Source organism: bacterium, assembly GCA_035559435.1.
Taxonomy (GTDB): domain Bacteria; phylum Zixibacteria; class MSB-5A5; order WJJR01; family WJJR01; genus JACQFV01.
Genome location: DATMBC010000031.1, coordinates 1 through 56,443, shown reverse-complemented (window position 1 = coordinate 56,443; position 56,443 = coordinate 1). Strand labels below are relative to the sequence as shown.

Annotated in this window: 60 protein-coding genes and 2 tRNA genes (1 of these 62 cut by a window edge); 25 read left to right on the top strand and 37 right to left on the bottom strand. The window is 63.3% G+C overall.

Annotation, left to right across the window (positions count from 1 at the left end):
- The 5 genes in view from VNN55_03780 to VNN55_03760 are tightly spaced (at most 41 nt apart) and all read left to right on the top strand, a layout consistent with a single transcriptional unit that may run on beyond the window.
- Positions 1-1,059: the 3' portion of a cysteine desulfurase gene (locus tag VNN55_03780; GenBank protein ID HWO56668.1), read on the top strand. Its footprint begins 222 nt before the window's first position; 1,059 of the gene's 1,281 nt are visible here — the last part of the coding sequence; the start codon falls outside the window, past its left edge; its stop codon occupies positions 1,057-1,059.
- 30 nt (positions 1,060-1,089) lie between these two features.
- Positions 1,090-1,572: an SUF system NifU family Fe-S cluster assembly protein gene (locus tag VNN55_03775; protein ID HWO56667.1), complete on the top strand. Its 483-nt coding sequence runs from the start codon at positions 1,090-1,092 to the stop codon at positions 1,570-1,572.
- Positions 1,573-1,608: 36 nt separating this feature from the next.
- Positions 1,609-1,920 carry a metal-sulfur cluster assembly factor gene (locus VNN55_03770; protein ID HWO56666.1) on the top strand — a complete coding sequence of 104 codons (312 nt, stop codon included), beginning with the start codon at positions 1,609-1,611 and terminating at the stop codon, positions 1,918-1,920.
- Positions 1,921-1,940: 20 nt separating this feature from the next.
- Positions 1,941-2,240 (top strand): hypothetical protein, encoded by a 300-nt coding sequence (locus VNN55_03765; protein HWO56665.1) that lies wholly within the window; start codon positions 1,941-1,943, stop codon positions 2,238-2,240.
- Positions 2,241-2,281: 41 nt separating this feature from the next.
- Positions 2,282-2,809: a BrxA/BrxB family bacilliredoxin gene (locus VNN55_03760; protein ID HWO56664.1), complete on the top strand. Its 528-nt coding sequence runs from the start codon at positions 2,282-2,284 to the stop codon at positions 2,807-2,809.
- Between the two features lie 75 nt (positions 2,810-2,884).
- On the opposite strand, the gene VNN55_03755 is transcribed toward VNN55_03760, so the two are convergent.
- Positions 2,885-4,351, bottom strand: coding sequence for a fibronectin type III domain-containing protein (locus VNN55_03755; protein HWO56663.1), 1,467 nt, complete (start codon positions 4,349-4,351; stop codon positions 2,885-2,887).
- A gap of 203 nt (positions 4,352-4,554) precedes the next feature.
- Here VNN55_03755 and VNN55_03750 point away from each other — a divergent pair, with 203 nt between their 5' ends.
- On the top strand, positions 4,555-4,965 hold the full coding sequence (locus VNN55_03750; GenBank protein ID HWO56662.1) for a hypothetical protein: 411 nt from the start codon (positions 4,555-4,557) through the stop codon (positions 4,963-4,965).
- 2 nt (positions 4,966-4,967) lie between these two features.
- Positions 4,968-5,819: a class I SAM-dependent methyltransferase gene (locus VNN55_03745; GenBank protein HWO56661.1), complete on the top strand. Its 852-nt coding sequence runs from the start codon at positions 4,968-4,970 to the stop codon at positions 5,817-5,819.
- Between the two features lie 12 nt (positions 5,820-5,831).
- On the opposite strand, the gene VNN55_03740 is transcribed toward VNN55_03745, so the two are convergent.
- The 5 genes from VNN55_03740 to bshB1 all read right to left on the bottom strand — a co-directional run bounded on the left by VNN55_03740 (position 5,832) and on the right by bshB1 (position 11,476).
- Positions 5,832-6,881 (bottom strand): hypothetical protein, encoded by a 1,050-nt coding sequence (locus tag VNN55_03740; protein ID HWO56660.1) that lies wholly within the window; start codon positions 6,879-6,881, stop codon positions 5,832-5,834.
- 4 nt (positions 6,882-6,885) lie between these two features.
- On the bottom strand, positions 6,886-7,863 hold the full coding sequence (ilvC, locus tag VNN55_03735) for a ketol-acid reductoisomerase (GenBank protein HWO56659.1): 978 nt from the start codon (positions 7,861-7,863) through the stop codon (positions 6,886-6,888).
- Positions 7,864-7,953: 90 nt separating this feature from the next.
- Positions 7,954-9,186 (bottom strand): ABC transporter permease, encoded by a 1,233-nt coding sequence (locus VNN55_03730; protein ID HWO56658.1) that lies wholly within the window; start codon positions 9,184-9,186, stop codon positions 7,954-7,956.
- Positions 9,187-9,205: 19 nt separating this feature from the next.
- The gene (locus tag VNN55_03725) at positions 9,206-10,552 is read right to left on the bottom strand and encodes an efflux RND transporter periplasmic adaptor subunit (protein ID HWO56657.1); all 1,347 of its coding nucleotides are present in this window, start codon (positions 10,550-10,552) and stop codon (positions 9,206-9,208) included.
- 162 nt (positions 10,553-10,714) lie between these two features.
- Entirely contained in the window at positions 10,715-11,476 is a 762-nt protein-coding gene (gene bshB1 / locus VNN55_03720) for a bacillithiol biosynthesis deacetylase BshB1 (protein HWO56656.1), read from the bottom strand.
- A gap of 406 nt (positions 11,477-11,882) precedes the next feature.
- Between bshB1 and VNN55_03715 the strand changes: the two genes are divergently transcribed.
- Positions 11,883-12,281, top strand: coding sequence for a hypothetical protein (locus VNN55_03715; protein ID HWO56655.1), 399 nt, complete (start codon positions 11,883-11,885; stop codon positions 12,279-12,281).
- Between the two features lie 61 nt (positions 12,282-12,342).
- Here the strand turns inward: VNN55_03715 and VNN55_03710 are convergent, their stop codons facing one another.
- Together VNN55_03710 and VNN55_03705 are read right to left on the bottom strand one after the other, a co-directional pair.
- Positions 12,343-12,834: a tetratricopeptide repeat protein gene (locus VNN55_03710; GenBank protein HWO56654.1), complete on the bottom strand. Its 492-nt coding sequence runs from the start codon at positions 12,832-12,834 to the stop codon at positions 12,343-12,345.
- An 87-nt stretch (positions 12,835-12,921) separates the two neighbouring features.
- Positions 12,922-13,281, bottom strand: coding sequence for a hypothetical protein (locus tag VNN55_03705; protein ID HWO56653.1), 360 nt, complete (start codon positions 13,279-13,281; stop codon positions 12,922-12,924).
- A 674-nt stretch (positions 13,282-13,955) separates the two neighbouring features.
- Between VNN55_03705 and VNN55_03700 the strand changes: the two genes are divergently transcribed.
- Both VNN55_03700 and VNN55_03695 read left to right on the top strand, forming a co-directional pair.
- On the top strand, positions 13,956-15,140 hold the full coding sequence (locus VNN55_03700; protein ID HWO56652.1) for an acetyl-CoA C-acetyltransferase: 1,185 nt from the start codon (positions 13,956-13,958) through the stop codon (positions 15,138-15,140).
- A gap of 125 nt (positions 15,141-15,265) precedes the next feature.
- A complete protein-coding gene (locus VNN55_03695; protein HWO56651.1) occupies positions 15,266-17,371 on the top strand; it encodes an acetate--CoA ligase family protein in 2,106 nt (701 codons plus the stop codon).
- Between the two features lie 251 nt (positions 17,372-17,622).
- Here the strand turns inward: VNN55_03695 and VNN55_03690 are convergent, their stop codons facing one another.
- Both VNN55_03690 and VNN55_03685 read right to left on the bottom strand, forming a co-directional pair.
- Positions 17,623-18,573 carry a hypothetical protein gene (locus VNN55_03690; GenBank protein HWO56650.1) on the bottom strand — a complete coding sequence of 317 codons (951 nt, stop codon included), beginning with the start codon at positions 18,571-18,573 and terminating at the stop codon, positions 17,623-17,625.
- Between the two features lie 441 nt (positions 18,574-19,014).
- Entirely contained in the window at positions 19,015-19,650 is a 636-nt protein-coding gene (locus VNN55_03685; protein HWO56649.1) for a hypothetical protein, read from the bottom strand.
- Between the two features lie 210 nt (positions 19,651-19,860).
- Here VNN55_03685 and pyrF point away from each other — a divergent pair, with 210 nt between their 5' ends.
- From pyrF to VNN55_03655, 6 genes are all read left to right on the top strand, one after another.
- Positions 19,861-20,670, top strand: a complete 810-nt coding sequence (gene pyrF / locus VNN55_03680; protein ID HWO56648.1) for an orotidine-5'-phosphate decarboxylase — start codon at positions 19,861-19,863, stop codon at positions 20,668-20,670.
- A gap of 6 nt (positions 20,671-20,676) precedes the next feature.
- Positions 20,677-22,245: an NAD(P)H-hydrate dehydratase gene (locus VNN55_03675; GenBank protein HWO56647.1), complete on the top strand. Its 1,569-nt coding sequence runs from the start codon at positions 20,677-20,679 to the stop codon at positions 22,243-22,245.
- Positions 22,242-22,706 (top strand): GNAT family N-acetyltransferase, encoded by a 465-nt coding sequence (locus VNN55_03670; GenBank protein HWO56646.1) that lies wholly within the window; start codon positions 22,242-22,244, stop codon positions 22,704-22,706. Before VNN55_03675 ends, VNN55_03670 begins: the two co-directional genes overlap by 4 nt.
- Positions 22,707-22,772: 66 nt before the next feature.
- Positions 22,773-23,930 (top strand): molybdopterin-synthase adenylyltransferase MoeB, encoded by a 1,158-nt coding sequence (gene moeB / locus VNN55_03665; GenBank protein HWO56645.1) that lies wholly within the window; start codon positions 22,773-22,775, stop codon positions 23,928-23,930.
- A 37-nt stretch (positions 23,931-23,967) separates the two neighbouring features.
- On the top strand, positions 23,968-24,210 hold the full coding sequence (locus VNN55_03660) for a MoaD/ThiS family protein (GenBank protein HWO56644.1): 243 nt from the start codon (positions 23,968-23,970) through the stop codon (positions 24,208-24,210).
- Between the two features lie 66 nt (positions 24,211-24,276).
- Entirely contained in the window at positions 24,277-24,708 is a 432-nt protein-coding gene (locus VNN55_03655) for a molybdenum cofactor biosynthesis protein MoaE (protein HWO56643.1), read from the top strand.
- Between the two features lie 154 nt (positions 24,709-24,862).
- Here the strand turns inward: VNN55_03655 and VNN55_03650 are convergent, their stop codons facing one another.
- The 7 genes from VNN55_03650 to VNN55_03620 form a co-directional block, all read right to left on the bottom strand.
- Positions 24,863-25,645: a PhzF family phenazine biosynthesis protein gene (locus VNN55_03650; protein HWO56642.1), complete on the bottom strand. Its 783-nt coding sequence runs from the start codon at positions 25,643-25,645 to the stop codon at positions 24,863-24,865.
- A 118-nt stretch (positions 25,646-25,763) separates the two neighbouring features.
- Positions 25,764-26,318 carry a DUF4252 domain-containing protein gene (locus tag VNN55_03645; GenBank protein ID HWO56641.1) on the bottom strand — a complete coding sequence of 185 codons (555 nt, stop codon included), beginning with the start codon at positions 26,316-26,318 and terminating at the stop codon, positions 25,764-25,766.
- Positions 26,319-26,336: 18 nt separating this feature from the next.
- Positions 26,337-26,921 carry a DUF4252 domain-containing protein gene (locus tag VNN55_03640; GenBank protein ID HWO56640.1) on the bottom strand — a complete coding sequence of 195 codons (585 nt, stop codon included), beginning with the start codon at positions 26,919-26,921 and terminating at the stop codon, positions 26,337-26,339.
- Positions 26,911-27,465, bottom strand: coding sequence for a zf-HC2 domain-containing protein (locus tag VNN55_03635; GenBank protein ID HWO56639.1), 555 nt, complete (start codon positions 27,463-27,465; stop codon positions 26,911-26,913). The genes VNN55_03640 and VNN55_03635 overlap by 11 nt, the downstream gene beginning before the upstream one ends.
- Entirely contained in the window at positions 27,452-27,955 is a 504-nt protein-coding gene (locus VNN55_03630; protein ID HWO56638.1) for an RNA polymerase sigma factor, read from the bottom strand. Before VNN55_03630 ends, VNN55_03635 begins: the two co-directional genes overlap by 14 nt.
- A 210-nt stretch (positions 27,956-28,165) precedes the next feature.
- Positions 28,166-28,657, bottom strand: a complete 492-nt coding sequence (locus VNN55_03625; protein ID HWO56637.1) for a DinB family protein — start codon at positions 28,655-28,657, stop codon at positions 28,166-28,168.
- Positions 28,658-28,772: 115 nt separating this feature from the next.
- Positions 28,773-29,264 carry a CvpA family protein gene (locus tag VNN55_03620; GenBank protein ID HWO56636.1) on the bottom strand — a complete coding sequence of 164 codons (492 nt, stop codon included), beginning with the start codon at positions 29,262-29,264 and terminating at the stop codon, positions 28,773-28,775.
- A 237-nt stretch (positions 29,265-29,501) separates the two neighbouring features.
- On the opposite strand from VNN55_03620, the gene VNN55_03615 reads away from it, so the two are divergent.
- Complete coding sequence (locus tag VNN55_03615) at positions 29,502-29,933, top strand: hypothetical protein (protein HWO56635.1); 432 nt, start codon at positions 29,502-29,504, stop codon at positions 29,931-29,933.
- Positions 29,934-30,089: 156 nt separating this feature from the next.
- Here VNN55_03615 and pruA read toward each other — a convergent pair whose 3' ends face one another.
- The 3 genes from pruA to VNN55_03600 all read right to left on the bottom strand — a co-directional run bounded on the left by pruA (position 30,090) and on the right by VNN55_03600 (position 33,032).
- Positions 30,090-31,718 carry an L-glutamate gamma-semialdehyde dehydrogenase gene (pruA, locus tag VNN55_03610; protein ID HWO56634.1) on the bottom strand — a complete coding sequence of 543 codons (1,629 nt, stop codon included), beginning with the start codon at positions 31,716-31,718 and terminating at the stop codon, positions 30,090-30,092.
- A gap of 196 nt (positions 31,719-31,914) precedes the next feature.
- Positions 31,915-32,412, bottom strand: a complete 498-nt coding sequence (locus tag VNN55_03605; protein ID HWO56633.1) for a cytochrome P460 family protein — start codon at positions 32,410-32,412, stop codon at positions 31,915-31,917.
- Between the two features lie 23 nt (positions 32,413-32,435).
- Positions 32,436-33,032 carry a MarR family transcriptional regulator gene (locus tag VNN55_03600; GenBank protein ID HWO56632.1) on the bottom strand — a complete coding sequence of 199 codons (597 nt, stop codon included), beginning with the start codon at positions 33,030-33,032 and terminating at the stop codon, positions 32,436-32,438.
- Between the two features lie 715 nt (positions 33,033-33,747).
- On the opposite strand from VNN55_03600, the gene selD reads away from it, so the two are divergent.
- The 4 genes from selD (at position 33,748) to VNN55_03580 (ending at position 38,817) form a co-directional block, all read left to right on the top strand.
- Complete coding sequence (selD, locus tag VNN55_03595) at positions 33,748-34,740, top strand: selenide, water dikinase SelD (protein HWO56631.1); 993 nt, start codon at positions 33,748-33,750, stop codon at positions 34,738-34,740.
- A gap of 60 nt (positions 34,741-34,800) precedes the next feature.
- The gene (locus tag VNN55_03590; protein HWO56630.1) at positions 34,801-36,150 is read left to right on the top strand and encodes a DUF1015 domain-containing protein; all 1,350 of its coding nucleotides are present in this window, start codon (positions 34,801-34,803) and stop codon (positions 36,148-36,150) included.
- A 94-nt stretch (positions 36,151-36,244) separates the two neighbouring features.
- Positions 36,245-37,723 carry an AAA family ATPase gene (locus VNN55_03585; protein ID HWO56629.1) on the top strand — a complete coding sequence of 493 codons (1,479 nt, stop codon included), beginning with the start codon at positions 36,245-36,247 and terminating at the stop codon, positions 37,721-37,723.
- Positions 37,723-38,817, top strand: coding sequence for a VWA domain-containing protein (locus VNN55_03580; protein HWO56628.1), 1,095 nt, complete (start codon positions 37,723-37,725; stop codon positions 38,815-38,817). Before VNN55_03585 ends, VNN55_03580 begins: the two co-directional genes overlap by 1 nt.
- 5 nt (positions 38,818-38,822) lie before the next feature.
- On the opposite strand, the gene VNN55_03575 is transcribed toward VNN55_03580, so the two are convergent.
- From VNN55_03575 to VNN55_03565, 3 genes are read right to left on the bottom strand one after another with little or no spacing between them, the layout of a single operon-like run.
- Positions 38,823-39,908 carry a hypothetical protein gene (locus VNN55_03575; protein HWO56627.1) on the bottom strand — a complete coding sequence of 362 codons (1,086 nt, stop codon included), beginning with the start codon at positions 39,906-39,908 and terminating at the stop codon, positions 38,823-38,825.
- Between the two features lie 58 nt (positions 39,909-39,966).
- Complete coding sequence (locus tag VNN55_03570) at positions 39,967-40,353, bottom strand: spore germination protein GerW family protein (GenBank protein HWO56626.1); 387 nt, start codon at positions 40,351-40,353, stop codon at positions 39,967-39,969.
- Positions 40,354-40,364: 11 nt separating this feature from the next.
- Positions 40,365-40,967 (bottom strand): DUF2953 domain-containing protein, encoded by a 603-nt coding sequence (locus tag VNN55_03565; protein ID HWO56625.1) that lies wholly within the window; start codon positions 40,965-40,967, stop codon positions 40,365-40,367.
- A 161-nt stretch (positions 40,968-41,128) separates the two neighbouring features.
- Here VNN55_03565 and VNN55_03560 point away from each other — a divergent pair, with 161 nt between their 5' ends.
- From VNN55_03560 to mscL, 3 genes are all read left to right on the top strand, one after another.
- On the top strand, positions 41,129-41,920 hold the full coding sequence (locus VNN55_03560) for a hypothetical protein (protein HWO56624.1): 792 nt from the start codon (positions 41,129-41,131) through the stop codon (positions 41,918-41,920).
- Between the two features lie 390 nt (positions 41,921-42,310).
- Positions 42,311-42,463, top strand: coding sequence for a hypothetical protein (locus VNN55_03555; GenBank protein ID HWO56623.1), 153 nt, complete (start codon positions 42,311-42,313; stop codon positions 42,461-42,463).
- Positions 42,464-42,486: 23 nt separating this feature from the next.
- The gene (gene mscL, locus VNN55_03550; GenBank protein ID HWO56622.1) at positions 42,487-42,927 is read left to right on the top strand and encodes a large conductance mechanosensitive channel protein MscL; all 441 of its coding nucleotides are present in this window, start codon (positions 42,487-42,489) and stop codon (positions 42,925-42,927) included.
- A 66-nt stretch (positions 42,928-42,993) separates the two neighbouring features.
- Here the strand turns inward: mscL and VNN55_03545 are convergent, their stop codons facing one another.
- Both VNN55_03545 and VNN55_03540 read right to left on the bottom strand, forming a co-directional pair.
- The gene (locus VNN55_03545) at positions 42,994-43,194 is read right to left on the bottom strand and encodes a glutaredoxin family protein (GenBank protein ID HWO56621.1); all 201 of its coding nucleotides are present in this window, start codon (positions 43,192-43,194) and stop codon (positions 42,994-42,996) included.
- Between the two features lie 61 nt (positions 43,195-43,255).
- Positions 43,256-43,337 (bottom strand) — tRNA-Leu (locus VNN55_03540).
- 103 nt (positions 43,338-43,440) lie between these two features.
- Between VNN55_03540 and VNN55_03535 the strand changes: the two genes are divergently transcribed.
- Positions 43,441-43,791, top strand: a complete 351-nt coding sequence (locus VNN55_03535; protein HWO56620.1) for a DMT family protein — start codon at positions 43,441-43,443, stop codon at positions 43,789-43,791.
- Positions 43,792-43,919: 128 nt separating this feature from the next.
- Here the strand turns inward: VNN55_03535 and VNN55_03530 are convergent, their stop codons facing one another.
- From VNN55_03530 to VNN55_03475, 12 genes are all read right to left on the bottom strand, one after another.
- On the bottom strand, positions 43,920-44,309 hold the full coding sequence (locus VNN55_03530) for an acyl-CoA thioesterase (protein ID HWO56619.1): 390 nt from the start codon (positions 44,307-44,309) through the stop codon (positions 43,920-43,922).
- Positions 44,310-44,475: 166 nt separating this feature from the next.
- Positions 44,476-48,636 carry an AAA family ATPase gene (locus VNN55_03525; GenBank protein ID HWO56618.1) on the bottom strand — a complete coding sequence of 1,387 codons (4,161 nt, stop codon included), beginning with the start codon at positions 48,634-48,636 and terminating at the stop codon, positions 44,476-44,478.
- 271 nt (positions 48,637-48,907) lie between these two features.
- The gene (locus VNN55_03520) at positions 48,908-49,153 is read right to left on the bottom strand and encodes a hypothetical protein (protein HWO56617.1); all 246 of its coding nucleotides are present in this window, start codon (positions 49,151-49,153) and stop codon (positions 48,908-48,910) included.
- Between the two features lie 748 nt (positions 49,154-49,901).
- Entirely contained in the window at positions 49,902-50,942 is a 1,041-nt protein-coding gene (gene rtcA / locus VNN55_03515; protein HWO56616.1) for an RNA 3'-terminal phosphate cyclase, read from the bottom strand.
- A gap of 6 nt (positions 50,943-50,948) precedes the next feature.
- Positions 50,949-51,659: a hypothetical protein gene (locus VNN55_03510; protein HWO56615.1), complete on the bottom strand. Its 711-nt coding sequence runs from the start codon at positions 51,657-51,659 to the stop codon at positions 50,949-50,951.
- A 19-nt stretch (positions 51,660-51,678) separates the two neighbouring features.
- Positions 51,679-52,512: a phosphodiester glycosidase family protein gene (locus VNN55_03505; protein ID HWO56614.1), complete on the bottom strand. Its 834-nt coding sequence runs from the start codon at positions 52,510-52,512 to the stop codon at positions 51,679-51,681.
- A 207-nt stretch (positions 52,513-52,719) separates the two neighbouring features.
- Positions 52,720-53,535, bottom strand: a complete 816-nt coding sequence (locus VNN55_03500) for a hypothetical protein (protein ID HWO56613.1) — start codon at positions 53,533-53,535, stop codon at positions 52,720-52,722.
- A 139-nt stretch (positions 53,536-53,674) separates the two neighbouring features.
- On the bottom strand, positions 53,675-54,712 hold the full coding sequence (locus VNN55_03495; GenBank protein ID HWO56612.1) for an ADP-ribosylglycohydrolase family protein: 1,038 nt from the start codon (positions 54,710-54,712) through the stop codon (positions 53,675-53,677).
- Positions 54,713-54,767: 55 nt separating this feature from the next.
- Positions 54,768-54,844: transfer RNA gene (locus VNN55_03490), tRNA-Met, on the bottom strand.
- Between the two features lie 46 nt (positions 54,845-54,890).
- Entirely contained in the window at positions 54,891-55,508 is a 618-nt protein-coding gene (locus VNN55_03485) for a SprT family zinc-dependent metalloprotease (protein ID HWO56611.1), read from the bottom strand.
- 10 nt (positions 55,509-55,518) lie between these two features.
- Positions 55,519-55,731: a zinc ribbon domain-containing protein gene (locus VNN55_03480; protein ID HWO56610.1), complete on the bottom strand. Its 213-nt coding sequence runs from the start codon at positions 55,729-55,731 to the stop codon at positions 55,519-55,521.
- 99 nt (positions 55,732-55,830) lie between these two features.
- On the bottom strand, positions 55,831-56,443 hold a 613-nt coding region (locus VNN55_03475; protein HWO56609.1), incomplete at its 5' end, for a hemolysin family protein.

The following is a 56,443-nucleotide window of genomic DNA, read 5'->3' as shown; positions in this document are numbered from 1 at the left end:
TATGCCCTCTCGGCGCAGGCGACCGACCTCTACGAGGGCGCCCGGGCCCAGACCGCCCGGTTCATCAATGCCGAGTCCGCCGACGAGATCATCTTCACCCGCAACGCCACCGAATCGATCAACCTGGTGGCGCAATCCTGGGGCGCGGCCAATCTCAAGGCCGGCGATGAGATTCTGCTGTCGGAGATGGAACACCACAGCAATCTGGTGCCGTGGTTTCTCCTCGCCAGGCGCACCGGGGCGGTGATTCGCTATCTGCCGATCCGTCCCGATGGCACTCTGGCGATGGAACAGTGGGAGGAACGCTTCACCGTGCGCACCCGCCTGGTGGCGGTCACGCACACCTCGAATGTCCTGGGCACGATCAACCCGGTGGCCGACATCGCCGCGCGCGCGCGCCGCGCCGGCGCGGTGGTCGTCATCGACGCCGCCCAGGGCGCGCCGCACTGCCCGATCGACGTGCAGGCGCTCGACGTCGACTTCCTCGCGCTCTCGTCGCACAAGATGCTCGGCCCGACCGGGGTCGGCGTTCTCTACGGACGCCGCGCGCTGCTGGAAAGGATGGAGCCGGTGCTCGGCGGCGGCGACATGATCCGCTCGGTGACATTTACCGGCGCAACCTGGAACGAATTGCCGTGGAAATTCGAGGCGGGCACACCGAACATCGCCGATGTCATCGGTTTCGGCGCGGCGCTCGATTATCTGACCGCGCTCGGCATGGACAATGTCCGGCGGCATGAAATCGATTTGACCGGCTACGCGCTCGAGCAGATGCGCCGCATCGAGGGCCTCGAAATCTATGGCCCGGCCGATCCGCAGCTACGCGCCGGCGTGATCGCCTTCAACGATCCGGAAATCCACCCGCACGATCTGGCGACGATTCTCGACCGTCGTGGCATCGCCATCCGCGCCGGCCATCATTGCGCTCAACCACTGCTGGAGCGGCTGGGACAGACCGCCACCGCCCGCGCCAGCTTCTATATCTACAACACGCGCGCGGATGTCGATGCGCTCGTGACCGGAATTCTGGCGGCGCGCAAGTTTATGGGACGGGGTTAGAGCCCCCGTCGCCGACGACGGATACATCTCATGTCGGATCCGATCCACCGTGACGATGTCGAGCTGGGGTCGCTTTACCGCGATACCGTCCTCGACCATTTCCGTTCCCCGCGCGGCCGTCATCCGCTCGATCGCGTCGATCTGTCGCGTCAGGGGCACAACCCCGTCTGCGGCGACCGGCTCACCTTGTCGCTGAAGTTGCAGGGCGACACGATTGAAGACGTCGCCGTCGAGACCAAGGGGTGCGCCATCTCGGTTGCCTCGGGGTCGATGCTGGCCGAACTGGTTCCGGGGCTGACGAAGGACCAGGCGCGGCATCTGGCGGAATCGTTTCGCGCCATGATGCACGGCGGCCCGGCGCCCAAAGATGTCGACATCGGCGACCTCGACGCGCTCGAAGGGGTCAAAAACTTCCCCGTGCGCGTCAAGTGCGCCCTGCTGGCCTGGATGACGTTGCTGGACGCGCTTTCCGGCGCCGCCGACTCGAAGGGCGTCACGGTCACCGAGGATTGAGATGGAACGATCGGCCTGATAGGGATGTGAGATGATATGCTGATCACACAAGACATCGTGATGGAAGCGCTCAAAGAGGTCAAAGACCCGGAATTGCACCTGGGGATTGTCGACCTCGGCTTGGTGTATGGCGTGGATATCGAGGATGACGGCAAACATGTCGAGGTGCGGATGAGTCTGACCAGTCCCGGCTGTCCCTATGGGCCGCAGATGGTCAACGACGTCCGTTTCGCGGTCGCCAGTCTTCCGGGCGTTGAAACCGCCGATGTCCGCGTCGTCTGGGATCCGCCTTGGGACCCGCGCACCATGGCCTCCGATGAAATCAAAGATAAATTGGGAATTTGGTGACCCGACTGGGGGCTGATCTCATGGCGGTGCACAATCCGGCGGTTGGCGCCATACTGAGCGAAATCCACGGGCTTCTGCACGAAGCCCGCTCGAACGTGGAGATCGACCTGGAGCGCGGAAAAGCGCTGCTCCAGCAGGTCGCCGGCGCGGCCGCGGCGCATCAACAGGGCGCGCTGGAAGCCGACGAACTTGCGCGGTTGCTTGCCGAACTGGGCCAGAGCATCCAGCCGTCCATCGAAAAGGAACTGTCCATCGACAACCCCGAGGCCGCCGTGATCCAGATCCGCGGATTGCTCGATCGGTTACAGACGCTTTCGTAGCCCGGATGTGGCAACACGTCCCGTGAAGGAGGAAGAAGCCAATGGCGATGACGCCGCTTTACTCACCCCAGGACATTCAACGCATCCTGCAGGCCATGCGCGAGGAACTGACCTTTGTCGGGATCAGGGAATTGAAAACACCCGAAGAGGTTGACGAGGCGTTCGCAAAGACGGCCGGCACGATGCTTCTGGTGGTGAATTCGGTCTGCGGGTGCGCGGCGGGCAACGCTCGCCCTGGCGTGGCGCTGGCGCTGCAGAACAAAATCATTCCCGACCGGCTCTATACCGTCTTCGCCGGTCAGGATCCGGCGGCCACGGCCAAGGCCCGCGGTTACTTTCCGCAGGAGCCCCCGTCGTCGCCGTCGTTTTTTCTCTTCAAAGACGGCCGTTTGGTTTACAACATGCCGCGTCATATGATCGAGGGCCGCGACGCCCGCGCCGTCGCCGTTGACCTGATTGCCGCCTTCAACGCCCACTGCGCGTCCCAGGGGCCGTCGGTGCCACCCGAGGTGTTCGCCAAGTCTCCTTCGGTGCAAGTCTGCGGCTCGCAAATCCCCAGCGTGATTTGACCGCCAATGCCTTCAAGCAAGAGGCGCCGATGGACTTTATCGGCGCCTCTCTGCTTCACACTCGATTTGTGGGGCTCAGCGTTCGGGCAAGGTGGTGCCGTGCGTCACGTTCGACAGGGGCGCCCAATTGGGAACCTCGTCGCCGGTTTTGATGGCGAAGTAGTAGGTCGTGCCCGGCCGGAGATTCCGCACGTCCATCGTGATCACGTAACCGGCGTTGCGCGGCGGATCGACATCGGGCACACGCGTCGCGGTCGCCCACGATTGTTCGGTGATCGAGTCGGTGGCGTACCGCAGATCGTGTTCGATCGCGTTGCCGTAGTTGTTGTCATCGCCGACGCAGCGCCAGCGCAGCGTCAGCGCCGTCGCCGTGGCCGCCACCACCGCCAAATCGGTGATGCGCGCCGGCGGCAGCGTGTCCTCCAACCCCATGCCGCCGTTGGTGACCACCGCCACCGAATTCGACACCCTCGACCAGTTCGGAATCTCGTCGGCGGTCTTGATCGCGAAGTTGTAGAGACGGAACGACTCCAGCCCGGAGACGGTCATGGTCTGCACCGAACCGGCATCAGCCGGTTGCGGCTCGTTGAGCACATAACTGCTGCTGTTCCAGTTCGAGTCGGTGATCGCATAGTTGTTGAATCGAATATCGTAGGTCGTGGCGCGGCCGATGTCGCCGTCATCGCCGGGGGCCGTCCAAATCAGTTGCACCGAGGTGAGCGTGACCAGGCCCACGGTGAGGTCGGTGATGGTCGCCGGCGGCGTCGATTCGGCCGGCGCCGTGCGCGCAACCACCTCGCCGGCCAGCCCGGACCAGTTAATGATCTCGTCGCCGGCCCGGATGGCAAAATGGAACTGACGGTCGGGAATCAGTCCGGTCACCACCAGCGATTGCGTTGTGCCCGGCGTCGAAGGCGATGGTTCTCCGACCAGCCGCGCCGAAAACTGCCAGTCGACCTCGGAGGTGATCGGCAACACCGAGAAGCGCGCATCGTAGACCGACGCTTTCCCCGCCATTCCGTCGTCCCCCGGCGCGGTCCACGACAACGTGACCGTCGATGAGGATGTCGAGTCGACCGTCAAGTCAGCGATCGCCGCCGGTGGAATAGAGTCCGAGAATCCCGCCGTCACGCCGGTGCCGACATTCGACAACCCCGACCAATTGCCCGCTTCGTCGCCCGTACGGATTGCGAAGTAGTACCGGGTGGATGCCGCCAGTTTGTCCACCTGACAACCGGAGTAGACGCCCGACTCGAAAGGTGCGCCAATGTCGTTGTGCCGTGTCGCCCGATCCCAGTTGTCTTCGGTAATGGGCTCTTGCGAGTATCGCAGGTCGTAGTATGTCGCCTGGCCGATGGTGGAGTCGTCGCCGGGGGCGGTCCACGCTGCTGTCAGGGAGTTGCCGAGCGGACGCCCGACCACCAGATCCGTGACCGGCGACGGCGGAGTGGTATCGCCTGTCCCCCGTTCTTCATCACTGCAACCGGCTGTCAAAAGCCCGATTGCCACTCCCGCCGCCGCCAGCCACCGCCAAGTTCTCATCGCGTCCCTGCCGCTTTGCGCATTCCTCCGGTCCAAAGAGCGCACAATTCCTGCCGCAAGTCAATCGTCGCTCTGCGCTTGCAGGCCCCGAATCCACGACCCGCGTTCTCCATGCCCGACATTACAGCGCAGACAACTTCTCATTCCCGAATTCATTATAATTCCGACACCGGGGGATGCCTGCCCGGGGAGATGGCCGCCGCATGATTGTCGAGGATTACAATCCGGAATACTACGAAGCCCGGTTGGGGGGAACCACACCGCGGGTCTGCGAGGGGAAGTTCGTGCACATCGCCGGCCCGCAGGAGGAGTTCATTGTCCTGTCTCCCATCGAATTGACAGAATATCACGCGCACATCGTTCAGCGGTTCAGCCGCCGCCGCGCCGAGATGTCCAGTATCTCGCTGCCGTCGGGCGAGGAAGTCCGTTTCGGCACGCCCGGCTGGGCGGTGCGTGGCGGGGGACGTTTCCAGTGGGACCGGGCGACCCGCCGCCTCTGTCTGTGGGGCGCCTCCAAGGTCTATGGTCCCTTCGATGGCGATTACATCCGCGAGGCGTTGCGGCAATCGGCCGGATGGGACGATGTCGATGTGCAGATCGGAGAGCCGCGCTGATCGTGACGCAATCTGCTGGAATTCCCTGCGGTGCCTGCGGCGGTGTGGCCGATGATCCGGCCGGAGTGATCCCCTTCTACCTGAAATCGGGCGAAATCGATACGTCCCTGTGGCGCTGCCGCTTTTGCGGTACCTACACGCGCGACATCAACCTGGATGACCCGCGGCTGCGCGGGCATTTCGAGGTCGCCAGTTACACCGATCCGCAGGCGGAAGCCCGTCTGCGCGATTGCCGCGCCGGCTTTTTCGCCTATCTCCAGTCGCTGGCCGAGGCAGCCATCGGCCGCTCCCTCCATGGATTGCGTGTCCTGGATGTCGGCGCCGCCTACGGCCACCTCCTCGACCGGCTGCTCGCCGATGGCGCGCGAGGCGAAGGCGTCGAGATTGTGGAGACCCTGCGCGCGCGGATGACGGCGCGCGGGCTGGTTGTGCATGAGACCGTGCCCACGGCCGTCGCCGCCCCCTTCGATGTCATCTTTGCGATCGACAGTCTCTATTACTTTAACGATCCGCCGGCGGCGCTGGGTGCGATCCGGCGCATTATCAGTCCGGACGGCCGACTGATCATCCGGGTCACCAACCGGGTCTGGCTGCTCGACTGGTTGCGCGTGGCGGGAGTGGCGATCGGGCGCGATCGGTTCGGTGACGCCAAGTGCAACTTCAGTCCGGAGGGGATGGCGCTCCTGCTGCAAAAGGCGGGGTTTGAGCCGACGCGGCTGATCTGGCGGGAGAAGGGAAAACGCGGTCAGGGCCGGCTTCTGCGGTTGTACTACACGCTCTCGGCGTGGGCGAGCGAGTATCTGACATTGCCGGTCGCGCCGGGCATGATCTTGATCGCCCGCCCGCGGCCATAGCAGCGCCGCCGTTCACGGCGCCAGCATCTTCGCCAGTCGCCTCTGCATACGCCGCAGCTCGTCCAATTTGCCTTCCTGGCGTTTGCGCACCTCCTCATCGGCGGGATAGGTCAGTGCCCGGCCGCACTCCGACTGCGCTTCACGGTACCGCCCCGCGCCCCAGTGGCATTGCGCGCGATAGTAGGCGCACTCGATCAGGTTGAAATAATTTCCCGGTCCCTGCGCGCGGATGCGGGCCTCCAGGGAATCGAACGCGCTTTGTGCCCTGTCCCATTCATACATTGCCAGGAGCGCCCGTCCCTTGATCCACCAGGCGGTCTTGCCCTGCGAGTGTTCCTGCCGCAGTGTGTCCGCATGCGCGATCGCTTCGTTGTAGCGCTCGTCCTTGATCAAGGCGCCGGCCAGCGCGGCCCGCGCCGCCGCGCGCGCAAAGATGCCACAATGGGACGCCCGCGCCAGATGGTCCATCCCGCGACGGCGCGAGTCGGGCACCAGCGGCAGCCAGTTGATCCAGTCGGTTTTGACGGATTTCCAGTAGAGGTAGGTGCCCAGACCCAGCAGGGCATCGCAAAGGGTGCTGTCGATCCGCAATGCTTGCTGGAAGTGCTTCTTGGCGCGCAGACCCTGTTTGAGCGCGGAAAACCAGCCGCCCCAGCGCGACTCATGCACGGCCCGGTATCCCGCCGCTACCCCCAGGGCAAACTCCGTTTCGGCGTCGGCGCCACCCGACTTGATGAGCGCGTCCGACCGGCGTTCGGCTTCGGCGACCAGCGTCAGAAAGGATTCGCGTTCGTCGTTCGATTCGGCATCGATCATCCGCGCCTGAATGTTGCCAGCGCGAAAAAGCGGTCCCATCGGGGATTCCGGATACGCGTCCATGAGCCAGGCAAAAATTGAATCGGCCGACGCGAATCGATCGTTGGCCGACAGGTCGATGCCGGCCAGGGTGGCGGCGCGAATCGAGTCGACGGCGTAGAAGGAAACCGCGGTGCCCGCAGAGGCATCGGTGCTGATGCCAAAGGCCGCCGCGAGGAAAGCGATGAGGATGGCCAGGCGTCGCATCAATCTACCGGCGGCCCCGGTTCTTGACGGCAAAGGCGCGCCGCACGGCATCCTCGCCGCGCTGAAACGCGCGCGAGACACGCGGCGCCGGCAGCTCCGATCGTTGCGCGCGCGCCACCCAGCGCGCCATGAACCGGCCGTCGGTAATCTCGCGATACAACCGATCCATCTGCCGCCGCGTCGCGGTGGTGATGATCCGTGGACCGGCCTCATGCGCCCCGTAGGCGGCCGTCGGCGAGATCTGCGTCAGCATCCCCCGCAGGCCCTCGCTTTTGACCAGGTCCACAATCAGATCGAGTTGATAGACGCATTCGAGGTACGCGTGTTCCGGTTTCAGGCCATGACGGACAAGCGTGTCCACGCCGGCCTGCAGCAGCGCCGACAGTCCGCCGCAGAGCACCGCCTGCTCGCCGAACAGGTCGCCGACCGCCTCCTCGGCGAAGGTCGTCGCAATCGCGCCCGCCGGCAGACAGCCGATGCCCCGCGCCAGCGCCAGCGCGCGCGCGCGGGCCTTCCCGGAGGCATCGCGATGGACGGCGACAAAACAGGCGACGCCGTCATGCCGTGCGCGCAGCTCGCGCAACCGCTTTCCCGGGCCCAACGGCGCCACCAGCACAACATCGACCGTGGGCGGCGCGACAACCTCTCCGAAATGCACCGAGGAGGCATGGGCGAACACCAAAGTCTGCCCGGCGCGCAGATGCGGCGCAATCTCCCGATCAAAAATGCGCCCATGCAGGTGGTCCGGCGCCAGCATGAAGAGGATGTCGGAATGGGCCGTCCCCTCCGCGACAGTCGCGACCGGGAAACGATCGCGTCGCGCGCGTTGACGGCTGCGGCTGGACGGCGGCAGGGCAATCAGCGGCGCAAAGCCCGCGTCGCGCAGATTCAGGGCCTGGGCGCGTCCCTGCGAACCGAACCCGATGATGCAGATTTTCCGGCCCCGCAACGGAGCCAATGATGACTGGCGAACGACACGCATGGCCGCCTCCCGGACGCCGTCGATCATAGGACGCGGCGTGCGCCCAGACAAGGTGATTGTCGGCGGGGAGGGACCGGCCGATGCCGGAGGTTATTCGTAGCGCAGGGCTTCGATCGGATCCAGACGCGCCGCTTTGCGCGCCGGGTACAACCCGAAGAAGATGCCGACCAGGGCGGCAAAGGCGAACGAGACGAATACGGCTTCGGGCACGATCAGCGTGTTCCAGCCATAGAATCGCGACAGCACCATGGCCGCGCCCACGCCGACCCCGATGCCCACCGTGCCGCCAATCACCGACAGCGTGATCGATTCCATCAAGAACTGCAGCAGGATGTCCCGCCGGCGCGCGCCCATCGCCTTGCGCACGCCGATCTCACGCGTGCGCTCGGTGACCGACACCAGCATGATGTTCATGATGCCGATCCCGCCCACGATGAGGGAGACCAGCGCAATGGACGCCAGGAGCATGGTGAACGTGTTGGCCGTCTCCGCCTGCGCCGCGCCGACATCCGACATCGAGCGGATGTTGAAATCGTTCTCCTGCCCGGGCGCCAGGCGGTGCATGCGGCGCAGCGTCGTCTCGACCTCGAGGATGGCGCGTTCGATCAGCGACTCATCGCGGACCTTCAGCGTCAGCGACCCGAACGTGTCGCGGCCGAAGAGCCGGTTGAGCGCGGTCTCGATCGGAATCAGGATCATGTCGTCCTGGTTCATCCAGCCCTGGATGCCCTTCTCCTTGAGCACGCCCTTGACTTCAAAGCTCATGCCGTTGATCCGGATCGTCTTGCCGACCGGGTCGGTGTCCTCAAAGAGGTTGGTCGCGACTTCCTGCCCGATCACGCAGACACGTTCGCGGCGCTGGTTCTCGGCGTTGGTGAAGTAGCCGCCCTGGCTGGTCGCCGCGTTGCGCACCCACTCGTAATCGGGGATGGAACCGGTGACACGCGTATTCCAGTTCTTGTTCTCAAACTTCACCTGCGCAAACCCGGTCGCTTCGGGGATGACCGCCACCACCGAGGGGCATTCGGTACGGATCGCCTCGACATCCTTGTCGTCGAGCGTTTCGACCGAGCCGGCGCTGAGACGGATAAACCCCTGATGCGGCGCCCCCGGTCGGACAAACAGGAGCCCGGCGCCGAGCGCCTGGATACGTTGCTCGACGGCACGGCGCGCGCCCGAGCCCATCGCCACCATGGTGATCATCGCCGCCACACCGATGATGATGCCCAGCATCGTCAGCGTCGACCGCATCTTGTTGGCGCGCAGCGCCGTAAAGGCAACATTGATGCCTTCGCCGACCGAGATGTTCCCGCGTTTGCTCATCGGATGTGGTTGGATGCCCTTAGTTCGTCCGCCGCATGCCGGGGATTGCGGTGTTGTTGCGCATGCGTTCCATCATCTCGGCTCGCTGTTGCATCGCTCCCGACGAAAGCGAATAGACCACCGTATCGCCTTCGGCGACCCCTTCCAGAATCTGAATGTCGTCGACGTTCGACAGTCCGGTCTTGACCGGCACCCATTGATCAACGCCGTGGCGACGCACCTGCACCATCGGGATGCCGGTGGCGCGGCCGCTCTGTGTCCGGGTCATCGTGGTGCCGCCCGGCCCGCCCTGCATCATGACCATCTGTGTGCCGCCGCCTCCGGTCGACGGCCCACCCGCGCCGCGTTCGAATCGCCGATGCCCGCCCGCGGTGTCGCCGGGACCACGCGTGCCTTCGGCGCGCAACCCTGTGCGCGCTGTGTCTCCCGACGTCGGGGCCGGCGGCGTGCGGTATTCCACCGCGCGGACCGGAAGAAGAATCGCATCCTCGGCCTGATTGGTCACCACTTCCACGGTGGAGTTCATGCCCGATTTGAGCAATCCCTCGGCGTTGTCCACCAGCGAGGTGACTTCGAAGACCGTGACGTTCTGCTCAACCTTCGACTTCGGAGCGATGCGTTCCACGGTGCCGCGCAGCCGCTTGTCAGGGTAGGCGTCCGGAGTGATGAACGCCGGCATGCCGACGCTCACCTTGCCGATGTCGGTCTCATCGACCGACGCCACCACATACACCTGCTGCATGTTCGCCACCGTGCACAAGAGCGTCCCGCCGGTCACGGTCGTGGTGCCCGACGAGATGATCTGGCCGATTTCCACCGGACGCTCGATGATGATCCCGTCGATCGGTGAACGGATCTCGGTGTCGCGCAAGCGTTCTTCGGCGGTGGACAGCGCCGCCTTGGTACGCACCAGCGAGGAGTTGGCCTGCTCGTAGGCGAGCTTGGCGTTGTCCAATTCGCTTTCCGAGGCGAGCTTGTTTTCAAACAGTGTCTGCAGGCGCTTGAGTTCACGTTCGCGCTGTCGAACTGTGACCTCGGCCACGCTGTAGTCGGCCTGCGCCTGGTCGTAATCATTCTGCGCGGTGCGTCGGTCCAGGCGGGCAATCAGGTCGCCGCGACGGACCACATCGCCTTCCTCGATCGGCAGTTCGATGATTTCGCCGGAGGCCTTCGATTTGACTTCGACTTTTTCGATCGGGTCGATGCGCCCGGTTGCGGAGATCGAGACCACCATGTCGCCGCGGCGCGCCACCGCCGTGCGCTTGAAGATCTCATCGCCCGGCGCCGATTGCGACCGGGTGCTGTGCCACCAATAGGCCCCGCCGCAGATGATCAGAACTCCCAACACCCACCACAGTTTCCTCACAATTCCTCCATCCACCCTCGTCCGGTCCCCAATGCCGCCGCCCCCGCGCGGTCCCCGGATTATACACTCCTGACAGCCCGGATTCGACGGGTGTTAGCGCCAATTGTGACGCCGATCCCGGGGCGGGGGTGGCAAAAGGCCAGGGGGGACGCGCCGGAATCGCTAAATCACCTGGTCGCCCTGCACCAGCGTCATCGGATCATCGATCCGTAGCGGCTCGGCCGAGAGGAATCCCTGGCCGTACTTGACGCCGATACGCGCGCCGTTGGCCCGCGCCATGGTCTCCAGCGACCAGAGGTAATCCCGCGATTTCTTCGGATTGAGGAATTGCGAGCGGTGCGCCGACAACGCCTGCATCCAGCGCACAAACTGCGGCGTGATGTCGACCACAAACGACGGATTGACGCCCGACGGCAGAAAGTAGTGGTAGATCGCCCCGGTACGGTGGGCGGTGCCTTCGCCGCCCAATTTGATCAGAGCGGCGAGATTGGCGGCGTTCATGACGATGCGCCCGGTGGCCAGGTGGTCCGGATGCGACTGACGCCGTCCGGTGAACCCATCCCAATGCGGCGCGAAGATGATGCGCGGCTTGCAGCGACGAATCAGTCTGGCGACCGCCACCCGCTTGTCGTACGAGTCGAACAACTTCGTATCACCCCAATTGAAGCGTTTGACGATCTCCACGCCCATGATGCGGGCCGCCGCCTCCGCTTCGCGCTTGCGGATGGCGCGGGTGCCGCCGGTGCCCATCTCCCCCTCGGTCAGATACACGATGCCCACCCGGTGGCCGCGCTCGCGCAGGCGGATCAGCACCCCGCCGGTGCCCACTTCAACGTCATCGGGATGTGCGCCGAACGACAGGACATCGAATGTCGGATCCGCGGCCGACTCCCGCTTCGATCTCAGGTTTCGTTTGGTTGCCATGACTTCAAAGAATGCGGAGAACCGGACGGGGACAACCTCTGTTTAGACAGTGGGGTTGCATGTGTGTGGATGACTCCCCGGCGCTTGCCAACCACCACGGGGTGAGTAACTTTCCTTTGGACGGTCCTTGGTCTTCGTGTCGTTCCTGCCGATCTAATCAACGAGACGGCCATGCGATGGCCGTCGGCATGCGAAATCAGACTGGTTGCCCATGCGCCACACTCCGCAGAGCGAAGTTGTCTGTCAACCCAGCCCGCATCAGGGGAAGCCCGTCGGGAGGCGGACCACAATCGGGAGCAGAGTTGGCCACCGTATCCCTCTGTTGCTGAATGACTTACGGAACATCGTTTCGGGCGTCGTGTTTTTGCTGCTGACGGCTGGCGCCTTTGTGTCTTTGGTGTATGCGGTGGAAGTGCCACGCGGCGCGGTCATCGGCGCCGGAGGCACAGTCGGGGCGCAATCGGCCAACCGACAGGTCTCCGGTGTTTTGGGCCAGACCGCCTCTTCGCGCGCCACTTCACCCACTCATCAGGCGGCGCAGGGGTTTTGGAATACGGTCGCGCTCTGCGACTGCCCGCACATCGGCGATCTGGACACCAACGGAGTGCTGAGCGTCTCCGACGTGGTGGCCTTGGTCAACGCCGCCTTCCGAGGCGGCGCCATACCGCCCGGCGATCCCCTTTGCCCGCTGTTTTCCCGCGGCGATCTGACCTGCGATGGCGTCCTCAGCGTGATGGATGTTGTCACCATTGTGAACGCCACCTTCCGCAACAACGACACCCGCTGCAACCCCTGCCTGCGGTAGTTGACTGCCAGGCAAAAAAAAGACGCCGGATTCGGCGTCCTGCTGTCGCTGTCACGGCTCTTTAGTTCTGCATGCGCACCAGGCGGTAGTAGGCGGTCTTGGCGGGTTCGTAGTCGGGGGCCATTTCCAGCGAGCGCTTGTATTCGGCCACGGCCTTGTCGTACTGGTGCTTCTTCTCCCAGGCCCGGCCGAGATTGAAGTGCGCGTAATGGTGCTGGTCATACCGGCGCGCCCGCGCGGCGCGCCGCAGATAGGGAATGGCCGAATCGACGTCCCCTTTCTCCATCAGGTAGGCGCCGATGTCGTTGTAGGGGTTGCCGTAGTCGGGGTCCAGTGAGATGGCGATCTTGCAGAACTCGATTGCCTGGTCATACTCGCCGAGAAACGAGTGCGCCCACGCCAGGTGCGTGTAGGCCTCCGGTGTCGGGTACATCTGGATCGACTTGGTGTAGTAGTGCGCCGCGTCGTTGTAATACCCCATGTTCTGGAAGTCCTGCGCCATCACGAAAAACTTCTCGGCGTACTGCAGGCGTTTGCGGCGGGTCATCGACATGGCTTAAGCCCCCATGCAAGGGAGTCGCTCCAAGGATACGCAATCCTCATCGAATCTTCAACCGTCTCTCCAGGTTCATACTTCCGCTCAGGTCAAGCGAAAGGCCGAGTTCAGATACTCTTGCACGTCGGGCTGTGCGTCCGGATCGTACGTATCAGACATCACCCAAGGGCAGAAACTCCCGATCCAGTCGAACCCAATCTCGCTGACCACCGCACAGCGGTCCGGTGCGTCGGGGCTGCGATAGTCCAGTCGTGACACCACATAGGTCGGACCCGTGTGCAGAACGTGCATGTCCAGCTTGAAGTTCTGCACGCCTTGCGCATAGCCAGCATTGAAAAATTCCAGAGTCAGAATCTTCTGCTTGCTCTTCCAGGACGTCACTTTGTGAACGAGGATGGGGGAGAAATACGGCACTCCCTGCCGGTCCCCGTAACCGGGGATCATCTGCCAGGCGTACCAGCGTCGCGGGCAAATACTGAATTCGATGAGCCACCTCCTTGCGCACGAGGTTGTTGGTCGAATATTACAAGCTCAGGGCGTGACCTGAACCTCCATGAGATGGACGCAATCTTTGACCCGCGCCAAGCACGGCGAGTTAACCGTGCCACCCCTGATCAGGGCCCCAACTTTCCGGAAGTCGCGAAAACGGAGATTGACGAGTGGACTCCGCCGGGTAGTCCGGGCGCTGATGCCGAAAATACAGAAGGAGTTCCGCCCTCACCTCGGAACTCCTTCCACCCCACTTCGTCAGCGCCCCTTCACCGCTTATGAGCTGACTGGCCCCTCTCGGAGCCAAATGAACCCTAATCAAACCGTATGCCAAGTCTGACGTCGTGACACAACAATAATAATGTTCTGTGGTACAACGAGTTACAATACCGCGGCTGGTGACGACTGTTGTGCGGCACGGATCAATTCGTCGCAGCGTCTGCGCGGCAATGTGGATAAATTCGCTTTCTGTTCTGTAACACTTTGAATACCTGAGTGTTGTACCAAGCGCAGAGCCTGCGCCGCCGTGGCGCAGAACCGCGTTGTCAAAGCGCTTGTTTGCAAAGGGAGCGAGCGGTTATAAAGCACCGCGAGTTGCAAGACCGAATTTCTCTCGATCTGGAGGATGGATGTCAAAGCCGGTTTTTGTTTGTGAGGGAGCGCGAACGCCGTTCGGCGAGTTCGGTCAGTCGTTGAAGGATATCACCGCCATCGATCTCGGCGTGATCGCCGCCAAAGCGGCGATGCGCCGTGCCGGGATCACGCCGGAACAGGTCGACCATGTGGTCATGGGCAACGCCACCCAGACCTCAGCGGATGCGATCTATGGCGCACGGCATGTCGGTCTCAAGGCCGGCACCCCGGTCACCACGCCGGCGCTGACGGTCAATCGGATCTGCGGTTCCGGTCTGCAGGCCATTGTCACCGGCGCGCAGTTCATTCAACTTGACGAGGCCCAGGTGGTGCTGGCCGGCGGCATGGAGAACATGTCGCAGACGCCGCATGTCATCCGCGGCGCCCGCTGGGGATTGCCGCTTGGTCAGGCGCCGATGGAGGATGCGCTCTGGGTGGCGCTGACCGATCCGTTCTGCGGTCTCAATATGGCGCTGACCGCCGAGAAACTGGCCGAGCAGTACAACATCTCACGTCAGGAAGTCGATGCCTTCGCGTTGCGCTCGTTTGAAGCGGCGCAACACGCCAAGCAACAATGCTGGCTCTCCGCCGAGATCGAGCCGATCGAACTGCCCGCCAAAAAAGGGGAGACCCGTGTGCTCGATTACGATGAGCACATCCGCGAAACATCGCTGGAGAAACTGGCGAAACTGCGTCCGGTGTTCAAGAAGGACGGTGTGGTGACGGCCGGCAATGCCTCGGGCATCAACGACGGCGCCGCCGCGGTGGTGCTGGCCTCTGAAGAAGCGGTCAAACGGCATGACCTCAGGGTGATCGGGCGTCTTGTCGCCTATGCCATCGCCGGTGTGCCGCCGGAGATCATGGGGATCGGCCCGGTCGACGCGATCAAGCAGGCGCTGGCCAAAGCCAAACTCACGCTCGACGACATGGACCTGATTGAGATCAACGAGGCCTTCTCGCCACAGTATCTGGCGTGCGAGAAGGCGCTGGGGTTCCCGCGCGAGAAGGGCAACGTCAACGGCGGCGCCATTGCCATCGGCCACCCGCTGGGAGCCTCCGGCGCGCGGCTGGCATTGACATTGCTTTACGAACTGTGTCGACGCCAGGCGCGCTACGGTGTGGCGTCACTTTGTATCGGCGGCGGGCAGGGGATTGCCGCCGTTTTCGAGCGCGTGTCTTAGGATCGCGTGGCGCCGGTGTTGCGCCGGCAGGACATAGCCGATTTTGTCACGCCATGGGCGGGTCTGTCACCCGCCCTTTGTCGTTCGTTGCGTATATATCCTCCCGACCGGAGAGGATGACCGTCATGAACAGCGCTGTCGGACTGGACAAGATCTTCCGCCCCAAATCGATCGCCGTCATCGGCGCCACCAGCCGTCCCGGCACGATCGGCCGCGAGCTGGTACGCAATCTCATTTCCTATGACTTCAAAGGCCAGGTCTTTCCGGTCAATCCGAACGCCGATTACATCCACTCGGTCAAGTGTTTCCCGACCGTGCTCGATATTCCCGATCCGGTCGACATGGCGGTGATCGTGGTGCGCAAGGATCTGGTCATGCCCGCCATCGAGCAGTGCGGGCAGAAGGGCGTGGGCGGAGTGGTCGTCATCACCGCCGGTTTCAAGGAGCTGGGCGAAGCCGGCGCCGACGAGGAAAAGCAACTTCTGGAGCGCGTGTTCCACTACAACATGCGCATGATCGGCCCGAACTGCTTCGGCGTGATCAATACCGATCCGACGGTGGCGATGAACGCGACCTTTTCGCGCACCCAACCCATCCCGGGCCGCATCGGCTTCATGTCGCAGTCCGGCGCGCTCGGCGAGGCGATTCTCAACCACGCCCGCAAGCTCGGGCTGGGTTTCTCGATGTTCGCCTCCGTCGGCAACAAGGCCGACATCGCCGGCAACGCCCTGCTTAATTACTGGAAAGATGATCCGCGGACGCAGATCATCCTCCTGTACCTCGAAAGTTTCGGCGACGCGGAAACCTTCACCAAGATTGCCCGCGAAATCACCAAGACCAAGCCGATCATCGCGGTCAAATCCGGCAGGACCACCGCCGGCGCCCGGGCCACCATCTCGCACACCGGCGCCTTGGCCGGGCATGACATCGGCGTCGATGCCCTCTTTGAGCAGTGCGGTATCATCCGCGTGCACTCGATGGAGGAACTTTTCGATGTGGCCGAGGCCTTCGACCGTCAGCCGGTTCCGCATGGCAAACGCGTGGCCATCATCACCAACGCCGGCGGGCCGGGCATTCTGGCCACCGATGCGGCGGCGGGCCTCGGTCTGGATGTGGTGCCGCTGGCGCCCGAGACCGTGGCGCGATTGAAGTCGTTCCTGCCGGCGGCCGCCGCCACCAGCAATCCCGTCGATATGATCGCCTCCGCCACCGGCGATGACTACCGGCGCACGCTCGAGGCGGTCTTCGACGATCCCAATGTCGACGCGGTGATGTGCCTGTTCGTCCCGCCGATCATGATCGATGACATGTCCGTCGCGCGCGGCATCCTCGAGGCCAAACAGAAGTCGGCCAAGCCGCTGCTGTCCTGCTTTGTCGGCGCCCGCGATGGGACCGCCGCGGCCCTGCTTAAGGACTCCGGCATTCCGGTCTACACGTTCCCGGAAGAAATGGCCGCGGTCTACGATCGCATGTGTCGCTACGGGATCTACCGGGACCGACCGGTCCGCATCCCCGAGCCGGTCACCCAGCATGTGCTGGCGGCGCGACGGGAGTTGGAGGCCGCGGCGCGCAACGGCCGTACACAGATCCTCGGCCGTGACGCGCTGGAGTGCCTCGCCGGGTGCGGGATACCTGTCGCCGACTTGCACCCAATTGCCGATAAAGCCGCCCTGATGGCGACTGCGGCCAAAGTCGGTTACCCGATCGTGTTGAAGATTGACGCGTCCGATCTGGCCCACAAGACCGAGGTCGGCGGCGTCGTGGTGGACATCCGCAATGACGACGAAGCCGTGCGGCAGTTCGAGGCCCTGCAGGCCAGGGCGCGCCAGCATGGCCTGAAGGATGCCCGCATCGTGCTGCAGCCGATGGTCAAGGGCGGTGTCGAGATGGCATTAGGCATGGTGCGCGACCCAAAGTTCGGCCCGATGGTTATGTGTGGGCTGGGGGGTGTCTTTGTCGAGGTGGTAAAGGATATCGCTTTCCGACTGCCGCCGTTGTCACGTGAGGACGCCCGCGAGATGATCGCGCAACTGAAGGGGCAGAAACTCCTGACGGGATTCCGCGGAGCGCCGCCGGTCGATGTTGAACCCTTGGTCGATGCCATTGTGCGAGTGTCACAGCTGGTGAGCGAGGCGCCGCACATCCGCGAATTGGATATCAATCCGTTTGTCCTCTGTCCCGACCCCTCTCAGTCGCGGGCGATCGACGCCCGCATCGTCATCGGGCTGTAGTCTTCGCGCCGGAGACACGAAGGCCCCCCGGGATCCGGGGGGCCTTCGGGCATTTTAGGGGAGAACAACCATCCGTACTGCAATGTAGAGTTAGTGTGAAGACACTACCTGGGCCATAGAGGGCTGTTCTCCCGAGGGCTTTTTGCACGCGGGCCATACGGTCGATCCGTCGCCCGCGACTTTACTTCATCTCCATCCGTATCCCAATCAAGGCCGTCGTCCGGCCCGCCGTCAAGGGCGAATTCCAGAGCCTAGCAGAATGGCTGCGGGCCGCCGCGGAACACGTGATTGACCAGCAGGACCACGTCCACGATGCTGACCACGCCGTCGCAGTTCAGATCGGCAATCCCCGGCGGGCAGGGCTCTTGCGCCCCGCGAAACGCCACGTTGACCAGTCCCACCACATCCTGAACGTTATAAACCCCGTCTTTGTTCAAATCGCCCTTGAGGGTAAAGGGCACCGTGATCGAACCGTTCTGATACTTCAGCGCCGTCCGGTACAGCCACAGGTGGACCGTGGTGTCCGGGCCGGAGATCGTGGTGTCGGCATCGAGGATCGTGTAACTGGGAATGGTTCGCCCCTTGGGATTGGTCAGGAAGGTCTGGGGCGGATTGATATCCAGCAGAACCACCCGGTCGGACAGGGTGTCGGGAATGTTGCAGTTGACCTGGGCGATCACCTTGATCAGCACGCCGTTGGTAAACGGCAGAATCGGCAGCGGCGACTGGTCGAAGTCCACATCCGCGATGCCGGAGACCAGGATGTTGGTGCCGCCGAAGGTCCGCGCCTGAGCGTGGTCCCAGTTCTGGATCAGCGTGTTCTGGGTGGTCGACGGCACCACTTCGATGGTGCACTGCACCGTGTCCAGTTGTGTGCACGCCGAATCCAGGCACGGGTAGCAGGTGTCGATCACCGTCTGCGAGACAAACGCCATCAGATCGGGGTTGGAAAGCGTGATCGAGACCGTGAAGCCCTGGATCGAGTCGGAGAGATTTTGCAGGTAGAGCGAGACGGGCACGCTGGTGCCCGGAGTCCCGAGCGTATCGCCCACGTCAATCAGCGCCAGGGTGTCATAGGTGACTGATACGGTGTCGTAGTCGACAAAGCCCATCGCCGAATCGGTCGAGGAAAGCCAAGCCAACCCGACCACGAACACGAGCATCAATGCCGAGAGCGTCCGGAGAACGCGACCACGGATCATGGACCACTCCTTAACGTTGCGGGACACCCTTACGTGGACTCGGTCTAATGGCGACGCACCCAACCATCCGGGGCCATCAGGCTGACGTCCTCAAACGCCATGCCCAAAGGCCCCTGCAAAGCGGTCCCACGCCTTGCAGACCAGCGCCTATATACGTTTATCGAACTTTTTCGAACCGGCTCCAGCGCCGTAACATGGCGATTGGAAACCATTTAGTCCGACAAACCGCGCGCCGTGTTTCTTGGGTCGTCTCCTCTTAGAACGTTCGTCCAGCGGCCTTGCGCCGCCGAGTCAATCTGCGCAATCCCAACCGCGATGTTGTGTCTCGTGCAGACCGTTGCAGGTAAAGAAACCGTGTTACTAATGCGGGCGCGGCAGCGCCCACTCACTTGGCAATACTAACGCCTGAGCCCCCGATTGTCAAGGGGGCAATCCCGCCGCCTAATGACATGCGGCCGGATGCACCGTGGTCCCCTTGAGCCCCACCGTGCCGAAGAGCACCCCGCGGTGCGTCGACAGACGGGTCCCGGCGGCGTCAAATGCGAGATTCACCCCGCCGGAATCGGCGGGCGCATTCGCCGCCGGAGCGAGGATCTTGATCGGCATCCGCAGGAGCGCGCCGGAGGCTCCGGGCAAAAGCGGCGCCGGGTCCTCCTGGCTGAATAATTTGGCCACACCCATGATCTTGGCGCCATTCCCGCTGGTCGCCCGCGCTTCGACAAACTCCCACTTCGACAAGAGTCCCTTTGCCCGTTCCAGGGGAATCTGCGTGCTCGGGTCGGCGGGTTTCAGCAGGGCCGCCAGCGAATCGGTCGGCGCCGCCTTCGACGCGGGGACACCATGTTGAAATTCGACGAGGCCGGGGCGGTCCCATTGCAGGACCACTTCCAGCCCTTGGACTGTGTCCGTGGTCGAAGACAGCCAGAGTTCGATTGCCGACGGACAGCCGGTCGAATCCTTGATGACCCGCGCCTCCAGATTGGCGGCGCGTGTCGCGCCCTGCGGCGTCTGGGCCGGCACCGGCGCCGTCGTTCCCAACGCCAGAGCCGCCGCCACGATCCAAGTCGCCATTTTCATCGATTCTCTCCCCGTGTATGGTCCATTATACTCATTCTTCCGGACTCTGTCGCGGTGAATGTTGGCCTGGGAGCCGGAGCTTTGGACCTGGCACAGACCGGATTGCTCGCGGGAGGCGCGCACGACGTTGTCACACCCTCGGTGGCGGCTGATGATTTGATGGTCTTCCCCGATCCGGCCCGCTAACTTCCCCTGACCAAGGAGACCACTGTGGGATTCCTCGAAAAACTGGCAGCGCGGCGGCAGGCAACCGGAGCGCTTTTGTGTGTTGGCCTCGATCCCGATACCGCCAAACTGCCGGCGTCTTGCGCATCTTCGACGCAGCCGCTCTATGAGTTTTGCCGGCGGATTGTGCAGGCAACCGCGCCCTACGCCTGTGCCTTTAAGCCCAATCTCGCCTTCTTCGAGGCCTTCGGGTCCGCCGGGATTGCGCAACTGGAGCGGCTCCTGGCCGAGATTCCCGCCGAGATCCCGACGGTGCTCGATGGCAAGCGCGGCGACATCGGCAACACCTCGCGTCTGTATGCCCGATTTCTTTTCGAGCATCTGCGCGGCGACGCCGCCACGGTCAACCCATATCTGGGCCGCGACGCCCTCGAGCCGTTCTTCGAGTTTCCCGGATGTGTCCCGATTGTGCTGTGCCTGACCTCCAACCCCGGATCGGTCGATATACAGACAGTGACCTCAACCGAGACCAACGAGCGCATCTACCACCGTGTCATCCACCTCCTGGACCGGATGCCGGGCCCCTATGGCTTGGTGGTGGGAGCGCGTCACGCTTCGCTGATCGCCGATGTGCGCGCGCAGGCGCCCCATGCGCCGCTTCTGATTCCCGGCATCGGCGCTCAGGGCGGCGATCTGGCCGCCACGCTCTCCGCCGCCGCCGCCGATGGCGCGCCGGCATTGGTCAATGTGTCGCGGGACATTCTCTACGCCTCCGCCGGCGATGACTTCGCCGAAGCCGCCGCCGCCAAGAGCGCCTGGTACGCCGCGGAAATGAAACGTCTGATCGCGCCTTGAGCCGCCATGCGTCCCCACGACCTGCCGCCCATCGTGACACCCGCGCAGATGCGCGCCATCGATGAACGCGCCATCCACGGTGTGGGGATTCCCGGATTGACCTTGATGGAGAATGCCGGCAGCGGAATCGCCGCGCGCATCATTGCGGACTGCTTTGAAGGCGAAGCCGCCGAGCGGCGGGTGGCGATTCTCTGCGGGCCGGGCAACAACGGCGGCGACGGGATGGTCGTCGCGCGGCATCTGCATGAGGCGGGCGCGCAGGTCGCTGTCTTTCTCCTCGGGCATGTCGATGCGCTGCGCGGCGATGCGCGCGTCAACGCCGACCGTCTCCGTGCGCTCGGCCTTGAGATCGTGTCCATCGATTCGGCCCGCGCCATTCCCGATCTTGACGCCTATGACCTGATCGTCGATGCCATCTTCGGCACCGGATTCCGCGGCGAGATCACCGGGTTGACCGCGCAGTTGATCGAGGCCGCCAACGCGGCCGGCGCCATCATCATCGCGGTCGACACGCCCTCCGGGCTGAACGGTGAAACCGGCGCGCTGTGTGTGCCGGCCATTCGCGCCGATCGCACCTACACGCTGGCGGCGCTCAAGCGCGGCCAGTGGCTTTGGCCCGGACGCGGCCATGTCGGAGAGCTGTCCACCATCGACATCGGCATCCCGCCCGAGGTCATCGACGCCGAAGGGATACAACTTCGGCTGATCACCAACGATTTTGTGCGCACAGCGCTCCCGGCACGTCCCCCCGACGGCCACAAGGGGCTCTTCGGCAAACTCCTGCTCGTTGGCGGTTCGGCCGGGATGACCGGCGCGGTTGTGTTGGCCGCATCGGCGGCGCTCCGCACCGGGTTGGGATTGGCGTATGCGGCGGTGCCGGAATCTCTCGTGGACACCGTCGATGCCGGCTCGCTGGAAACCGTGGCGCGTCCGCTTCCCGAAGTGCGTGCGAAACGGGTGATCGCCCGTCGCGCGTTGGGCGCGATCATGGAGATGGCCGAGTCGGCCGACGCGCTTGCCATCGGGCCCGGCCTGTCGACCCACCATGAAACCCAGGAATTGGTGCGCCGGCTGGTCGAACGCCGTTCCCGGCCCATGGTGCTCGATGCCGATGGCCTCAACGCCTGCGCCCGCGACGCCCGCTGCCTCGAAGCCGACAGCGAAGCGCCGCTGATCATCACGCCGCATGTCGGCGAAATGGCGCGACTGCTCAATCAGGACAATGCCGCGATCGCCGCCGACCGCGAGGGCGCCGCCGTTGCCGCCGCGCGGCGATTCGGCTGTGTGGTGGTGATGAAGGGCGCGCCGACATTTGTGGCTGATCCCGACGGCCGGATTTATCTCAATCCCACCGGCAATGCCGGGATGGCCACCGGCGGTGTCGGCGATGTGCTGACCGGGATCATCGGATCGCTGCTGGCGCAAGGGGTCGAGCCGCTGAGCGCCGCGTTGGCCGGCGTTTACATCCATGGCCTGGCCGGTGATGTCGGCGCATACGAATTCGGCCAGCGCGCGCTTCTGGCTTCCGATCTTGTCAACGCCATCCCCGATGCGCTCCTGGCGCTCGAGCTATGACTGATCCGATTCGTCTTGCCGCGCCTGCCGATGTCCGCGACATCATCGCACTGGTCGAGGAATACTATCGCCAGGAAGGGTACCCCTTCGACGCGGCCGAACTGACCGGCGTGGTGGCGCGGCTGATTGACGATCCCTCCCGCGGTCTGCTTTGGGTGATCGAACCGGAAGACCGGATCGTCGGTTACTGCTTGCTTACCTGGGGATACAGTCTGGAACACCGCGGCCAGGATGCATTCATCGATGAACTCTATGTCGCTCCGGCCCATCGCAACCATGGCCTCGGCGCCGCGGCGCTGCGGGCAGCCGAACGCGCCTGCCGGGCGGCCGGGGTACGGTCGTTGCATCTGGAAGTCGAACGGATCAATGTCCGCGCGCAGGAACTGTACCGCCGTCTCGGCTTCGTCGATCACGACCGTTATCTGATGACCAAGCCGATCCCTCCGGCCACGACCATCTGAAGCGAACTTCCACGTTTTGCGTCCGCCGTAGTTTACTTTTCGCCGAATCCTGATGTATATACTCCCGTGAGCTTGACGCCCGAACAATTGCGCCGTTGGTCGCGGCAGATCCGTTTGCCGCAACTGGGCGCCGAGGGGCAGGAGAAACTGCGGGGCGCAAAGGTCGCCATCGTGGGCGTCGGCGGGTTGGGATGCCCGGCCGCGCTCTATCTGGCGGCGGCGGGGGTCGGCACGCTCGGACTGATCGACGACGATGTTGTCGATCTCTCCAATCTCCAGCGGCAGATCCTTTATGGCGAGCCCGACCGGGGGCGGGGCAAGGTGGAAGTGGCCGCCGAACGGCTCACGCCGTTGCGCAGCGACTTGACGATCAATCTGCATCCGCAGCGTCTTGATGCCGGCAACGCGATGGACATTCTGCGCGGCTATGACATCGTCATCGACGGCAACGACAACTTCCCGACTCGCTATGCCGTCAACGACGCCTGCGTTCTCCTGGGTCTGCCCAATGTCTATGGCAGCGTGCTGCAGTTCGAGGGCCGTCTGTCGCTGTTTGTCCCCGGGCAGGGGCCCTGCTATCGCTGTCTGCACGCCGAGCCGCCGCCGCCCGGCACGGTGCAAAACTGCGCCGAGGCGGGTGTGCTGGGCGTGTTGCCCGGAGTCGTGGGATCGCTGCAGGCGGCGGAGGCGATTAAGTGGATCTGCGGCATCGGCGAGACCATGGTCGGTCGCCTCTTGGTGATCGACATGCTGGCGATGCGTTTCGATGAGTTCACCATCACCCGCGACCGCGACTGCGCGCTCTGCGGCGACCATCCCACCATCACCGTGCCGGTCGCCTATGCCGAGACCTGCGTCTATCACGGGGAGGAAGATCTGGGCGAAGCCGAAATCGACGATGAGACCCGTATCACCCCGCGCGCGGCCAAGCGCCGTCTGGATCGCGGTGAAAACCTGTTCATCCTCGATGTGCGCGAGCCCATCGAGTACCAGATGTCGCATCTGCCCGGCGCCACGCTGATCCCGATGGGGACGCTGCCGTCGCGGGTCGGCGAGATCGCCGCGCGCCGCGACGAGGAAGTCATCGTGCTCTGCCACCATGGCATCCGCTCGCAGATGGTCTCCGGCTGGCTGCGCAAGCACGGGTTCAAAAAGGTGAAGAACCTCGAAGGCGGGATCGACCGCTGGGCGGCCGAAGCCGATCCGTCGATCCCACGGTATTAGCGCGCGGCCAGAGTCGCCGCGCGTTCGATCGGACGTCATGTCGATCATCGTCAAACTGTTCGCCCACTATCGCGACCTGTTGGGGCAGCGGGAGGTCACCGTCGCGGCGCGTCCCGGCCTGACAGTCTCCGATGTGTTCGTGCAACTTGTGGGCGGGAAGGCCGGCGACGAACTGCGGCGCGCGACGCTGTTTGCCGTCAACGAGCAGTATGTGCCCGCCGACACCGCGCTCAAAGACGGCGACCGTGTGGCCTTCATCCCACCGGTCTCCGGTGGGTGATCCGGGCCGCGAGGCGGCCCAGCAAGGGGCGTTCAGCCCGTTGCTACGCCCGAAACGAACAACGCAATGCCGACCGCCCCCCACATCGCGATCCGTGACGACCCTTTCACCGTGGCCGAGATTGAGGCGCTGGTGACCGCGCCTGGCAACGGCGCGATTTGCTCCTTCTCCGGACTGGTGCGCGACAACTCCCACGGACAGGCGGTGACCGCGCTCGAGTATGATTGCTATCAGCCGATGGCCGAAGCGCTGATGCGCGAGATCGCCGAGGAGATCATGCGCGAGTTTCCCATCAACCGACTGGCGATGGTGCACCGGATTGGCCGTATGCAGGTCGGCGAGTTGGTGGTGGTGGTCTCCGCCGGCGCCGCGCACCGCGACGCCGCCTTTCGCGCCGCCCGAGCCGGCATCGACCGTCTGAAGAAGACAGTGCCGATCTGGAAGAAGGAGCATTTCACCGACGGGAGTCAGTGGGTCGGGGAAACGCCGGAGGGCTAGCGTCTCCATCGGAATGTCGTGCTTCGTCTCGTTGCTTGCCGAGACTTTATTGGACATTCCTGCGACAACGGGAATCCAACCGTGGTTCCCATTGTCTGGACCCCCGCTTACGCGGGGTGACAAGAGGTAAATCGCTCACAACCGCGTCGATGGCCTAAGTGAGTTGCCCAATCAACACCGTCACCGCCTGCCCGCCGAGCAGCACCCGGTTGGTCTCGCGACGTACTCGCACCACTCCGCCCCGTTTTGAGGCCTGGTAGCCGATCATTGTTGTCTTGCCGAGTTTCGCCTCCCAATATGGGCAGAGGGTGCAATGGGCAGAGCCGGTCACCGGGTCTTCGTCGATGCCGGCGCAGGGGGCAAAGAAGCGTGAGACAAAATCGTAACCTGGCGTGACGGCACGGGCGGTCACAATAACGCCGCGTCCCCCCAGCGACTTCAACGCGCGGCAATCCGGGTCCAGCCCGTGCAGCCCGGCCTCGGATTCCACCTCGACCAGGATGTCGAACTGATTCTGCCCCACCCAGAGCGCCCGTAGGCCCAGTGCGTTTTCCAGTCCGGGCGGCGTGTCGATCGGCCGGGCCGGAGTGGCCGGGAAATCCAGCTCGATCCACTCGCCGGACTTGCGCGCCGTCAGAAGCCCGCTCTTCGAATGAAAACGCGCCGTCGCCTCGGGCTTCACCAGGCCGAGTTCATACAAGACATGGGCGGCGGCCAGTGTCGCATGGCCGCAGAGATCGATTTCCACCTTCGGGGTAAACCAGCGCAGGTGAAACCCATCGTTACCGGGGTGCAGGAAGGCGGTCTCCGCCAGGTTCATCTCCATCGCGACATTCTGCATCCATGACGGATCGGCGGGCTTGTCCAACAAACAGACACCGGCGGGATTACCGGCAAACGGCTTATCGGTAAAGGCATCGACCTGATAGATCTTCATGGCGGCGCTCCTCGTCAGCTCACGATAGCAAAGCGCGGCGGCGAGAACCAGCCCGGTCCCGGCAAAAAAGAGAAGCGGCCCATACGGACCGCCCCCAAGGTCATCGCGGCTCTTTTTCTCAATTACGTGCGCTCCCCACAATCTTGTCGGTGAATCCGCCGTGGTCGGCGACGGCCTTCTCCATTATGTCATCCAGAGATCCGGAGAACCGCACAATCACAAACTCTTCGCCGTCGTAGGAGGCAATCTGCATTTCGCGGATGTGGTCCCCATCTTCACGGGCATGGATCCAGACCAACTCGTCATCTTCCAGCGCCTCGACCATCAGCGACCAATCCTCATCCAGGCGGCTCCGTATAATCTCGCCGATGGCGCGCGCGTCCGACTTATGGATCCCCCTCACCTCGTAGACCACCAGCTCGATTCTGCTCAGTTTTCCGACATAGTTCTGCACATCGGGATCATCCTTCTCGGCGGCCAACGCGATGCTTTTCAGGATGCCCCAACTCATCCCGCCCAGCGAGAGCGAGAAATCCCGCTCAAACCGGGCATCGGGGCAGGCATCGAGGATTTCCCCGCACAGCTGTTCCAGACGCACCGCCCGGTAGCAGCCCGTGCTGGCGAGCGCGAAGACGATGACCGCCGCGGCGATTGCGAATCGTGAATTGCGCATCGTTCACCTCCCGCCGGGCTAACGCCCCCGGGTCGAGTCCCGCTTGGTCGCTTCGCGTTCGAGGCTGTCGAGGGCATCGACATCGAGGTCGAAGCTGCGCCCCAGACGCCCGATGCGGGCCAGATCGATGGCGCCCACGATGTTGATGAAGACCACCTCGTTGTCGCCATCGTTCTCATCCATCGCCAACACCGTCATGCCGACAATGCTGTCGCCCTGCATCTTGACGGCGATGTGCGCGCGCTCGTCGCGTTCGCGCACCTTGACGATCGTCTCCCAGCCGCTCTGTTGCAGATGCCCGCTGATCGTGGCGATCGCCTTTTCGAATCCCGCCGCGGAGTGGTCCTGCAGTTCGTAGGCGCGCACAAAGATGCCCTCCAGGCCGGAGATCATCGCGCTGACATCGGGGTCGTCCTCTTCCGAAGCCGCCGCCGCCAGTTTCAGCATCGGCCCGCGCAAGTTGACCTCGACCGTCGCCTCCTCGCCGGTGCCCAGCCCGAACCTGGCAACGTCGACATACCCCGGATGCTGCTCGATCCCGGCATGGGCAAGCGTCGAGACGATCATCCAGAGCGCCGCCGTCAACAGCCATTTAACTCGCATGTTCATTCTCCTTCGTGGTCGTACCCGGTTTCCGGTCGATCGCGCGCCGCAGGTTGCGCGTCACATGAAAGTCGAGCACTTCGCTGCGGACACCGTCGGTGGTCTTGCGCGACAGTTGACTGATGAACACCAACGCCCACTTCGCCTCGGCATGCGCCTGCTCGAGTTCAGCGCGCGTGTATGGCGGCAAAACGGGTTGGCTGCGTTGTCCCACATATCCGGTGATGGCGACAAGGACCATCGCCAGCGCGCCGGCCAGCGCCAACTTCCAGTTCTCCCGCCACGAGGGCCGTCGTGACGGCCGTGGATGCGCCGACGCGTACGCCAACGCGGCCGCGGCGACCGAAGGCGGCGACGCCAACACCCGCAGCGAATCCAGCCCCGCGCGCACCCGACGTCCCAGAGCCAGTTGCTCGGCGCAGGCGGCGCAGACGATCATGTGCGCCTCCAGCGCCGCGCGCTCCACCGCGGCCAATTCGCCGTCGAGGTAGGCCTCGATTATGTCCTGGCATTGTTCACAGCTGTTCACTTCAAGCCGATTCATAGATCCCCTTCAATCGCTCCCGCAGCATTCTCCGCGCCCGATGCAGATAGACCTTCACCGTGTTCAGTGGCATCGTCAACGCCGAGGCAATCGCCTCATACGAATGCTCGTCGATTTCGCGCAGGATGACGATGCTCCGGTAGGGCTCGTCCAATTCACGGATTGCCGCCTCGATCTGCCGCCGAAGCGCCGCATGGTTCCCGCCGGCCTCCGGCTCCGGCTCGGTGCAGGGTTCACGGTCGCCCAAGTGTTCGTGCAGCAGCGCGGCGCGGGTCTGACGCTGGCGGAGCCGGTCGAGGCAGGCATTACGCGCCACCCGGATGATCCAGCCAGTGACATTCTCCTGGTCCAGCTCGGCCCAGTGGTCCCACAACCGGATGAAGACATCCTGGGCGACATCCTCCGCCTCTTCGCGCGAGCCCAGCGCGTAGCAGGCGTAACTGAACACCCGGTCCTGATGTTGCCTGACGACTTGTTCGTAACGTCGCACACATCTAAGAACGGGCGGCCGGGGGGAAGGTTACACGACGGACGGGAGTCGTTCAGGCCGGTTTGGCAGAGCGAATGACGCGGGATTTGATCCGTCCGAGGGGCGCACCCACATCACAGACAGAGACGGGCAGAGGCCGGCGCACCGATTGCGGCTCCTGCCCGCCTCGCGCTGCGAGCAAGAAAGATGGATATGGTTCCGGTCGCGACTCTACCAGGTGTATCCACCCGAAGGCGGCGGCCACTTGCCGATCATCCGACGCACGGTCACAATCTGACCGAGATGGTAGCCATTATGCGTGGACAGTGACAGCAACTGATTTGCGAACGTCCGTTTGGTCTGACGCGACATCCGGTTTCCCAGCTTGGCGCGTCGGGCGATCTTTTCGGCTTCCTGAAGACCGGAGGCAAAGTGGGCCAGCAGGTCGGCCCAGGCCTCATCCTGCCCGGCCACCGGCGGCATCTTCGGCCAGCCGTCCTGATCATGCGGCACATCGGGAGGGGTCTGCCCCTTCAGACGGGTAAGCATGATGTCCTGCCAGAAGACCATGTGCAGCAACTGCTCCCAGATTGTGGCGATGCCGCGTTTGGGGCGTTTGCGCGCTTCGGCCGCCGAGAGACCTTCCAGAGCACGCATCGGCTCCACGTAGGAGCCCAGGCCCTGGATCGATTCCACAATGGCGGCGCGTACCTGATCAGCCATGTCCGACTCCTTTCCTTTCACCCTCCCAGCGGGTGTACCTCCTCATACGGAGCGGGAATCAAGATTCCTCGCATCCGGTATGGTCCGGATATCATTTTCTGCGAGCGGCGTCCGTTCAGATTTCCGGCAGGACCGAATCGACTTTCTTCTCCCACTCCTCCGGCAGCAGGGTGGTCACCCAGGCAAACAGCTTGAGGTTGCTCCGCGCCACCAGCGAATCGGAGACGATTTTCTTGCCGTCGTCGCCGGCGCGCAACAGGACCGCGCTTAAAACCGCAAAGATCAGCCCCGCCTTGAACGCTCCGAAAAGCAGCCCGAGCGTCTTTTCGACCGGACCCAGCGAGGCCTTCTCCAGCAGTTTGCGCAGTCCCTTGCCCAGAAGAGTGAGGATGATCATGATCGCTACAAAGATGACGGCGGCGATGACAATCCAGCTCCAGGGCGAAGTCAGCCCCAGCGCATCTTCCAGCTTCGGATACAGACGAGCCGTCACCAGGATGGCAACCACCACACCGACCGTTTCCACCACTTCGCCGATCAGCCCCTTTCGCCAGCCGCGCCAGGCGAAAAAGACGATCACGATTCCGAGGATGATGTCCAGTGTCATGCGGAAAGGCTACCTCGCCGCCCGGAGGCGGACAAGGAGATTTCCGGGACAGGTCACAGGCGAAAGTCGACAAAAATGCTCGCCGCAATGGTCATTGACTGCGACACAACGTGCGCCCATTATGCGCTCAATTCAGGAGACAACATGCGTCCTGTGCGCTGGGTGTTGGTGATGTGTGTTGGCACCGCAATCGCCTGCGGCATTGCTCCCGTCTCAGTTCATGCTCAAGCGTCGTCTGTGCGAGGCCCGTGGATCATCTTTGGGTTGGGCGGAATCGACGAGATCAAGGGCCCGGCCATCGAGCTGGCCGGCGGGAAAGAATGGAGCATCTGGCATGTCGGCGGACGCATGATCGCCGGGGAAGAACTCGAATTTGATCTCTGGGGGACCGACACCGGACCCAACCGATCCATCTTCGAAATCGGCCCGGTGGTCGGCGCTCATTACACCCGTCGTCCCCTCAAGATCTATGCCGATGTCGGCCTCTGCTACCTCTCAGCACGATTTCGCGAAAGCAGGCCGAAGCAATCCGGACTTGGCATTCCCTGTGAAGTCGGAATTCTTCTGGCCCCGTGGCACACCTGGGGCTTCGGTCTCTCCGGCTATGCGACCCTGAACGCGATCACAAACTACGCCGGCGCGCAGTTTGTGATCCGCTATGGACGGTGATTCGGAATGATTGCCTGTTAGCGCGCCGCCTGGCGGCGCGTCCAGGTCGTGTGCGCCCGCGAAACAGCCGCCCAATCCCTGTGGTCCTGCCAGCGTCCATCGGGGTGGCCCCGCGATATTCGGGACCACCCATTTATTAGATTGTCATTGCCAGCGCTAACCCAGGAACGGATACCGCCAGTCCTTCGGCGGGACGAAGGTCTCCTTGATCGAGCGAGGCGAGACCCAGCGGATCAGGTTTAACAGACTGCCCGCCTTGTCGTTGGTGCCCGAGGCCCGCGCGCCGCCAAACGGCTGCTGGCCGACCACCGCGCCGGTGGGCTTGTCGTTGATGTAGAAGTTGCCGGCGGTGTTGACCAGCGCGCGCATCATGTGAGCGATCGCGAACCGGTCCTGCGCGAAGATGGCGCCGGTCAGCGCATACGGCGAGGCGATGTCGCACTGCGCCAGCGTCTCCTCGAGCTTGCGGTCGGGATAGACAAAGATGGTCAGCACCGGCCCGAAGATCTCCTCGCAGATCAGGCGATATTTTGGGTCGTCGGTCGTCAAGACGGTCGGCTCGATGAAGTAGCCGACGGAGTCATCACACTTGCCGCCGAAGAGAATCTTGGCGTTGCCCGCGCCGCTTTTGGCGTAATCGAGATACTCCTTGATTGACTTGAAGGCGCCCTTGTCGATCACCGCGTTGATGAAATTGCTGAAGTCGGCGGGGTCGCCCATCTTCATCTGCGCCAGTTCATCGCCCAGCCGCTCTTTCACCTTTGGCCAGAGCGACTCGGGGATGTAGGCGCGCGAAGCCGCTGAACACTTCTGCCCCTGGTACTCAAATGCCCCGCGCAGCAACGCCACCACCAGCGCGTCGACATCGGCCGACGGATGCGCGAACACAAAATCCTTGCCGCCGGTCTCGCCGACCAGGCGCGGATAGGAACGGTACCGGGCGATGTTACCGCCGACCCGCTGCCACATCGCGTGGAACACCGAGGTTGAGCCGGTGAAGTGGATGCCGGCGAAGTGTTCGGAATCGACCGCCGGATCGCCGACCTCTCCGCCCGAACCGGGCACGAAGTTGATCACACCCGGCGGCACTCCCGCCTCCATCAGCATCTTCATGAGGAAGTAGGCCGAATACACCGCGCTGGAAGCCGGTTTCCACAACGACACATTGCCCATGATCGCCGGAGCGGTGGGCAGGTTGCCGGCAATCGACGTGAAGTTGAACGGTGTCACCGCAAGGATGAACCCTTCCAGCGGCCGGTGCTCCATGTAGTTCCACATCCCGGCCGACGATTCGGGCTGCTGGGCATAGATCTGCCGGGCATAGTGGACGTTGAAACGGTAGAAATCGATCAACTCGCAGGCCGAGTCGATCTCCGCCTGGAAGGGATTCTTGCTCTGGCCGTTCATCGTCGCGGCGTTGACGATCATCCGGTAGGGACCGGCCAAGAGGTCGGCCGCCTTCAGGAAAATGGCGGCGCGCTGCTCCCAATCCATCGCCGCCCAGGCCGGTTGGGCCTTCACCGCCGCGTCAATCGCCCGCGCCACATGCTCCTTCCTGGCCTTGTGGTAACGCGCCAGGACATGCCCGTGCTGATGCGGCATACGGCAATCGGCCAGATCACCGCTGCGGACTTCCTCGCCGCCGATGATCAGAGGAATCTCAATGGTTGTGGCGCGTTGCGCGGCAATGGCCTTCTGCAGTTCGGCGCGCTCGGGTGTGCCGGGGGCATACGACTTGATCGGTTCATTCTTCGGAGCCGGGACATTGATGATGGCATTGAGCATATCGAAAACCTCGCCGGTGGCGGTTTGGGTGGACCGGGAAGATACAAAACCCGATGCCGGTGGCGCAAAAAGCCGGTCGGAGGATAATGACATTGGTATTTCGATTGCCGCCAATCGGTTGCGGGAGCAAGTGTTCTGCCAAATGATAACGGGCGGGAAGTCCCGCCCGTCAGCATGGCCAAGCCGCCACGGCGCGCTACTCCCGCCACTGCGAGAAGACCAGCCCGGTGGCCTTCGCCTGAGTATCGTGACAGAGGAAGCAGGACTCGCCGTCATCGGTGACCACCCGGTTACGGGTGTTGCCGGCAAACCCTTCGAATCCCCAGCCGCCGGTCTTGGCGTATTTGGCCGCATCCCTGTGCATCACTCCGAGCACCTTGCGCTCGCCTTCGGTCAACGCGGTCGAATCACCCGACTGCGCCAGCAGGTCAAAGACAAACACCGAACCATCGGGATACTCGTTCTTTTTCCCCTTCAGTCCGGCCAGCGCTTTGTCGTTGGCGTAGACATGGTGGATGCCGCCGAAGACATTGTAGAGGTCATGCCCCGGCCTCAGCACCATCGACTTGACATGGGTCCAGTCGCGGTAACCGTCGGGGTAGGGGACCTGATGGGATGTCTGTTCCTGACTGCCGGCGGCCACCGCGAGCGCCGCAATCATCATGAACGCCGGAATGGTGAAACGTCGGATCATGCCTCTGACCTCCTTGGAGTGGGTTATGTCTGCGGTTCGAAATCGGGGCAGTCGACACGCAGATCGAGTGCGCGCAAGGGCGCGTTGATGAATCGACAGAAATAGGGGGCCGAGCCCCCGTCGGTGTCGCAATTGATGGCAAAGTAGCGGCAGGCAACACACATTCGGTCGACCGGGATCGCCCCTTCGCGCTGCAGGCCGTCGATGAGGTCGATCAGGGCAGGGAGGATCACGGCGCGACGTCCCTCGTCCCAGCCGGCGACCAGTCGCTTGAGCTTTTCCGCGCTGGCCGCGGCGATGGCCACCGCCTCGCGCCCTTCCGGGGTGATGGCGATGTGCACCACCCGCGCATCGGCGTGGTCGCGTCTCTTGCTGACCAGCCCCCGCGATTCCAACACCCGCAACGAGTCGGAGACTGTGGAGGCCTTGATCAAGAACCGTCGCGCAAAAAAGCCGACCGTCTCGCTCCCACCCCGCTGCGCCAGCAACTGCAGCATCTGCAGTTGCAACGCCGAAAGCCCCCGCGCAACGGCGGTTGCGGTGTTGAGACTTCCGATCACCTGAGCCAGACGCATCAGGCCATCGGCGATCCGCTCGACATTGTCGGGTTGATTCGACATGCGAATAATATAGGAGTCCTAAATATAATGTCAAGCCAATAAATCACAACAAATTATGATTGAAATCGCCGCCTGGAGACACTCGGCCAGTTAACTCGCACCAAGTCCGTGACTTGCGAATTCTGTAATCCGATAAAATTTATCCACACTCGCCGTGCCGTGGCACGTAAAGATGTCAGACGATTGAGCCAACGATGAGCACATCGGCGAAACCAGCCATCATCATCTCGCGCCACGCGCAATTTGGCCCTGCGCTCCGCTGTATCTGTACCCGGCGAGTCGGGTGACCAGAGCCCTCTGACGCTCGGCCTCGAACTCGCACCCCTCCGACCAATTCCCGGAATCACTCGTCCATGGCGATTAACATGCCATGGTCCGAACTGCGTCTGCCCGTCTGCCGGCAGTGAAGAAAGGAGGCACACGTCTCAATCGAATCGTCCTGTACGCGCCTTTTGTCGCCTGAGCCCTGCCAATTCAGAGACGCCTCCCGTCCGGTCCTCCAATCGGCGGCGGGAGGCGGCGCGTCAGGCGGATCCAAATCGACGCGTGATGCTCTTGCTCAAGAATGGGCTACGTTGGAGGCGCGCGAAGACGTATGATTCACCGGCTTCGGCGAACGACCGAAGCGACGAAAGGATGACGCATGTCGCAGTGCTCGGTGCCGGAAGGCGCGCCGATCACCCAGTTTGCGCGCTCGGGTGGGTGAGCGGGCAAAGTGGGTCCGGTGGACCTCTCGGCCATTGTCCATGATCTGGAGATCCCCGTTCCCCCCGAAGTAATTGTGGGGATCGGGACGGCGGATGACGCCGGGGTGTATCGTATCGGCCCGGACCTCAATTTGGTCCTGACCGCCGATTTCATCACGCCCCCGTGCGATGACCCGTTTCTGTTCGGACGGATCGCCGCCGCCAACTCTCTCTCCGACGTTTACGCCATGGGCGGCACGCCCCGGGCGGTTCTGAACCTTTGCTGTTTTCCGACCAAGGGCATTCCCAAACCACAGCTGACCGAGATCCTCAAGGGCGGACTGGAGACGATTAAACAAGCCGGCGCGGCCCTGGTCGGCGGGCACACTGTCCGCGACGACGAACTCAAATACGGCCTTTCCGTCACCGGCCTTGTACGTGACTCCGACATCAAGACCAACGCTGGCGCCCGTTCCGGCGATCTGGTCATTCTCACCAAGCCGGTCGGCACCGGCGCGGTGGTCAACGGGCTGGCGGCGAAACGTCTGGAGCTTTCCCGTGCGCAGCCGGTTCTGGACCGCATGGCGGCCCTCAACCGAAGCGCCTGCGAAGTCATGTTGGCGGTCGGCGGCGCGCATGGTGTGACCGACATCACCGGCTTCGGCCTCGGCGGGCACGCGTGGGAAGTCGCCTCCGCCAGCGGCGTCGGCATCCGTCTCTACTACAGCCGTGTTCCGCGCTGGGACGTCGGTCTGGAGATGCTCGCTCTTGGCATTCACCCGGGCCTGCTTGCCGCAAACGCCCGGTCGTTGGAAGGGCGCATCCAGTTCGACGACGCAATCACCGAGCCGCAGCGCCAGTTGTTTGTCGATCCGCAGACTTCGGGGGGACTGTTCATCACCGTCGATCCGGCGCGCGCCGATGAGATGTTGCGGCGGCTGCACGACGCCGGGATCAACGATGCGGCGATCTGCGGCGAGGTCTTTGCCGCCGACACGCCTGGGTTGGATGTGCGCATCTGACCTTGCCAGCCAGTTCTTGTCTCTGCGCGACACAGGCTCTAACTTGACCGTCTTGGGCGCGTGAATCGACACCGTCCCGACCGAAGGAGACCGACCATCCGTATCCGCCCCTTTGCCGCCTGGCGATTCAATCCCGCCATCGTGGGTGATCCGGCCGACTGTTTCAGTCCCCCGTATGACCAGTTCGATGATGCCTTGGTGGCGCGTTTGCTGGCGCAGAGTCCTTACAACATCGCCCGGATCGTTGTGGCTCCCGCCGGCGGCGGGCCCGACCCGACCGGCGAGCACTACCGTCGCGCCAACCTGGCGCTGGAAACCTGGCTGGCGCAGGGGGTGCTGGTGCCCGACCGCGGTCCGGCCGTCTACCCGTATTCGCAGACCTACAGCGTCGGCGGCCGCAAACTCACCCGGCGTGGTTTCATCGCCCTGGGCGACGTCCGCGACACCGGTCTGTTTTCACACGAGGAAACCCACTCGCACGTGCGGGAGGATCGGGCGCAACTGCGTCTGGCCACCGGGGCCGATTTCGGCCTCATCTTCATGATCTACTCCGATCCGGCGCAGGCGATCGACCGCATCCTGCGCGATTGCGAAGAGGGGGAGCCGATGGCGCAGGCGGAGCAACCCGATGGATCGCTGCACCGGCTCTACCGCTGCGGCGACCCCCAGAGGGTGGCGAAAATTCTCGCGCTGATGGAAGCGCGCGAGTGCGTGATCGCCGACGGCCATCACCGCACCGCTGCCGCCCGCGACACTTGGGAGCGCAAGCACGACGACCGTTGGGCCAACGCCATGATGGCCTTCTTCAACGCCGAGGCGCCCGGCATGACGGTGCTGCCGATCCACCGCACCATCACCCATGTGTCCCATGCCGACATCGACCAGGTGATCGAACGGGTCGCCGAGTTCTTCGACGTCGCGCTCATTCCGATGCCCGATGTCCCCTTCGACGAGCGCGCTTCCTTCCTGTTGGGTCTGGTGGCCGAGCGGGCCCGCAACGGACGCACGGCCTTTGCCATGATCAGCCTCCCGACCGAGATCGGCCTTTTGATCGAGGCGGGGCGGGCGCAGATGAGCCAATGGCCCTGGCCGGCCGATCTGCCCGAGGCCTGCCGCGCCCTGCCCACCGCGGTCTTCGAGACGGGCGTGCTGCGTGCCGCGTTCGGATTCTCCGATGATGAGATCGACCACAGCGAGCGCATCGGCTATCCCAAGGATGCCCCGGCGGTGATCGAAGCGGTCCGTGGCGGCCAGGTCCAGCTGGGGTTCCTCCTGCCCCCCACGCCGCTGGATGCCATCTTCGAGGTGGCGCGTCTGCGTCGCAACCTGCCGCGCAAATCGACGTTCTTTTTCCCGAAACTCCTGACCGGATTGACGGTTCACCGAATCGAGTCCGGCCCGTCCGACTGAGCCGGTGTACAACAGAGAACCGGGCGGGCGGCAAACGGCCCGTATTCCGGTGCGTTTAACTCCCGTATGAAAGCGGCTGAAAGGATCAACCCCGATGACCAACTCACGCCCCACGACGCTGGGCGCGTTCCGTAAAGCGGGCTTCGTCTACGAGACTGTCAAAGACGAGCTTCGCCGCAACCTGATCGCCAGGATCCGCTCCGGTCAGCCGCTTTTTCCCGGGATTGTCGGCTACGACCAGACGGTGATTCCGGCGATCGAAAACGCCATCCTCTCCCGGCACAACTTCATCCTCCTCGGCCTGCGCGGCCAGGCCAAGACCCGCATCGTGCGCGCCTTGACGGGCCTGCTGGATGAAGTGATGCCGGCGATCAAGGGGTCGCCGCTCAATTGCCACCCGTTGCGGCCCGGCTGCGCCTACTCGCTGCGCATGGTCGCCGAGCGGGGGGATGACACCGAGATCGAATGGATCCCGCGCGCGCGCCGGTACCAGGAAAAGCTGGCCACGCCCGATGTGACCATCGCCGATCTGATCGGCGACCTCGACCCGATCAAGGCGGCGCGGGAAAAGCGCGATCTCTCCGATGAGGAGGTCATTCACTACGGCATCATCCCCCGCACCAACCGCGGCATCTTCGCCATCAACGAATTGCCCGATCTGCAACCGCGCATCCAGGTGGGGCTGTTGAACATCCTCGAGGAGAACGATCTGCAGATTCGCGGCTTCCCGGTGCGCATTCCGCTGGACATGCTTCTGGTCTTCACCGCCAATCCGGAGGATTACACCAACCGCGGCAACATCATCACGCCGCTTAAGGACCGTATCGATTCGCAGATCATCACGCATTACCCGACCACCGTGGCCGAGTCGCAGGCGATCACGGATCAGGAGGCCTGGGTGGGGCGTGGCGACGGCCGTCCGCGCATCCCCGACTTCTACCGCGAGATCGTCGAGGAAATCGCTTTCGCCGCGCGCGAATCGGAGTACATCGATCAGTCATCCGGCGTCTCGGCCCGAGTGCCGATCGCGGTCCTGGAGAACATCATCTCCAACGTCGAACGTCGCAATCTCCGCACCGGCGACAACGACCTGGTGCCGCGCATGGCCGACCTGGCGGCGGCCATCCCCGCGATCACCGGCAAGGTCGAGCTGGTCTACGAGGGCGAGCGCGAGGGTCCGCGCATGATCGCGGTCAACATTATCGGCCGCGCCGTGGCCAAGGTCTTCGAGCGCCGCGTCCCGCCGATCGAAAAGGATGGCGGCCTGCCGGCCAAGGCCGATCCGATCTTCGGCAAGATCATCGGTCACTTCAGTGGTGAGACCACTGTCGACGTCGCCGACGACTCCCCCTTTGGCGAGTATGAAGCGGCGCTGTCGAAGGTGCCGACGCTCAGGAAGGTCGCCGAACAGTTCCTCAAGACCGCGACGCCGCAAGAGACCGCCCTGGGGATGGAGTTCATCCTCGAGGGGCTGCACCAGCAAAACCTCATCGCCAAGACCGCTGTCGGCTCGATCTACAAATACACCGACATGCTGGCCACCATGCTGCACAACGTGCGGCGCGACGACTGATGCGTTACCGCTACTCCGAGTGGGATGAGGATCTGATCCGGCGGCTTCTGGCCGACCGCGATCTGATGCGCCTGTTCAACTACATCCTGCTGCAGACCAACGGCGATGTCGACGAGGCGCTGCGCTGGATGCGCTATCTGCAGGAGCGGGGCATCCTCGCCGACGCGATCGACCTCGACGACTTCGAAAAGAAACTGCGTGAGGAACGGCTTATCCAGAAAGTCGGCGACCGCAACCAGCTCACGCCCAAAGGGGAAAAGCAGATCCGGCAGGATTCGCTCGACCGCATCTTTTCCTCGCTCAAGCCCGGCGCGCGCGGCGACCACGCCATCCCCCGCGAGGGGAGTACCACCAGCGAGCCCTTGCCCGAACGGCGCCCCTATGCCTTCGGCGACGCCGCCGCCGACATCGACTACAACGAGTCGTTCCAAAACGCCATGCGTCGCGGCGCGGTCGAGGATCTGCATCTCGAGGAACCCGATCTGGCCGTGCGTCAGTCGGAATCGGCCACCGCCTGCGCCACCGTGCTGCTTCTGGACATCTCGCACTCGATGATCCTCTATGGCGAGGACCGTATCACCCCCGCCAAGCAGGTGGCCATGGCCTTTGCCGAGATGATCCTGACCCGCTACCCGAAGGATGCGCTCGATGTGGTGGTCTTCGGCGATGACGCGCAGGTGATCCCCGTCGCCGACCTGGCCTATGTTGGCGTCGGGCCCTACCACACCAACACGCAGGCGGGGCTGCGCGCCGCGCGGCAGATCCTCATGCACCGAAAACACCTCAATAAGCAGGTGTTCATGATCACCGACGGCAAGCCCTCGGTCATCCGCCGCGCCAACGGCACCCTCTACAAGAATCCGGCGGGGCTCGATCCGATCATCGTCAACCGCACCCTCGATGAGGCGGTCATCTGCCGCAAGAAGAAGATCACGATCACCACGTTCATGGTGACCGCCGATCCGTACCTGCAGCAATTTGTGCGGAAGTTGACCGAGCTGAACCGGGGGCGCGCCTACTTCACGCCCCCCGACCGTCTGGGAGGCTACATCTTCTGGGACTTCATCCACAACCGCCGGCGGCGGCTGAAGTAGGCCGGCTACTCGTTCTCCAGCCCGTCACGCTCGAATTCGTAGATCTTCCCATCCACTGTGGCAGCATACATCGTGTGCCAGGTTGAGCCGCGCGCCGGACCGAAGGTGGTGGAGACCACCGTGCCCGGGATTGCGCGGATCGGCACCTTGATCCAGTCCGCCTGGTCGGAGTTGTATTCGAACAGGCAGAACTCCGTCCCCGACATGCCGAAGAACTCGTTGAACCGTCGCTGATCGCCCTTGCCGATCAGATGTCGCGCCCCTTCCGCGCAGGGCAGGCGGGAGGTCACGTCGTTCATGCGGCCATAGAACAGATAACGCAAATGCCCGTCGAGGCCGGCGTAGAAGATACAGATGTCGCGCGCGGTCGGATCGGCCGATGGCGCCAAATCGGCGCAGCCAGCCGACATCGTGTCCCAAGCCGCCCCGCTCCAGTTCCCCATGGAGTCCTGCACAAATTTCCCGATGACTCCCTTCGGGCCGGCCGTGATGGCGTGAAGGCCCGCGGCGCGGTAGTCGAAACAAATGTGCGTCGCGCCCCCCTCGATGGCGGGCACATCCTTGCGATTCCAACGTCCCGAGGCGCCGATGTACCAGTTGGACACATTGCCTTTGTGGTCGATGACGAACAACTGCGACGGTCCCGGGCGCGCCGGCTCAGTGGCACGCACCGCGCGCGGCGGCCCGTCCAGTTTGGTCACCTCGTGACTGCCCCACCCCAGGTCGCTTTTCCGCAACTCCACGATCTTGCCGGAGGCGGTCCCGACAACGATCGACCAGATCTCATCCGGGCGCAACGCCGCGGCGGTGCCGGTCACGATCGGTTCGCCCACGCTGAAGTCGCTCTTGATCGTCCAGCGACGATCGACATAGGCCAGTTCGACCACCTTGCCCGAACTGTCGACCGCGAAGAAATGGCCGTCGGCGCTGTTCCTGGGCGAACAGATGGCGACAAACGCCAGTTTAGCGAGACCGGTTTCAATCGCCACGGTCGGGTGCCAGCGGGTCGACAGTTGACGCGTGATCGGCTGCAATGACTGGGCCGCGGCCAGAGAAGTCATTAAGGCAAAAGCAACAAGGAAGCGTAGCATCGGAGTCCTCAGGTGCTTGGGTTTCCCGGGCAATCAATCGTTATACACGCCAGCCGGTCTACGGATTCGCATGCGGCGGTTCCGTCGACTTCTTCTCCGACCAGCTCTTGATCGAGGAAATCAGGTCGGGGGCCGCATCCAGCACCGCCTCGACCACGCCATGTTTACGGGTGGTCAGCAGTTGCACCCGATCCTTGTCCAGCACAAGAAACGCCACCGGCTCAATCATGGCGCCGCCCCCGCCGCCCCCGGCGAATCCGGTTCCCTTGTCGGGACGCGACCCCTCGCCGCCGCCCGCGCCGAAGCCAACCGACAGACGTGTGATCGGCACCACCGTGCGGTCTCCCACGGTGACCGGCGCGCCGACAACGCTCTCGGAGCGGGCGATCTGACGCAACTCGCCAACAATGGATTGGATGACACCAATCAGATCCCCTGTCGCCATCTCAGTCTCCTTTATGAATGCTGCAGCGCCCACTGACGCTTTATTCGTGCCAGTCCCCGCCACGGCAGGGTGACCATGTAACGCAGAAAATGCCAGGCCGGGTCCAACAGACGGAACCGGAAGACCAATCGTCCGTGGCTTTCGAACGCGGCGTCCTCGAAATCCGGATGGCTCTCCAATCGCACTTGCGGCCAGCGCGACGCGAGGACGCCGGCCAAAGCGGAGATCATGCCATGCGCCATCCCGGTTGCGGCCGGGTCGCCGGTTCCCAGTGCGACCATCACGTGCCCGCTCTCCAACCGCCAAGACCTCCACAGCCGACGCAGAAACAACAGTGTGACATGCGCCGTGCGTGAGAGCGTGTCGCGGTTTTCGCGCAAGACGCCGATCAGCCGCAACGGATCGATCTGCTCGGAGGCAAGGCGTTCTGTCGCTTTTCGCATCTTGGCCATGGACGGCTCCGCCAAGTCCCGGTTCCAGATGCGACCGCGGAGCCCCAGAAACGACAGCCATATCTCAACCCGCATCGCCTCCCAGACACCAATCAATCGCACCGGCGCGACCAACACGACAATCGCCAGTACGGCCAGTATCTCCAGAATCACCCATCCCATCGCATCCGCCGTCCGGAACCAAATCCCTGCCTGTTAATGTAATATTCGGACGATCCGCATGGGGGGAGATGCTGGTCTCCGGGTGCCGGAAACTCCCGGTAGAATTTGGTAACTTTTCCCCGGCTGGATGCCGATAATCCCAAGACAGGGAGAGGATTACGATGGGTCAAATCAGACAGTTTGTCAGGTCGGCATTTGGATGGGGCGCGCTGGCCCTGGCCACCCTCTGCATCCTGGGGTGCGAATCGACGCCCAACGGCGGCGGCAACGGCGGTGACAAGTACAAACTCGTGGTCGTGCTCGAAAAGGATCTCGACTCCGGCCAGGACATCATCTACGTGCAATTCCGTCGGGATGATCTGGCTATCCCCGGTGCCTTTGTCGTCATCGACGGCGACACGGTCATGACCTCCGCCACGTCAGGACGGGGCAACAAGACTTACAACACGCCGCGCTGGAACCACGGCGAAAAAGTGTTTCTGGCGGCCGTCGACACGTCGGAATCGTTTGTGTACCGCGATTCGGTCGTGATCCCCGATGAGCTTTTCATCGACCAGGTGTTGCCAGCCAATCATATCTGGCGGCCGGTGGACGGCAATGCGCAGGTCTCCTGGACCACCGCGCCGGGCGCGGTGAACTATATGGTCTCCGTCCGGGCCCGCAACCTCTACACCTCCTCCACCGACCTGGCCGAGTACAGCGAATCGCAGACGGCGCTGACCCACGTCATTCCGCCGAAGACCTTTCGCGATGTCGCCGACAACGTCGTTGAGGATGTCTACGACATCAAGATCATTGCCTACGCGCCCAATTTCATCGCCCGTCCCAATGCGCCCTACGAGACACCATTGACAGATGATGTGCCGACGCCCATCCTTCGTGCTGGCATCGACGGGGCGGTGGCCGCGCTGGTGGTGAGCGCCAAAGACACATTGCTGGTTCAGACGCAGTAGCGCGGGACATGCACGGATGATTCGACCCCGGGGCCGGCGCTCCGGGGTCTTTTTTTGCGCGTCGGGAAATTTATCATTGACAAGCCGCGCCGCGCAGAGCACATAGGCATTCAGGCCGGCCTTGCGGTCATGCGGTCGCGTCTGCCAAGGTCCGCGCTTGCTTGCACGACGTGGAAGGATTGCCGAGAGAGGGGCAGGGGACAGGGACGGTCGGCGACCGTCTCCGCACAGAGCAACTTGAAGCGTTACATCAATCCCACGCGCCGCTTGTGTGCGCGCCCGGACTTCTTCATCCGCTCTCAGTTTGAGAGGCCAAGCCCGCCCTCCGGCGGGTTTTTTTGTGGGCCTGAGCAGCTGAAGAAATTGGAAAACCAGGATGACTGGAAAGCGGTGAATGTGCACTGGGAGACCACCTTCTCCGCTCAGGTCTCGCGGGACATCGGCGTGGCGCTGTGTCCACAATGGCTCTATGACAAGGAAGTCGACCGGGCCGGACGGTTCAAGCAGACGCCGGCCGTGGGCTTTTCGTGGAAGAACCTCTAAACGATCTCAAACCTGGAGGTCATATGCTTAAAGAGTTCAAGGAATTCGCCATGCGCGGCAATGTCATGGACATGGCCGTGGGTATCATTATTGGCGCCGCGTTCGGGAAGATCATCTCGTCGCTGGTCGCCGATGTGCTCATGCCGCCGATCGGCAAATTGATGGGGGGCGTGGATTTCAGCAACCTGTTCATTTCGCTGTCGGGCGGACAGTATGCGTCGCTGGAGGCCGCCAAGGCCGCCGGCGCCGCCACCATCAACTATGGCGTCTTCATCAACACGGTGATTGACTTCATCATCGTGGCCTTCGCGATCTTCCTGCTGGTTAAGGCGATGAACAAGGCCAAGCGCAAACAGGAAGCGCCGCCCCCCGAACCCACCACAAAGGCCTGCCCCGAATGCCTGATGGAGATCCCGATCAGGGCCACCCGTTGCGGGCACTGCGCGGTGGTTGTCGCCAGGTAATCGTTGCGTCACATGCGCGCGACGCGCCGCGCGGGAAAAACTCACGGGCGGATCATCGATCCGCCCCTATTCGTTGGGAGTGAGCAACTCGATCAGGCGATCCTGCTCGAATCCGACCACCGGAACGCCGTCAATGAGCGTGACCGGGGTCGAGCGAAAGCCCAGACCGATCAACTCAGCGCGCGCCGCGGGATCGGCGCGCACATCCTTGCGGGTATACGGAATGCCGTTGCGCGAAAGAAACTCTTCCGTCCATTCGCACGGCATTCAGTCGGGCTGGGTGTAAACGATGACCTGCTTCATCGGATCGGTCCGTCACGGCGCTGACTGCGAACGGGGGGAGTTGAACCCCCACGGGTTGCCCCACTGGATCCTAAGTCCAGCGCGTCTGCCAGTTCCGCCACGTTCGCAACTTGCTCGTGCGGACGCCGCTTGGCATACTACCGCACAAAGGTAGTCTACATTCTCCGTATCGACAGATCAAATCGTTTGCGCCGCCGCCGAAGGACCGACATGACCACCATCATCCTCTTGTTCGCCAGCAACCTCTTCATGACCGCCGCCTGGTATGGCCACCTCAAGTACAAGCACGTCGCCATCTGGAAGGTCATCCTCATCAGCTGGGGCATCGCCTTCTTGGAATACTGCCTGCAGGTGCCGGCCAACCGCTGGGGGTACGGCCAGTTTTCCGCCAGCCAGCTGAAGATTATACAGGAAGTCATCTCGCTGACCGTCTTTGCCGGCTTTGCGATCTTCTACCTCGGGGAGATACCCCGCTGGAACCACCTGGTGGCGTTCATGCTGATCGTCGCCGCGGTGGCCTTCGCCTTCTGGCCCGATGTCGTGCCCGTTCGGGGCCGGTAGGGGCTGCGGAAAGGATCCCGCCGCGATCCACCTGCGGAATCGCGGATCCCCCGCGCTGCGGCGTATCGGGATGACAGTTTGGAGAACCGAACTATATGTGGGGCCTTCAGTGCGGCCGGCGGGAGAATCTATTCCGGTTGGACCGCGGTGGGCCGGCCGTCGGCGTCCAAGGCCACCATGACAAACTGCCCCTGCGTGGCCAGGAAACGCTCGCCGGACAGCGGCAGCTCGGCGTGCATCTCGACGGCGACGGTCACCGAGGTGCGGCCGATACGCGTGATGTGCGCCTTGAGCATCACGATGGCGCCTTCGTAGACCGGTTTCTTGAACTCCACCCGATCGGAGGCGATTGTCACCATGACCTTGCGGGCGTACCGGGTGGCGCATATCCAGGCCGCCTGGTCCATCCACTGCAGGGCGTAACCGCCATGCAGGGTGCCGTAGTGATTGACCTGCGACGGAAAGACAATCTGTGTGAGCGTAAACTCGGCGTCGGGAATGGGGAGGTGTTCACTCATGGCATGGGCAATTCATGGTCCGGCGTCCGTGTTCCGAAGCGTTGGCGACGTAATAAGCCCGGTCCGGCGACAGCGATCAAGTTCTATCCGCATCGGCGCGCCGTTTAGGGCGAACGGCCACGCAGGGGGGTCGCTGGCCCCGTGCCGATCCACCGCCCATCCCGCCTCAGATGATCCGTTCCAATAAGAGCGAATCGATCTTGCCGTTGAAATACCCCTTCACATCATCGATCACCATCTTTGTTTCGTGGTCGACAATCCGGTTCTGCCGGCCGGTGAAGTAGGTGCGAACCAGCGATCCCCAGGCACCGTTGTGCTCTGAACCGGGCCGCGCCTGGCTGCGTTGGCGGTAATGGAGGTACGACAAATACATCTCCTGCGGCAGGTTGCCATCCTTCTCGATGGCGGCATCGGCGAGGAAGGTGATCGGAGGCGTCCCGCGTTCAGCCTGCGCGGTCACCTGGCGGCTCAGCTGCGCCACGAAGTGTCCCGCCTGGCTTTTCTTCAGTTTCTGCACCGTGACCGTCGCGCGCCGCGGAGCATCGGCCAGCGGCTGGACATCGGCCAGCACGATCACCTGGCCATCGATCGATTCGCGGCTCTTCGCGCGGCCGTCGGTGTCCACCGACGTCCGACGATAAATCCCGCGCTCATTCTTCAGCAACCCAAACGCGTTCATCCCGCCGATGTGCAACACGACCCCGTACTCCATCCGGTCGCCGGTGAGCGCCTCGCCGACGGCACGGCAGGGGTAACTGCGCCGACGCGCCCAACTCCGGTAGACGCCCGCCAGTTCGTGCACCCAGCGGATGTGATCGCGGCGGCTGGACTCCGCGGCGATGAGGACAAAGCAGTCCGCCGAATCGTACTTGCCCTCCAGCAGGATTTCCAGCTCCGCCGATTCCAGCTCCTTTGAGAGTCCCAGAACCTGCGACCGAACCCGGGCCTTTTCGGCGGCGGCCATTCGCGCCGGTGACGTTTGCAAGAGCGCGTCGATGCGTCCGCAGAGCGACTCCCACTTGTGGATGCGTTCGGTGCGGCGGTTCACCGCGGCGTAACGGCGGACGACTTCGTTCGCCCTGCCCGGCGTGTCCCAGAATCCCGGACGCAGCATCTCCTTTTGCAACGCCTGATGCTCCTGCATCAGCTCCTCATAACGCAGTTTCTGCTTGAGCGAGTCCACCCGGGCGGCCAGCGCGCCGGCCATGCCTTTCAATTCCTGCTGCGAGAGGGCGGTGACATCAGTTTGCTCTTTGTTCTGACGCGCCCGTAGATGGTCGGGTAACAGCCATTCCTCGGCACGGATCAGATGCGCCGTCGGCGTCCCTTCCTTTAGATTGATGCGAATGAGCGCGTCGGCGGGGACGGACTGACCGGCCATCACTTGCGCCAACGGCGTCGCGACCAGGCGCTCGACCGTCCGCTTGATGTTCCGCGCCCCGTAGCGGGCGTCGTAGCCGATCTCCATGATGTGATCGAGCACCAGCGGATCGACTTCGACCTGAATGCCGCGTTCAATGATCCCCTGTCGATCCAGCAGTTTCCCCACCTCGCGGTTGATGATCCGGCGGATTGCCGCTTCGTCGAGCGGAGTGAAGAAGACCAGCTCGTCGATCCGGTTGAGCACCTCCGGATTAAAGAACTCCCGGATGTCCTTCATCACCTGTTGCTGCAGGTCGCCAATCGTGTCGCCGCCGCCGAAGCCGATCTGCCGGTCGGTGTACCGGCGCGCGCCGAGGTTTGAGGTCATAATCACAAAACTCGACTGGAAGTAGGCCGGCGTGCCGGTCTCATCCTGCAGGATACCCTCGTCGAGCATTTGCAGCAGCAGATGAAAGACATCCGGGTGCGCCTTTTCGATCTCGTCCAGAAGTACGATGCTGAAGGGTGACCGGCGCACCTCGGCGAGAAAGTGCCCGGCCTGCGGATTGAACTGATGCGGCGCGGCGATCAATTTCGACGCGGCGTTGGCGTCGGAGTATTCGGACATGTTCAGCCGGATGATGCGTCCCCGGTCGCCGAAGACATACTCGGCGAGAACCTTGGCCATCTCGGTCTTGCCCACACCCGTCGGGCCGACAAACAGGAAACTGCGGATTGGTTTGTTCGGATCGTTGATCCGCGCCTTGAACGACGCCACTGCTTCGGTCACCGGACGGATGGCCTGATCCTGCCCCAGCACACGCTCGGCGAAGAAGGTTCGCAGGCGATCCTGATCCAACGGCACGCGTTCATCGACGATGAATTCGGGGATGCCGGTCGCGCGGCAGAAGGACGCGGTGACGTCGCCGGCGCCGACGGCGCCAGACGGTCTCGCTTCCGTCTCACGAGTGGCGATGACGCCGTCAAGGATCTCGCGCGCCTTGCCCGGAAAGGCACGGTAGGGCATGAAGGTCCGACCCAGGTTGTAAATCTGCTGCAGCGCGGGTGGGGAGAACTCCAGCGACCCCGCCGATGGCGCGTGCGCCCAGCTGTGAAGAATCTCGATCATCTGATCGCGCGACGGCTCGGTGACCGGAATCTCCTTCGCCATACGGAAGAACCGCGGTTCGCGCGCGCGCAGGTCCTCCAGCTGGCGGTGCGTCATCTCGCCGATCACAGCGATCTGGCGACGCTCGAGCAGCGGCAGGAACACGTCGGCGAACCGCGATTTGTCATCAGACACGCGCCCGACGCCGAAGATGTTATGCAGATCTTCCAGGTAGATGATCCGCTTGTTGTCCAACGACGCCATGTGACAGAATGCCAGCAGCCGCTCCTGCCAGGTGCCGAGAATGCCCGCACCCGCCACGAGAACGCTGGTGGATGACTCGATGATCGCGTGTCCTTCCAGGCCGCTTGGAGCGGCGGGGCCGGCCAGCGCACAGGCCAGCGCCCGCACCGTCTCGCTTTTCCCGACGCCCGATGGCCCGGTCAATACGATGCAGAGGGGTCCCCCGGATTGCAGCGCGTGGGCCAGACGGGCAACATCCGCCGCGGAAGCGGACACGGGCGCCGCCCGTTTCTTGGCCCGGTACTGCGCGGTCAGATCGATGCCGAATTCCTGGAGTTCCGCCTGCTCCGGTTTCTCAAGCTTTGCTTCGGAGACGCCCGGCTTCTGCCGATCCCGACGCGATTTGGCGGGAAGCGCGTCCGCGATCAAGTGCAGGGCGTAGTTGAATTCACTCGGGTTCTGGCCGGGATAGATGCGACGGGCGATGTCCTCGTCGAGGCGCGCGGCGAGTCTTTGGGCATCGCGGAACTCCTTTTGCTCGATGCGAGCCCACATCAGGAAGTAGCGAGACTCGATCGAATCCGCTGCCAGCGAGCTCAGCAGCTCGGCGCACTCGATCAAAGACTCCCGGGCACTGAAGAAGTCCGAACGGTGTTCCCGGTGATAGAGAAGCAGCCGCAGGAAGAACGCGGCATAGGCCATCTGGTCGCCGATTTCCAGTTGGATGGCGTAGCCAGGGTGCTTGGGATTACCAAGATGTTTCTCTCGGAACTCCTGGTATACGGCACGGGATGGTTCCGGTTCCGCGTCCAGGTAGCGCATCTGCGTCTGCCGCCCGAGGCCGCGGTCGGCATAGAGCGTGAGGTACTCCCAATGGATGGCGGCCAGCAGACGGTCATCGCCGCCGCGGCGCCGCCATTTGATGATGTCGTAGATGCCCCGAAGTGCATCGCCGACGGGACCGTCATTCCGTTCCATCTGGCGCAGAAGGAAGCGAATCGACTGCTCGTCCATTCCGAAATAGCCGAAGCAGTCGCCGAGGATGAAATAGTGACGATGGCCGAAGTAATTGGCGTTCTGGCTCCGGCGCAACAATTCCACCGCCGTCGGCAACAAATCGATCGAATGCGCCGCCTCGGCCTGCAGATAGCACAGTTCCGGTTTATGGCGGAATCGTTCCTTGATCGTGTCGACCAGCCGGAAGGCCTCGTCACGATAATTGCCGCTGATCAGCAGATTCTCCAGCCGTCCATAGATCGCCAGGGGATCGAACGAGTCCCGCACTCCTTCCCACAAGGCCTGAATCTCGGCGTCGGCCCCGTCTTCCAGCGCGGCGTAGGCGTCCGCCAACGCGAGGTAGTAGTGCGCGTCGCGTCCGCCCGCCTTGATGGCCCGTTCGTACCAGGTGATCGCGTCGCGGACAAACTGCCGCCGCATCAGCGCATCGCCGTACCGGTGACAGAACTGCGGGAGATTTTCAAACCGCGATGCCAGCGCCTTGCAGCGCGCCACCGCCCCGGCGAAATCCCTCTCGTTCAACAACCGCGTGATCTCGATGTCTTCGGCGCGAAACTGCTCGGCCAGCAAGGTCCGTAGCTTGTCGGAACTGGTCATCAGCGTCTTTCAGGCCATGGTCGATCTGGCGGTTCGGTTGGACGGCTGTCAACAATCTAAGTCCGATTTGTCTCAAAGGCAACGGGGGCGGCAAGTGCGCCGCAGATGCTACACTCCGGCGTAGAAAAGCGGACGGATCGGCTCCCGCATTTGGGGAGTATTGTGCCAAATGGTCTACAAGCCGCCGCGCTGGATGCTATTACATAAATTCCCTTCGCCTCCTCTTTCGGCGGAGCGACACGTGGGCGGCCGCGAATCGTACGGTCGCTCTCTAATCCAGGAACATCATCGGGCTCTCGCCGCTGACCAAGCGCGAGGTGTACTCGGCGTTCATCAGGATCCGATGCCCGTACGGCAGACGGATCGTCCGATGATCCCGGTAGGTCAGGGTGCCCCGCGCGTAGGTGGTCATGTCGCGCTTCATCACCTTCCAGTCCCAGCGTTTGCGCGAGGGATCCTGCAGCAGCAGATCACGATAGGTCTCTGCGGAGATTGCCTGGGGACTGCCGACACACATAGACCGTGGTCCCGCCGCAACGGTACAGTTCTTCCACATGATGCGGCGAGCCGAGACCGCGGCGAATCTGCTCATTCTTCATGCCATCGCCTCGTTTGCAACCAAGCTCGGCTCCGCCAGCCGTGTACATCCGGGTACACGTTCATACGAACGGACGCTCCGATACGGGCAAAGTGCTTCTTCAAGTGCGCGAGCCGGTCCATTGTCTTCCTCCCTCTCCCTGGTAAGGCACTCTTAATCCTGCACACGCGATCCGGGCAAAGCTCTCCACCGCCGTTCCACAGTAAGCGTGGCCAAGCCGCGCATCATGCGCGCTGATCTGCTGTATCCTCATGCCGGAGGGCGTTCGCTCTGCGCGGCGTGTACTAATGGACAGGCGCACCACGGCATCGCGGCAGACACGAACGCATCCACCCGGCCATTGCTCTTCAGTTGTGATGGTGGCAGACTACGATGGAAGAAGGGGGAGGGGTGACACCAATGATTCGGAGCGTGCTCGCTCGCTTGTTCCCTATCCCTCGACTCTCCAGTCAGTCTGCCCTATTGCAACTCGCCTACCTAGCGATCGCACCGGTGTCCTGCGACTGCTCATTCTGCTGCCTCCTTCGGCATGGTTGACAGGTTCGGAACGGTGCAACATGCGGACTCCTATTCCGGGCACGCATCATGCCGCGGATGGCACTTATACGCGTGCCGCGTATCGCTGTTGAAGAAAACAGTGTTGGGTCGCGGGTTTTGTAGAAAAAAATCAGATGGCGCCGCGCGATTCAACCCGCACTTCCCAGATCTGCTTTTCCACGGCGGCCACCGGAATCCTGACCGGCAGAAATTGCTCAATCACCTGGATGTTGGTAAGGGTGTGGAGTGTCGGACGCACCGTGCGGAAGACTCCGCCGCCGGCCAACGCCAGCGGGATTAGCAACTGGTCGGCCAGGTGCGAGCCAACCGGCGCGTCCGACTCAACATAGGCAGCCACCTCATCGGCGAGACGTTGCGCGACCTGTTCGGCGGAAACGCCGCGCTGCCCGATAGCGGAAAACACCTCGGTCAAATGCTCGCTTTCGATTGCTACGAACAAAACATTACCGGGCGAGATGGCATTGGCAGACGCGTCGATGCGCAATTGCTCGCGGCTCCAGGAAAAACGGCTCGCCAGCGCCCGCAATTCACGGTGCGCGATATCCTCATTCAGTTGGACAACCAGCGCGCGTGCCAGCGGAGGTCGCATCGGGCCGCGCGCCTGAAGCGACAGGGGAGAGAGTCGGGCGACCGGAGCGATCGTTGCCTGCATGCGGCCGCCGCCGGCAGGGTAGAACCCATACCGATCGAGGCGCAGTTGCACTGTCGGCCCCATCCGGGCCAGGAGCGGGGCGAAGGTCTGGCGCAGAAAGTCGAACGGCGGGGCAAACGGGTTGTGTGTGCCCCCCTCCAGAATCAACTCCGACGGGGCATCCGCCAACATCAGCGCCGGCAGCACGGTCTGCAACAGCAGCGTGCAACTGCCCGCGGTTGCGATCGTGAACCGATACGATCCGGGCCGCACCGGGCCGGGGGCAAAATACAGCGACGTTGAACCAACCGCGGCGCCGCGGACCTCCGCGCCGCTCACTTGCGCCGCCGCCCGCACCGCGGCCAGATGCTGATGCCCCAATCCCGGCTTGGGACGGTGTGCGCGTATGTTCTCGATGCGGACCGGCGTCCCGGTGACCAGCGACAATGCCACAGCGCTGCGCAGAATCTGCCCGCCGCCCTCGCCCATCGCGCCGTCCAGAGTGACCAACTCCGCCATGTTTGTTTAGTCCTCGACTTCGAACCGCTCGTCGCGCAGCCAGCGCCGCACCAGCGCCTCGTTCGGGAGCAGCCGCCCGACCACGCGGTATCGCGAAATCGCCAACACCGAGGATGTCAGCGCCGACTCGCGGATGACCATCGACGGCGGCGCGTAGGACACATGGCAGAAGTCCACCGACCCATCCTCGACGATCAGGAAACCGACGTGGCAATCAAGCCCCACCATGTAGAGTCCGTCGCCCATGGCCGCCACCTCCGCGACGAATCGTTCGAGCGGCGCATTCGACCAGCGCCGCCGAAGCGGTCGGGAGACGAAGCTGGCGATGATCCGTTCCGATGGCTCCTGCGACAGACGCACCCGCGGGAGATTGAAGCCGACATCACGCAGGCAAGTGGTGACAAAGTACCCACAGGCAATGGTCCCGACACCCGGGGTCTGGGTCGTGCCGTTGTAATCCCACGCCGTGCCATACCAAAGCGGGAAAATTGAATCGCACAGCCACATCCTCAGCCGATGGCTTGCGACATCGATCAGACTGTCGCGGGCCGAGCCGTTGCGCGCAAGCCGGAACTCGTCGCGCAGACGCTCGGTCTCTGTCCGGACGGCATGCTTCGTCAGCGCGTATTCGAATGCGACTGGCCCCGGCGTCGCGGTCTGGGCGCTGGCTGTCACGGAAACGATCCCGGCCAGCAGGACGAGCAGAGCCGCGCACATCCATGCGCTCGCCAATCGGTCAGCGGAGTGTGTCACGCGGGACAATCCCCAGGACATTCGGCAACGGCCTGGCCTCGCGGTTGTGGTCGTTCTCATTGAACCCAGTCTCATAACTGCCCGCGACATCGCGTGTGATCGAACCGTAGCGCAGATAGAACTGCGCCTCCGGTCCGCCTTCGAGATGTTGCGCGCAGACCAGATCGATCGGCAACTCCAGGAGGATGTTGTTGAACTCGTGCATCGGGTACGGCGAGCGGCAAAAGATGAAGAGGATGCGTCCCTGACGGTCCTCACCCAGCGCCGCCTCGCTCCAGCGCTCGTCCGATGGCGACCAGCGGTTGTCGCCGGGACGGGCGATCAGTCGCAGATTCTGGATCACGCAATCATACTGCGCCATCACCGTGTCCCATTCGACCTGGTCCAGGTCAACGATGCGAAATGGCGGCAGCCCGTCGCGACGCGGCGCAAACGCCGCCACCGATTGGTAGTTGTTCTTACCGGCGCTGTTCACATGCCCATCGCAGCGCATGTACCCGACGTGCGTGCGGAAATCCTCCTGATACATCCCGGCATTGATGGCCGCCGCAAGGCCATATCGCTCGCACCATTGCCGGGCCGTCAGGTTCCCGGTCTGCCGGCTTGCGTCGCTGGCCGTCAGCGCTATCAGCTCCCAGTGGACGGGATCGACGCGCAGAATCAAGACAAGCGAGTCTCCCTCCGAGGTGCGCCGTTGCGCCTTAAACTCTCCCAGCTCCAACCCGGGGGCGAGGACAGCCCAGTCCCCGGCCACACCCGCCAGCGGGGACAGGAGGATTGTCGCCACGATGATCGTAGACCTGAAGCGATGCCGCATCCTTCTCACTCGATCTCCGGCGCCGGGACTCCCATAGCCGCCAGCGCCTCGGCGGCGCGCTGGAGAGGATAAGGAGCGCAGTTGATGCAGAGCGAACTCAGAAAGTGGTCTACCAGTCCGTTGACAGCCGTGATGGAGCCACCCGGCATGTGCCTATCCAGTTGTCCGGGCAACGCCCCCCGGGACTTGCGCCACTTCGCCCACCGATTACGGATGGCAGAACTTCGACTCCGCCGACGCGCCGCGAAGCGCGACATCAATCATCATGACCACGTCGATGATATTCGTCTCGCCGGAGCAGTCTACATCTCCCGCTCCGTGCAATGATCTGGCGTACCACGAACACCCGCGGGGCCTGATCGGCGGGGTGCCGCGAAAAGCGACGTCAATAACTGAGACGACATCGCGAACGTTCGTCACACCGTCGCAGACAGGATCGCCGTGGCAGCGACAGACCGATTCCGGTCCAGGCAGGTACTCGAGAAGCCGATATTCAATTGCTGCGCCCCCAACGCCGATCATAGCCCACCATACGGGGCCGATGTCGCGCGCGAATGCTCCGCTCCAATAGATGTCGTAGCACGCGGGAGGAAGGCATCCTCCGAACATGCAGATGGCATCGTCGTATGACCCCTGTGGAGGCGTAATCTGCCAACCGCAGGGGACCGTCTGCGCAAAGTCATGGCCATCCATTTGGCCCGGCGACCACGGTTCCGAATACGGCCGGGAGAACAGAAACAACGGCTTCTCTTCCGCGCCGGGCGAATCGCAACGATAGATGTCGCCGATGGAATCACCCCGGACCCAACAGGAGAACGACGGCAGCCAGGGCGTAGAGAGGTGATAGAACATCTGCCCGCATACGAGCCGGACATCGTCAATACGGGCAGTCTCCTGACCGAGGACTGTGTCCAGGATGTTTCCGTATTTCTCGTAAACCCACTGGCTTCCCAGCGTCATCGGGAAATACGGCGACTGGGCCGCCTGCGCACCCGTCGCGGCGACCGACAGCACGACGACCAAAAGCCCCCCCACAAGGACAAGCATACGCGACTCGCGCATCAGACCCCCGTGGTCAATAGTTGGACTGCGACAGCAAATCTATGATAATATCTAATCGCCGGAATCGTGCCGAAATATCTTTCGGGTGAGTGGAAATTAGTCAGCCATTGCGACCGGGTGAATCCGCCATCGCATGAACGAATGCGGCCTCGGCCAGTGTCTCCAGTTCCCGGTACCCCCATTGTCCGAAGTCGTTGACGCGCATCGCCAAAGCCCGCGGTACTCCCTCGATCCCCAGATGGGTGCCACTCAATGCGCCGGTCATCGCCGCCGTCGTGTCCACATCGCCGCCGACCGCAATCGCAGCGCTGATCGCATCGACGTAACTGTCAGGGTGGCGCAGAAAAGCATACAGACTCCAGAGCAGACTGGGGATCACAAAAGGCGAGATTCCCGGCCATCCGTCTTCGAACCCCTGGGCCTTGCCGGCGCCGCAGATGTGCGCTCGCGCCTGCGCCTCAGGACGGTCCAACCACATCCAAAGTTCTTCGATCAGCCGGGCAAACTCCGCATGATATGGTTCCATCGCCGCCGCCAGACGACCGAGGAAGTCAATCGGTCGATCCACGGCGCCGTCATCCAGGATGAGCGCCACCGCGAGGGCCATGCCGACCGATCCGGCCGCGCAACGCGGGTCATGATGCGTAATCCAGCCCTGCTCTTTCGCGACTGTGGTCAGTTCCCGTCTGTTCCGGAGGTAGTACAGACCGATTGGTGCGGCGCGCATGATGGTGCCATTTCCCGCCGACGGAGCCGGATCACCCGCCTGGTCCCATGCAATGCCTCGATTTAAACGCCGCGCGGCATTGTCGCAGGCAATTCCCCGGCCGACCACTCGGTCTTCGCGGAACATCCGCGCGATCCGATCGGCATAATCGACCGGGTTCCAGCCGCGCTGTGTGACCAGACTCTCCCGCAGTTCTCGCGCCAGTTGCGAATCGTCGGTGTACTGCCCCGACCAATCGATGAGATCGGGCAACTCGCCGTCAACCCACCGCCGCAACGCCTCACGGATGTACTGCTGGCAGGCATCTGCGTCATAGCCCTCGACCGGGCGGCCGAGCGCATCGCCCAGGCATTCACCGATCAGGCAACCGACATACTGGCTGCGAGTCGGACCTGTGGAGGACGTTGCCAATCGTCCCTCGACATCCGTGAGCGTAAAGGTGCGGGCGTACCGTCCCGCGCGGGATTGGTAGCGGTGCAGGGACTCGAACCCCGGACACGCGGATTATGATTCCGCTGCTCTAACCAGCTGAGCTACACCGCCCTTGGGGAGGCAATTTTAGGGGAAATTCACAGCCGAGTCAAGCCGTTCACTGTTGATCGATCGATCCGAACAGTCCCGGCGCGGCGGCCGCGGTCGCCTGGCGACGGCGGGAAACCGGCTCCGTACGCGGATGGCGGCGTTGCGTGCCTGACATGGGACGAGCCCGATGCGCGCGCTCGGGTTCGATTTCCCGCTTGAGTATCAGCCGGAATTGCGGCAAAAGCCGCCCGCGCGAACACCGTCCACAGTAGAGTTCCGCCGGCTTCATCCGACGGTACTCGCGCCAACAACTCGGGCAGGCGTACACCAACCGCGCCTTCGGATGGATGCCATCGTATTCGCGACAGTGCACGCTTGCGCCCACCCGCTGAGCTTCGCGACGGAACGCCGGGCCGTGTCCCGCATAGCGCAGGTGAATCATCTCGTGCTTGAGGGTGTCGTCGACATCCTGCGGGAAGCGCTCGTGATAGGGGCGCGACAGCGTGATCAACAGCCGGTGCCGCTGGCAGGTGCCGGCAATCCGCATCCGTGTCGACCAGCGGATGGACGCCGCCGGCAGGCGCGACTTGAACAGCGTCTCGTTGAACCAGTCAAAGCGGCGTTGCAGCTCCGCCTCATCCGGCAGAGCCGCCATGCTCCCGGTCAGCAGATCCAGTTGGCTCATGCGTCGGGGATCAGTTGTCGAAGCTGCAGCCGCAACAGCCGCCGCTGCCGCAGGCGGGCGCCGCATCGTGGCCGCCCGAGGTTGTGGCGAAGGCCGCCTGCTTGCGAATCAGGACCGTCGCCTGGCACTGCGGACAGGACAGCGAGGCCGCTTGATTGTCCGAGAAAACCAGTTCTTCAAACGTGTGATGGCAGGACTGGCATTGATAGACATAGATGGGCATGTGCTTGGTCTCCGTCGGAGCCGTGGCGCGGTTCTCCGCGGATCAAGTTAGCGCGTCGCGCCCCGTCGCGCCAGCGCGTTCCGCGCGCGGGTGGGCCAATCAGGACATGGAAGGGGACTGCGGCAAACGGGCGATACGAACCCGACGGATGCGCTGGCCGTCCATCTTCTCGATCGTGATCTTCCAGCCGTGCTCTTCGATCGACTGCCCGACCCGCGGGACGCCGCCGACACGGTCGTAAATGAGGCCGCCGATGGTCTCGAATTCCTCATCGGGGGCCTCGATGCCCAGCTCCTCGGCGATGTCGAACAACGAGACCACGCCGTCGGCGAGGATGACATCGTCGCTTTCGCGCTCGATGGGCCGCCTTTGGCCATCGTGTTCATCCTCGATCTCGCCCACGATCTCCTCGAGGATGTCTTCCAGCGTGACCAGCCCCGCGGTGCCGCCGAACTCGTCGACCACGATGGCAATATGCGTCTTGAGCCGCTTGAATTCTTCCAGGAGCGCATCGACGCGCTTGGTCTCGGGCACGACAAACGCGCGGCGCGCCAGCGCCGACAGTTGGATGTCGCCTTCGGCCTCGGCGCAGAAAAGGTCTTTCACGTAGAGGATGCCGACGATGGTGTCGAGCGTCCCATCGTACACCGGCAGGCGGGAATGGCCGGACTCGACGATCTTTCGGCGCACATCCTGCACAGTGGCGTCCACC

Bases quoted from the DNA above. Each gene is read 5' to 3' on its own strand.
- VNN55_03775 (HWO56667.1), top strand. From the start codon at position 1,090: ATGTCGGATCCGATCCACCGTGACGATGTCGAGCTGGGGTCGCTTTAC.
- VNN55_03770 (HWO56666.1), top strand. From the start codon at position 1,609: ATGCTGATCACACAAGACATCGTGATGGAAGCGCTCAAAGAGGTCAAA.
- VNN55_03765 (HWO56665.1), top strand. From the start codon at position 1,941: ATGGCGGTGCACAATCCGGCGGTTGGCGCCATACTGAGCGAAATCCAC.
- VNN55_03760 (HWO56664.1), top strand. From the start codon at position 2,282: ATGGCGATGACGCCGCTTTACTCACCCCAGGACATTCAACGCATCCTG.
- VNN55_03755 (HWO56663.1), bottom strand. From the start codon at position 4,351: ATGAGAACTTGGCGGTGGCTGGCGGCGGCGGGAGTGGCAATCGGGCTT.
- VNN55_03750 (HWO56662.1), top strand. From the start codon at position 4,555: ATGATTGTCGAGGATTACAATCCGGAATACTACGAAGCCCGGTTGGGG.
- VNN55_03740 (HWO56660.1), bottom strand. From the start codon at position 6,881: ATGCGACGCCTGGCCATCCTCATCGCTTTCCTCGCGGCGGCCTTTGGC.
- ilvC (HWO56659.1), bottom strand. From the start codon at position 7,863: ATGCGTGTCGTTCGCCAGTCATCATTGGCTCCGTTGCGGGGCCGGAAA.
- VNN55_03730 (HWO56658.1), bottom strand. From the start codon at position 9,186: ATGAGCAAACGCGGGAACATCTCGGTCGGCGAAGGCATCAATGTTGCC.
- bshB1 (HWO56656.1), bottom strand. From the start codon at position 11,476: ATGGCAACCAAACGAAACCTGAGATCGAAGCGGGAGTCGGCCGCGGAT.
- VNN55_03710 (HWO56654.1), bottom strand. From the start codon at position 12,834: ATGTCGATGACCCGCCGCAAACGCCTGCAGTACGCCGAGAAGTTTTTC.
- VNN55_03705 (HWO56653.1), bottom strand. From the start codon at position 13,281: ATGATCCCCGGTTACGGGGACCGGCAGGGAGTGCCGTATTTCTCCCCC.
- VNN55_03700 (HWO56652.1), top strand. From the start codon at position 13,956: ATGTCAAAGCCGGTTTTTGTTTGTGAGGGAGCGCGAACGCCGTTCGGC.
- VNN55_03695 (HWO56651.1), top strand. From the start codon at position 15,266: ATGAACAGCGCTGTCGGACTGGACAAGATCTTCCGCCCCAAATCGATC.
- VNN55_03690 (HWO56650.1), bottom strand. From the start codon at position 18,573: ATGATCCGTGGTCGCGTTCTCCGGACGCTCTCGGCATTGATGCTCGTG.
- VNN55_03685 (HWO56649.1), bottom strand. From the start codon at position 19,650: ATGAAAATGGCGACTTGGATCGTGGCGGCGGCTCTGGCGTTGGGAACG.
- VNN55_03675 (HWO56647.1), top strand. From the start codon at position 20,677: ATGCGTCCCCACGACCTGCCGCCCATCGTGACACCCGCGCAGATGCGC.
- VNN55_03670 (HWO56646.1), top strand. From the start codon at position 22,242: ATGACTGATCCGATTCGTCTTGCCGCGCCTGCCGATGTCCGCGACATC.
- VNN55_03660 (HWO56644.1), top strand. From the start codon at position 23,968: ATGTCGATCATCGTCAAACTGTTCGCCCACTATCGCGACCTGTTGGGG.
- VNN55_03655 (HWO56643.1), top strand. From the start codon at position 24,277: ATGCCGACCGCCCCCCACATCGCGATCCGTGACGACCCTTTCACCGTG.
- VNN55_03650 (HWO56642.1), bottom strand. From the start codon at position 25,645: ATGAAGATCTATCAGGTCGATGCCTTTACCGATAAGCCGTTTGCCGGT.
- VNN55_03645 (HWO56641.1), bottom strand. From the start codon at position 26,318: ATGCGCAATTCACGATTCGCAATCGCCGCGGCGGTCATCGTCTTCGCG.
- VNN55_03640 (HWO56640.1), bottom strand. From the start codon at position 26,921: ATGCGAGTTAAATGGCTGTTGACGGCGGCGCTCTGGATGATCGTCTCG.
- VNN55_03635 (HWO56639.1), bottom strand. From the start codon at position 27,465: ATGAATCGGCTTGAAGTGAACAGCTGTGAACAATGCCAGGACATAATC.
- VNN55_03625 (HWO56637.1), bottom strand. From the start codon at position 28,657: ATGGCTGATCAGGTACGCGCCGCCATTGTGGAATCGATCCAGGGCCTG.
- VNN55_03620 (HWO56636.1), bottom strand. From the start codon at position 29,264: ATGACACTGGACATCATCCTCGGAATCGTGATCGTCTTTTTCGCCTGG.
- pruA (HWO56634.1), bottom strand. From the start codon at position 31,718: ATGCTCAATGCCATCATCAATGTCCCGGCTCCGAAGAATGAACCGATC.
- VNN55_03605 (HWO56633.1), bottom strand. From the start codon at position 32,412: ATGATCCGACGTTTCACCATTCCGGCGTTCATGATGATTGCGGCGCTC.
- VNN55_03600 (HWO56632.1), bottom strand. From the start codon at position 33,032: ATGTCGAATCAACCCGACAATGTCGAGCGGATCGCCGATGGCCTGATG.
- VNN55_03585 (HWO56629.1), top strand. From the start codon at position 36,245: ATGACCAACTCACGCCCCACGACGCTGGGCGCGTTCCGTAAAGCGGGC.
- VNN55_03580 (HWO56628.1), top strand. From the start codon at position 37,723: ATGCGTTACCGCTACTCCGAGTGGGATGAGGATCTGATCCGGCGGCTT.
- VNN55_03575 (HWO56627.1), bottom strand. From the start codon at position 39,908: ATGCTACGCTTCCTTGTTGCTTTTGCCTTAATGACTTCTCTGGCCGCG.
- VNN55_03570 (HWO56626.1), bottom strand. From the start codon at position 40,353: ATGGCGACAGGGGATCTGATTGGTGTCATCCAATCCATTGTTGGCGAG.
- VNN55_03565 (HWO56625.1), bottom strand. From the start codon at position 40,967: ATGGGATGGGTGATTCTGGAGATACTGGCCGTACTGGCGATTGTCGTG.
- VNN55_03560 (HWO56624.1), top strand. From the start codon at position 41,129: ATGGGTCAAATCAGACAGTTTGTCAGGTCGGCATTTGGATGGGGCGCG.
- mscL (HWO56622.1), top strand. From the start codon at position 42,487: ATGCTTAAAGAGTTCAAGGAATTCGCCATGCGCGGCAATGTCATGGAC.
- VNN55_03545 (HWO56621.1), bottom strand. From the start codon at position 43,194: ATGCCGTGCGAATGGACGGAAGAGTTTCTTTCGCGCAACGGCATTCCG.
- VNN55_03535 (HWO56620.1), top strand. From the start codon at position 43,441: ATGACCACCATCATCCTCTTGTTCGCCAGCAACCTCTTCATGACCGCC.
- VNN55_03530 (HWO56619.1), bottom strand. From the start codon at position 44,309: ATGAGTGAACACCTCCCCATTCCCGACGCCGAGTTTACGCTCACACAG.
- VNN55_03525 (HWO56618.1), bottom strand. From the start codon at position 48,636: ATGACCAGTTCCGACAAGCTACGGACCTTGCTGGCCGAGCAGTTTCGC.
- VNN55_03520 (HWO56617.1), bottom strand. From the start codon at position 49,153: ATGTGTGTCGGCAGTCCCCAGGCAATCTCCGCAGAGACCTATCGTGAT.
- rtcA (HWO56616.1), bottom strand. From the start codon at position 50,942: ATGGCGGAGTTGGTCACTCTGGACGGCGCGATGGGCGAGGGCGGCGGG.
- VNN55_03510 (HWO56615.1), bottom strand. From the start codon at position 51,659: ATGTGCGCGGCTCTGCTCGTCCTGCTGGCCGGGATCGTTTCCGTGACA.
- VNN55_03505 (HWO56614.1), bottom strand. From the start codon at position 52,512: ATGCGGCATCGCTTCAGGTCTACGATCATCGTGGCGACAATCCTCCTG.
- VNN55_03485 (HWO56611.1), bottom strand. From the start codon at position 55,508: ATGAGCCAACTGGATCTGCTGACCGGGAGCATGGCGGCTCTGCCGGAT.
- VNN55_03480 (HWO56610.1), bottom strand. From the start codon at position 55,731: ATGCCCATCTATGTCTATCAATGCCAGTCCTGCCATCACACGTTTGAA.